Origin of the sequence: Janthinobacterium sp. FW305-129 (genome assembly GCF_020858115.1) — a bacterium.
Taxonomy (GTDB): Bacteria; Pseudomonadota; Gammaproteobacteria; order Burkholderiales; family Burkholderiaceae_D; genus Janthinobacterium.
Genome location: NZ_JACYMM010000001.1, coordinates 229,202 through 286,872, shown reverse-complemented (window position 1 = coordinate 286,872; position 57,671 = coordinate 229,202). Strand labels below are relative to the sequence as shown.

Below are 57,671 nucleotides of genomic sequence, written 5' to 3'. Positions count from 1 at the left end.
ACTGACCGAAAACTTTGCCGATTGGGAAACCGCCCTGCTCAATTCCACGGCGCGCCTGTACTACGGCTTCTATACGCAGTTCGCCACGCCCGGCGGCTTGCCCGTCACTTCGTCCGGCGGCATGCTGGTCACGCCGCAACTGGCGCTGGAAGAGGTCAATCTCGATGAACTCGATTTGCTGATGGTGTGCGGCGGCAGCCATTGGCAAAGCGGCAAGGCGCCCGACCTGGGCCCTCTGCTGCGCGCCGCCCGCGACAAGGGCGTGGTGCTGGCCGGCATTTGCGACGGCACGCGCGTGCTGGCGCAGGCGGGCGTGCTCGACACCGTGCGCCACACATCCAACAGTGCGGACAACCTGCTGCAAACGGGCTATGCGGGCGCGGCCCTGTACCAGGACGTGCCGTGGGCCGTGGCCGACCAGCGCATCGTCACGGCACCGGGCACGGCGCCCGTCAGTTTTACGCGCGAAGTGCTGCGCAGCCTTGGCATTCACGACGACAACCTGACGGCCTACCTGGCCATGCACGGGTCCGAGCACGGCCAGGCGGAACGCTAGTCGGGGGCCAGCACGCGCAGGCGCGCCACGGCGTGGGCGTTGCCCGGGTCCAGCTCCAGCGAACGCCGGTAATGCGCGATGGCCGGCGCCGTGGCGCCATCGGCCTCGTACGCTTCGGCCAGGCTGTCGTGGCCATTCGCCCCTTGCGGGTACAGCCGCACGCCCAGCTGGAAGACGGCGAGCGCCTGTTTCGGCTGCTGCCGGCCCAGCAGGCGGTAGCCCCAGGCATTCAGGTCGTCTTCGGCGGGTTCAGGCAATCCATGCTGGCGCCGGATGGCCGCCAGTTTCTGTTCCAGCCCGTCAAAGCCGGTACTGGCCGCCTTGTTGCGCAACAAATGCGCGGCATACGCGCCGCCCCGCTGCTGGCGCAGGGCGGGAACATAAAAGCCGGCGACGGTGTCGATCAGCTGTTCCGGCTGGCCGCCGGCCAGGTTGCTGAGGATAATGATGGCCAGGCCATCGTCCGGATACACATAAAAGGCCGAGCGGCCGCCGCCGATGCCGGCCACGGCGCGGTGCGCAGCGCGGCCGATGCTGGGCCAGCCCAGCGCCCACGGCGCCGGCTTGCCGTCGTTCAGGCTGGTCGGCTGCCACAGCCTTTCCACGCTGGCGGGCGCCAGCAAGCGCCCCGACTGCAGCGCGATCAGCCAGTTGGCCAGTTCGCCCGCATTGCTGTTGATGCCGGCCCCGGCGCGCATGAACACGGGGAAATCTTCGATCACGTTGCGGTAACCGTTGCCGCCCCGCTCCAGCACGTAGGAACTGGCCTTGCCCACGACCACGTCCTTCGCGTCGCCGAAGCCGCTGTGCCGCATGCCGGCCACGTCGAACTGCCGGTGCTGGATGAAAGTGGTAAAGGGCTGGCCGCCCTGCTGCTCGATCAATTGCGCCAGCAACACATAATTGGTCTGGTTGTAGCGGTAGCGCTGGCCTGGCGGCGCTTCCACGGGCAGCGCCTGCACGGCCGTCCACGCCGCAGCGGCGTCGTCCGGCTGCGGCCCCACCAGCTTGCCGCTGCGCTGGTCCAGCACGTCGGGCAAGCCCGAGCTATGGTTGAGCAATTGCGTCACCGTCACGGCTTGCCAGGCTACGGGCAACCCCGTCAGGTACTGGCCGATGGGCGCCGCCAGGTCGATCTTACCCTCCTGCACCAGTTGCATCACGGCCACGCCCGCAAACGCTTTCGTTGCCGAATTGATGGAAAACAGGCTGGCATCCGTCACGGGCACCTGGTACTGCAGGCTGGCCAGGCCGAAATTGCGCGTCAGCACGACCTTGCCGCCCTGGATCACGGCCAGTTGCAGCCCTGGAATCTGGCGCTCCCGCATTTCGCTGCGCACAAAGGCGGCGATATCGCGCTGGACCTGGCTTTGCTGCTGCGCGGCGGGCAAGGCGCTGGCGCCCGTGGCGGCTGGCGGAAACGCCGTGGCGAGCGCCAGGGCCAGGGCGGCGGATGAAAAATGGACACGCATTGGACGGCTCTCTCTCGTAATCTGGAGCATGCTGGGCAAGCGGGCCTGCCGCGCTGGCGCGGCCCGGACGACAAAGCGCCGCATATCCGGCCAAGCCGGACATGCGGCGCATGGCGGCCCTGACGGGCCACTATTGCAAAATAGCACTATTGCAAATAAATGTATAGACGGGGATACGCCAGCCTGTCTACGTCAACGCTCCCTCCCCCTGCAGCCTGGGCGCCGGTTCGGGATCCAGCGCTCCCAGCAGTGGCGGCAGCACGCTGCGCTGCAGCATGGCGCGGTGCGCCAGCGCGCGTTCCAGCAAGGCATGCGTTTCCTGGCGCAGCCGGTCGACCAGGGGATCGCGCCCCACATCGTCGGCTTCGCGGCCGGCACGCGCCGCCAGGGTGGCGCGCAGGCGCGCGCGCGCCGTCTCGGCACTGGCCTGGCCCGCTTGCAGCATGGCCGCTACGGGCGGACTGAACTGGTTGCCTTGCGCGCTGCTCGCCAGGCTCGTCTGGCTGGCCAGATAGGCGCCCAGGCGGCCCGACGTCCAGATCAGGCTCAGCGTTTCCGACATGGCCGTCTCGGCCAGGCCCGCCAGCGCCATGAACTGGATCAGGCGCGCCACGCTGCCGTCGAGCGCCGCCAGTTCCGCCTTCGCATCGGCCGCGATGCGGCCGTTGTACTGCGCGATCCAGCGCTGCTGCACGGGCTGCACCGCGCGCTGTATCTGCACCAGCAGGCTATTACCGATGATCAACAACTGGCTGTCGACCACCTGTCCCGCCACCAGGCGCAGCTGCGCCACCGGCTGGCGCGCGCCGCGGAAGGCCACCCACAGCGTGACTTGCCCCTCGTCGCTGGCCAGCGACAGGTCGGCCACGCGCAGGGCGTGGGCCACGGCCAGCACGCGCTGCAGCTTGACGGCGCGCCAGCCCAGGCTGGGGCTGGTCAGGAAGCGCGACATGCTGCCCAGGTGGCTGGCGCGCTCGGCCAGTTGCGTTGCCGCAACACTATCCACTTCCAGTTCGGCCAGGTCGAGCACGGGCACGGCGTCGAACATCAAGCCATGCAGCAAGGCGGCATCACCCAGCCGGCCTGGCGGCAGGCGCCAATCCTGGCTGCCCTGCACGGGAATGATGGCGCGGCAGCGCGCCGCCAGGCTCGCCAATGCCTGCACATAGTCGTCGAGCAAGCCGTCGAGGAACGGTTGATTGTCGGCAAAATCGCTGAGAAAGCCCTGCAGCGTTTCCGACGGCGCCACGATCAGCTCGTCCAGGTCGGCAATCATGCCCTGCGGATGGTCGGAAAACTGCATCAGGTGTTCGGAGACCCATAACAGCCGGCTGGCCAGCGTCTTGCCATAGGCGGCAGAAAAATACACGCGCTGGCTGGCTTCCTCGGCCCCCGTACTGCGGCGCACATAAAAATCATGGCAGTCGCCGATGCGGTTGATGCTCACCTGCCCGGCCTGGCGCGACGCCACGCCCGCCGGCAGCGGCCAGGTTTGCAGCCAGCTGCTGTCGAGCGTGTCTTCCAGCTTCCGGCGCGGCAGGCCCAGCAGCTTGTTGCGCACGCCGTTCACCAGGCGGTTGCGGTAGTCGGCCAGGCGCGCGGGGTCGTCGGCCAGGCGCGGGCCGTCGGCCGCCGCCGCCGTCGCCCCGTGCAAGCTTTCCGTTTCGGCGTTGGCGATGGCGATATCCATCGTCGCATAGTCATCCATCAGGCTGACGGTCATCATTTCTTGCAGATAATGCAAGTCGCTGCCCAGCCTGTCCTCGATCAGGTCGAAACGGCGCTCGACGCTGTCGAAGCCCCGCTGCATGGCCAGCAGCACCTGCGCCGTGGCTTGCCGCGTCTCGGCGCGGCCGGCGGCAAAGCCTTCGTCCATCTGCGCCGACAGTTCCGCCATCTGGCGCCCCAGTTCGCGCCCCAGGCCGTCGATCTTGTCCTCGATGCCGTCCAGGCGGTTGTAGATGCCGGCCTGCATCGACGCCAGTTGCTGCGACATGGCGGCCAGGCTTTCCTGCAAGGCCTTGCCCACCTCTTCGATCTGCTTGCTCAAGGCCTTGTACATTTCCTCCATCGGGTCGGGCGGCGGGCCGAAGATGGCGCACTGCACGATATTGAACGCGGCCATGCCGATGGAAAACATCATCGAGATGCCGCCGCCCTTGCCGATCGACCCGAGCCCCTGCATGGCGCGCATCTGTTTCCAGCCATAGGCGATGGTGGCCACGGCGATGCCGATCTGCACGATGCGGTTGGCCCACGTCAGTATGGTCTTGGCCACTTCCGCAAACTTGCCCGAGATCACGCCCTTGTCGTGCAGCCAGTCGAGTGCCGAGGCGCCATAGTGGGCGATGCTGTCGGCCAGCAGCGCGTAATCCTGCATCTTGCTGAGCTTGCGCTGGGCCGCCTCCAGCTGTCCCTTGAGCTTGGCCTGCTGCTCGAGCTGGCGCAGGCGCTGCGGGTCCATGTCGCGCTTGCGGCGCAGGCCGTCGACTTCGCCGATCGCCTTGCTGCGCGCCGCGAGCGCGTCCTTTTCCACGCCGTCGAGCCGCGCATGCTCGTGCTCGAGAGCGTCGTCATACAGGTCGTCGGGCAACAGCTGATCGTCGCGCATGCCCGCTGGCAACTTGACGTCGATACCCGCCTTGCGCAGCTCGGCCGCCGACATGCCGAACGGCTTGTTTTCCAGGTCCCGGACCAGCTCGCGGCGCGCGCGGGTATTGCTCAGGGTCGCATCGGCCTGCGCCGCATTGCGGGTCAGCTCGTCGATGCGCGCCGTGTACGGGCTTTTCAGCAGGCGCTCGTCTTCCTGCGCCTGCAGCTTGCTGTCGACCAGCATATTGTTTTGCCACGTCTGCACCATGAATTTCATCTGCGTGGCGCGCACGCTCTGTTCCAGGCGCCGCCTGCGGCTGGCTTCTTCGTCGACGTCGGGCGCGGGCGGCACGGCCGCCGCCCCGGCCGACGCGAGCACGCGGCGCACGGGGGCATTGCTGCTGCGCGCCGGCAGCGGCGTGACGGCGTCCGTCTGCTCCGGCAGCGCCGTCGGGTCCTGCGCCAGATAGGGCGGATCTTCCGCCCAGCTGAACCACTGTTGCGCATACGCATTCACATCGCCTTGCGGTATCCAGGGTGCAGGCGCGCGCAGGGCCAGCAAGGCTGCGGCGGCGGGCAAGGCCAGGGCGGCGCCCTGCGGCGTCGTGCACGACCACAGCAGCAATTGCTGCATGGCCAGGCCGGCCATGGCCGCGCCGCCGGAAAATTCCCCCAGTGCCGTGTACGGATCCTGCACCGCCGCCAGGTCGGACGCGACCAGCCGGCGGGCGTCCAGCTCCTGCTGGTGATAGTCGCGCACGACCACGCCCATGCCGCTGACCAGGGCATCGGCCGCGGCCCCCATGGGCGCGGCCATCCACGGCGCCATGTCCAGCAGGGCCGTCACCTCGTTGGGCAAGCCCTGCACGGCCAGCCCGGGGCGCAGCACGGGATCATCCCAGCCGTTCGGCGTCAGGGCGTCGCGTCCGGCCTGCATCAGCATGCGGTAGTGGGCCGGGGCGCGCCGGGACAGGGGTTCCTGCGGCGCGCCAGCGGGCGCCGGCCAGCCCAGCTCCACCAGCGCGGCGTAATGCAGCAGCGCCAGGTCGCAGACGGCCGGTTCGCTGACGAGGCGGTAGGCGTCCGGACGCTTGGGACGCGCGGCGGCGGCCACCAGCTGGCGGCACTCCTGGCGGCGCCAAGGCCGCGCCTTGTCCGGCGCCGTCCAGACGGCATCGATGGCGGCGATGAAGGCGTCCGGGTCGGCATGGCGCTGGCCCAGCAGCTGCGCCAGCACCTGACGCAAATCCTCGCCCACGCCCTCGGCCTGCTTGCAATCATCGGCCCGGGCGCCGTCCGGCACCAGCACGTGCATCAGGCAGGTATCGCCTTCCCCGCGCGCGGCCGCCAGCAAGGCAGCGTCGATGGCGTAATCCTGCACCAGGTGCTGCACTTGCCGCGCCGTTTCCGGCAACACCGGCGCCAGCGCCGTGGCGATCAGGGTGGCGAGGCGCGGATTATCGCTCAGGAAGGCCGCCGTCGCGGCCGCGATCGGCGCGCCCGCCAGCGGCAGGTCGGGCAGCAGGTAAGGCGTGCTGGCCAGCAGTTCCGGCGGCAGCAAGGCGGCCAGCACGGGCTCGTTCAGCAAGGCGCTCGTGCGTTCGGCGTTGCCGCCGCTCCACAAAGGGGCGCCGGCGGCCGTCAGCTGGGGCACGATGGCGCAGCGCTGCGCGCGCAAGGCCGTTTCGGCCACGCTTTCCTGGGCGCCGCTGGCCGCATCGGTGGCCTGCAGGTCGGGCGGCGCGCCTTCCGCCAGGGCTTGCGCCATGCCGGCCTGGTTGCCGGCGGCCGCCAGATGATGCAGCCAGGAACGGCCGTCGTCCCCGTCGCGCCAATTCCAGCTGGGCTGGAGACAAGCTTGCGCGCGCGGCCAGCTGCGTGCCGCCAGGTAGCGCAATTCGGCCCCCCTGGCGATCACCACGTCGCCGTTGTCCAGCACGGCAGCCGCGTCGGCCGAACGGCTACCGCTCAGTCTCTGCAGCATCACATAACCATCGCCGCGCCGGCCCCAGAACATGTAGGCGCCGTCGCTGATGCTGAGAAAGCCGCCCTGCGGCAGCGGCAGCAGCGCGCGCCCAACCTGCTCGCCGTCGCTGAGCGCGCTCCACGCGGCGGGCTGCGGCCGCTCCGGCTGCAGCGCAGCCGGGCCATAGGCCTGATAATTGCCGTACGCCGTCAGGGCCGCCACGGCGCCGTCGGACAAGACGCTCAGGAAGGCGATGGCGCCCCAGTCTTCCGGCTTGGAACGGGGCACGGCCGCCTGCAATGCCAGCTTGCCGCCCTCGATCTTCCACACGGCCACCGAAGGCATTTCATCGCTGCGCGTGCCGCCGCTCAGCAGCAAGCCGCCCGGCAGCGCGACGAGCGCGTTGGCCGCCAGCGGCATGGGCGGCGACACCTGCCATTCCTGCCCGGGTGCCGCAGTGACCGCGACCGTGCGCAGCACCGTGCCGTCGAAGAGCAGCGCCTGCTCGCCCCAGCCAGCCAGCAAGCTCCCGGCCCGCGGCGCCAGCCCGGCAGCGAGGCGCAGGACGGGCGTCTTGCTGTCTTGTACGTCGATGCGTGCCAGGTCGCCATTTTGCTGCAGCACGAGCAGGCGCCCCGATGGCAAGGCCAGCAGCGAGACCGCGGGCGCGGCCAGATGCCAGGCGGACCTGGTTTCCCACTCCCACGGCGCGACGGCACGGTTGGGCGCCATGATCTGCACGGCGCCGTCCGCCAGGGCCAGCGCCAGGCGTCCTCCCGGCAAGGCCGCCATCGCCAGCACCCCGGCGCTCACCGCCATGTCGCGGCTTTCCAGCGAGGCGCCATAGTCGCGCCCCACGTTCCACAGGGGCCGGGCCGGCAGCGCCGTGCCTTCTTTGGCCGCGCGCCGGTACAGGCTGAAATCGGGCAATTCCCGCAGCTCAGGCTGCGCGGGCGGGCGTTCCTGGCGCAGTTCGTCGCCGATGGCGCGCAGCAGCGAGCGCGGGTCGCTGGCCGGCAAGTCGCCGGACAAGTCCCAGGCCATGACGCCGCCCAGCGATTCCGTCTTGGCATAGCGGATCTTCTCGCGTATCGACGCGGGATCGTCATACGTCACGGAAATGGCCGGCTGGCCATCGCGCGCCGGCACGTACAGATACGGCGCCCTCGCCTTCGGATGCAGGCCGGGCGCCACGTAATTGGGAAACTTGTCGGAGCGGCTGCCCAGCTTCATCTGGCTGGCGATATGGCTGTACAGATAGGTGCCGGGCTGGTCGGCGAACTGCCCTTCGGCGGGGCCATCCGTGCGGCAATTGATGCCCAGGCGCGCGCCGGGATCGCGCTGGCCGCCCGCTTCCGGCACCACTTTCACGCCGCGCCCGTAGATGGGCAGGCCCAGCGACAGCTGCTGGCGCGTGAAGCACAGGCGGTCGGCATAGCCGAGCATGGTGGTGAGCGTCTCGCGCACGCCGCTCGGCTGTTCGCCCGCGCCCGCTTCCGAAGCGGGCAGCATGGGCGCGTTGAAATCGGAATATTTCAGCCATGGCCCGCCGTAGTCGTAGGTCATCATGTGGATGGTGTCGACCAGCCGTCCGATGGGGCGCCAGTAGGTGTCTGTGCCGGACGGCAATGTCCCGCTGTCGATCAGACGGATCTTGGCCGCCGCGGCCGGCGAGGCGATGCCCAGGTAAATCTTGCGGCGCTCGGGGTTCAAGCCGGGGTTGGCTTCGGCGGCGCGCAGCGCCTCGAGGATGCGCACGTACGCGGCGCCGTCTTCCTTGCCCGGATACTCCCAGTCGATCTCGATGCCGTCAAAGCCCAGCAGCACCACGCTTTGCACCATCGCCTCGGCAAAGCGCCGGGCCTTGGCCGGGTCGGTACCGACCATGCTGAACAGCTCTGCCGACGGCTGGATTTTTTGCTGCAAGGCGGCCGCAAGCGCAAGCTGGATACGCACGCTGTATTCCGCCGGATAGTCCTGGCGCCTGCCGTTGCCGACAATCGCGCTGCCAAGCACCAGGGCGACATTCCCCCAGTACCCGCTCAGATACTGCGTCAAGAAGCCCTTGCCCCAGGCAAAGCGCGTGGCTGTCGCGCTGGGTTGCAGCACGCTGCCGTTCACCGTCAGCGGCTGCCACAGGCGGTAGTACATTTCGCTCCCGTCCTCGCCCTCCTTGACGCGGTACAGGCTGATCGTGACACCGTCGTTGAGCGGCACATCGCGCGCCGCCGACTCCTGCATCTCGCGCAGGGTGACGCAGTCGCCCACGTCGAATTCCACCACCTTGGGCCAGCCGCCGACGATCAGGTGCACTTTCAGGTCGGGATTGAGCTGTTTCATGAACTGCAGCGACGACAGCTGCCAGTCGTCGCCCCAGGGATCGGAACTGGCCGGGGTGCCGTCCAGGTTGATCGTGAACATGCCGTATGACAGCTCGTTGATGTTCTGGAACGGCACGTCGCGGATGAAGACGTCGCGCTGATAGCCGAAATAGTTCGCGTAATAGCCGAGCGAGCGGCGCGAGAAAGCGGCGGCCGAGACGAGGCCGCGGCAGGACTGGTCGATCACGCGGCTGCGCTTGTCGCCCATGCTCGCTTGCAGCAGGTCGAGCGGCACTTCCAGCCAGTCGCTGCTACCGTCAAGCTGGACGCGGATCGATGGCAGGCGGGTCAGGCCATCGATCGAGGAGCGGCAGACCAGGTATTTGAAACTGCTGACATATGACAGGTCGCGGCCCAGGTTGGCCGGGATCACGGCCGGCTTGCGCAGATAGCGGACCTGGTAGACATATTCCGGCATGCCGCCCGGGTCCATGCGGCCCGCTGCTTCCGTGCCGACACTGACCACGGCCACATAGTCGCCGCCCTTGTAGCTCACCGCGCGCGAATATTCCGCCGGATGCTCTTCCGACGAGGCCAGCGCGCCCCATGGCGCAAAGAACACGTCCGTGGCGGCGATGGCCCGCTTGTCCAACGGACCTTCGTGCTTGTTCATTTCCTCCAGGAAAAACTCTTGCTTCTTCGCCGGCCAGTCCTTCTCTTCTATCTTTTTCGCCGCCATGATGGCATCGAGGCTGTTTCCGCCCACGAGCGTGCCGATGGCGATATTCAGGGTGATTTCCAGGCTGGAAATGTAGAGTTCCTGCTGGCTGGCGTTCAGCAACACGATCGTGTCGACACCGTTGCGCTTGTGGAACTGCCATTTCAATCCGACTTCCGCGGTAGACTTTTTCATCTCGGCTCCGTATGCAGGGAGATTAAGGAAATGAAAGTCTAGTCCACAAGAAATATTTATAACTGAGCAAAACTTACAGGCACAGGCCTAGTCCGCCGCCTCCAGCCACACATCCTCGTACCCTTCCCGGTCGAGGATGAACCTGGCGCCGCTGGGCAAGGCCAGGTAATCGAGCACCTGCGGCAGCATCTCGTGCAGGTGTTCCGCGTGCAGGGGCTGGTAAAAGCCGCTGGCGTCGTCGTGTTCGCCGCAGTGGATGAACCAGCTGATGGTGCCGTTTTCGGGCAGCGCGACGCGCGTGCCGTAGATGGGCGAATGGGCCAGGCTGCCGATGGCCAGGGCCACCATGGGTTCGGGCGCTTGCGCCGGCAAGCCGAATTTGTCGCAGATGCGCTGTTGTGTTTCGCTGATCGGTACGGTCATGGTGCTTTCAGGATCCAATATATCGGTAATGGAGGCGCAGCGCGCCCTCGTGGCCGGACATTTCCAGGTGCAAGATCGCTTCGCCCGGCTTGCCGTCGGCCAGCAAGCGGCATTCCAGGCCCAGCGGGCCGGCGTCGCTGGCATATGCGTCGACGGCGGGACGGCCGCCCTGGCCCGGCACGAACGCCTGCGCCAGCGGCGCCAGGGACAGCGCCTCGTTCGCCGCAAAATAGCTGTCGAGCATCTCGATGATCTCCCCGGCAACCGCCGGCGACAGGGCCCAGTCGCGTTGCAGCGCAAGCGGGTCGCGCCCGTCCAGCGTCCGCACGAAGGCCCCGGCCTGCGCGTAGGCCTGCTGGCGCAGGCTGTCGGTAACGGCCATTTCCATGCTGCGACTCCTTGTTCTTGAACAGGCGCCATTATAGTGCGCGGCCCGGCACGCGCGCCATACGCTTGCCGCCGTCCGCTGGCTAAGCCAGACGAAGCGCGGCATTTGCAATAATTGGTTGTCATGTACCACGGAGTTTTCCTACACCGCGACAAGTAGTGTCCCTATGGTTAAGCCAGCGACAGGCCGGGAGAATGGCTTCAACGGTGCAAGGCAGCACCGGATGTCAGGCAGGAACATCCGTGACGGGATGACCACCCATAGCGTATCAACCATAGAGGAAACAACCATGACTTCGAACAGCAACGACAAATCCGGCAGCCAGGCGGACAAACAGCAATCGGGGCAATCGGGCAGCCAGCAGTCGGACAAGCAGCCGGGCAGCAGCCAGTCGTCGGGCGGCACCCAGGGCGGCACGCACGAGCAGCATGTGGAAGCGGGCCGCCAGAGCCACAAGAATGACGGCGACAAGCAGTCGGGCTCGCAGCAGTCCGGTCAACAGTCGGGCCAGCAATCGGGTTCCGGTTCCGGCATGCGCGGCGGCACGCATGAGCAGCACGTGGAAGCGGGACGTCAAAGCCACAAGAATGACGACAAATCCTGATTGCCGGGCCAGGATTGCCGGCCAGTCAGCCGGGAATCCGCCGCCGCATGGACCGGTGCGGCATGGCCGTGCCGGTTCATGGCTACCCGGCGGCCGCGCCCGCCTTTTTGCGCGCCGCCAGACAGACGGCGCGCGAAAGGCCGTTGTCTGGATCGGCATTCTGGGCGATAATTACGCCCATGAACGATACCACTACCTTACCCCCATTGCCCGATCGCCTGTCGATCGACCCGAGCAGCCCTTACCACGTTGCAGCCGTGTTCGAAAACGACGTCGGCATCCGCTTCAACGACAAGGAGCGCCTTGACGTGGAAGAATATTGCATCAGCGAACGCTGGATCAAGGTCGCTTCCACCAAGTCCCTCGACCGCCGCGGCCGTCCGCTGCAGATCAAGCTGAAGGGCAAAGTCGAAGCGTTTTACCGCTAAGCAACACTCAGCAACACCTGCGGTTATCGCTGCAGTTGTCATCGAGGCCGATTTGCATCGGCCTTTTTTGCGTCCGCCGCTTTCCGCTCACGCCTCGCCGCTGAAGACCAGCCCGGCCGCGGCCGCCATCGGCAGCCACAGCATGGCGTCGGCCAGCACCTCGTCCGGCGCCCTGCCGCTGGACTGCGCCGCCTGCTGCGCGCACTGCGCCAGCGTCGCGCCCCCGCCCAGCGCCTGCAGCCAGTCAAATTGCCAGGGTTGCAACTCCTGCATGGCAATCCGGTAATGCAAGCGCGAAATGGCCACGTAGGCGGGACTGGCCTCCGGCTGGGCCGGCATGGCATCGTCCGCCGCGGCCTGTGCCTGTTGCCAGAATGCACACAAGGGAAACGACAGGGCCAGCAGCCGCGCGCACGGCGCCAGGCGCCATGTCTGTATATTTCCCAGCAGCAAGTCCAGGCCGGACGGCAGGATGGGCGGCGCCCGCTTTTCCAGGCCCGGCGCCCTGCCCGCCTCGCTGCGCGCCCGCTCCAGCCGCGCCAGTTCGACGGGAAAGCGCAAGACCGTCCCCTGCGCGCCGGCTGCGCCCTGGCTGGCGGCGAGAAAATCGGCAAAGCCGCCGCCCAGGTCGTACAGGGTGGGCGACGCGGACGGGTGGCGCCAGACATAGGCGCGGGCAAAGAACGCGAACAACTCGTCGCCCATGACCTTGCGCAAGACGGGATAGTCGGCCTGCAGGCATTCGAGCAGGCGCTGCACATAGCCATCCGCATGGATGTGCAGCGGCGCCGGCCCGCCACGCGCCCGTTTCAGCACTTGCTCCTGCGTCAGGCCGTGGCGCTCGCTGGCCAGCTGCGCACCGCGCGCCACGCCGCCCGGCGCCGTCATGGCCGTCAAAAACCACGCCTGCAACTGCGCCAGCGGGGCGCGGGCATCCCCATCGGCGCTACGGGGCATGGGCCGCCTCCAGATGAAAGCCCAGCGGCGCCGACACGGCGGCGGCAATCTTGGCCGTGGCGGGCGCCGCGTCGGAAAACTCTCCCCGCCCGGCTGTGCGCGCCTTGTCCAGTTCAGCCAGCAGCTGCGGATAGGGCGGAATGTCCGCATCCCATTCCAGCAGGGCCGACACGCCCCCCGTCAGCTGCTGCGCCAGCGCGTACAGGCGCCAGACGGCGGCCGGCACCGGCGCGTCGTGCGTGTCGATCAGCACTGCGCCGCAGACGGTGGGCCCGGCCAGGTGGATTTGCACGATGTGGTCGTGCGGCAACTGGCGGATGTAGGCGGCCGCGTCATAGCCGTGGTTATGCGCGGAAACGTGGACATTGTTGACGTCGAGCAAGATTCCGCAGCCCGTCTCCTCGGCCAGGCGGCCCAGGAATTCCCATTCCGGCATGCAGGACTGGGCAAACTCCACATAGGTGCTGGGGTTTTCCAGGACCAGGGGCCGGCCCAGGAATTCCTGCACTTGCCGCACTCTGCCCGCCACGTGGCGCAGGCTGGCCTCGTCCAGCGGCATGGGCAGCAAGTCGTGGCTGTTGAGCGAGGCGGCGCCCGTCCAGCACAGATGGTCGGAAATCCACGCGGGGCGGAGCTCGGCGGCCAGCTGGCGCAGCTGGCGCAGGTAGGCCAGGCTCAGGGGATCGCTGCTGCCGATCGACAGCGACACGCCGTGCATGACGATGGGCACCTGCGCCGCCACCTGCTCCAGCACGTGGCGCGCATAGCCGTGGTTGCCGATGAAATTTTCGCTGATGATCTCGAACCAGTCCACCTGCGGACCGTGTTCCAGGATGTGCGCGTAATGGGGCGGACGCAGCCCCACGCCCAGGCCCAGGTTCGGCAGGCCCAGGCGCGGCTGCACCCCGTGCGGGACGCCCCGCATCAGGTCGACGGCGGCAAGGCCAGGCGCAGGTCCGTGGGCGCCGGCGGCGCGCCCACCGGCGTGCCGCGCGCGGCCATCACCTTGCCGTAGGCTTCCCAGGCCTTGTCGTAGACATTGTCGCCGAGCGCGAAGCTCATGCTCTGGTCCAGCGGAATGCTGTGGTGATCGGGCGCGGGACCGAAATCGTACAGGGTCATGGTGGCGGGCTCGGGCGGATCCTTCTTCGTGGTGTTCGGATACAGCTGCGAGGCCGAAATCGGCACGGCGCAGCCGCCGAAGCCGCCGCATTTGTTGTCGCTGGGCGCGCTGTAGACTTTATCGTCTTCCGGCGGCGGTGGCGGCACGTAGCACTCGGTGCCCGGCGCCGCGGCAGCCTTGACCGAGTGGCCGCAGGACGAGCCGCCCGTGTCGGGCTGGGCAAAGCCGCAGCCGCCCTGGGCGTGGCAGCCGTTGGAACCGCGGCAGGTGTGGTAGACGGCCAGCGCAGCGCAGGTGGACGACGCCTCGCCCTCCAGGTGCATGCCCTGGCAGGCGTGGTACAGCACGCCCTTCTCGACCAGCGGCACGCCCGTCGCCAGGTTCGGCGCCTGGCCCAGTACGGCCCAGCAGATGGCCATGCGGTCGCCCGCGCCCACCATCGACGGATACGGAAACTCCAGTTTCTGCTTCAGCCAGTACTGGTCCAGCACGGAAGTGATGCCATAGATGGCGCCCGTGGCCACCGTGCTGAGCATTTCCAGGGTGCCGCTGCTGTCCTTCAGGCGGTTCAGGGCGCCCGCCACGGCAGCGGGCGCGGGGATGTTCTTCGGCGCGGTGGCCGGGTTGTAGCGCTCGTTGGTCAGCATGGCCTCGCTCCAGCGCCCGCCTTCCTTGTGCCAGGCGGCCCAGGTTTTCACGGGCAACATGGCCTTCACCTGGCCGAAGCGCTCGTAGTGGTCGTAGGCGGCGCTGTCGTGGCGCGCGGCCGCATCGCGCGATTCGGCATCCTTGCCATTGTTCGCGTACGACGGATAGTCGCACTTCAGGGCGGCCAGGTCTTCGCGGTAGTCGGGCTGCACGGCCTTCAGGCGCATGGCCGCGTCACGGCGGTAGCGCTGGATGGACGTTGCGCTGCCCTCGCCCTGGTCCGTGATGGCCGCCATCATGTCGATGGCCTTGTTGAACGAGCCCGTCTGGCCGCCATCCTGGTCTTGCGGGCCGAAACAGGTGTCGAACTTGGGAAATTCCGCCCGTGCATGGCCCTGCACCTGGCTGTTGAACATGTCCTGCTGCACCGAGCCGTTGACGAACAGCTTTTGCCACAGGGTCTGGCCATCCGTGTATTCGATGCTGATATAGCGCGCGTAGCACTCATACATATAGCCGATGGTGCCGAACAGGGGCAGATCATGCACGTGCTTGCCCGGCGTCCAGCCCACGAACGGCACCTCGGGGAAATATTTGGTGTGGTCGTGCGCGTCGAACTTCGCCAGCTGGGCCCGCGCCTGCTGTTCCGGCTGCTCGATGGCGAGGAACAGGTCGCACTGGTTGGCGTTCAGCTCTTCCAGGTTGACGCGCACGTGGCTGTAGTCGGCCGTATCGCGCAAGTCGACGATGTGCGGGATCAGCGTGCAGTCCTTGCCGTAGCAAGTCCAGCCGTGGTCTTGCGATTGCAGCTCCGCCCCCGTGAAGCATGGCGCCGTGCCGATTGCCGTGGCCAGGTTGGACGCCATCTGCAGGTGCAGCATTTCCTGGATGAAGACGCTGAAGATGATATTGAAAGCCTTTTGCTCCGCCAGCTCGGGCCGCGCCGTGGTGCCCATGCCCGGCCACTGGCGGCCTTCATAATAGGTGATGCCTTTCGAGTTGATCTGGTGCGTGCCCTGGATCGAGTACATGGTGGCCATGTACAGGGGAATCGTGAACAGCTCGACGCTGACGGCCGCCTGGGCGATGGCGCGCACTGCCGCCGTATCGGTGGCCAGCATGTCGAGCGGACGGTTGCTGATGGCGGCCTGGGTGCTTCCTAAAACGGGCATTTTCATTCTGTATCTCCACAGGAAGGATGCGTTTCGGATATCGGGCCGGATCCGCGCCATCTGCGTGCGCGGGTCCCGGCACAGAAATCATACGCCTGAGAAAGATATTTTTGCGACAAGATTTATGCGCTGGCCGCGGTATTGATCTGCGTCAATTCAGCCGGGTTTTCAGCGTACAAATAAGCGTTTTACGCCGTCATTCGATGACAATTGAATAGAATCGGCAAAACGCGCGCGTGTATAAGCGCCGCACCGTCCAACGCCGGCGCGTGGCTTGCATGGTGATAGTCAGGCGGCCGGCGGCGGCTGGTAAGCGCAAAAGCCAGGCCACTGGTCGCGGCTGTCGCACACTTTCAGGCAGCCTTTATTGTCCTTGAAGGTGGCGACCACCTTGATGGGGAAGCCGTATTTTGGCGTGGTGGCCAGGAAGGCGGACGGGCAGCTTTGCTCGTTGCTGAAACGGAAAGTGATTTCTTCGCGGCGGCCCTTGCGCGCAAAGCCCAGCATGAAGGTTTCATTGCTGTTCCACTGCGCCTTGCCCGGCACGCGGAAGCGGTAGCGGGGGCTGCCCGGCTGCTGGCCGTCAAGTTTCTGGCCGAAGACGCGGCTGCTGGCCGTGGCCGTCTCGACCTTGGCGATCGGATACGGCACGGCAAACATATAGGTGCCGGCAAAACCCTGGTCGAAGCCGAGGCCCTTCTGGTAGAACGGCACGACGATATGCGGCGCGCCCCCGTATTCGACGCTGTTGCGTGACGTGGTGCGCGACGTCAGCTTGTCATCGGGCGCTTGCCCGAAGACCACGTCCACTTCCACCAGCGCCTGGCTCTTGTCGATGTCTTGCGCCAGATAGTCCCTGGGGGCGATTTCGCTGTGCACGCAGCCGGCCAGCAAGGTGGCGGCGAGGCAGCCGGCGATCAGTTGAGGGTTGCTCATGGCTGTTTTCCCTCCGGCGGCGCGGAAGCGAGGCCCAGGCCCGTCACTTGCCAGCCGCCCTTGCCTTGTTTCCATTGAAATTGCTGGCCGAACCAGGCCAGTTCCAGCTCGCGCCGGATGCGGTTCGAATCCGTGCGGCCCTGGCGCGCCTTGATGGCGGCGCCCGCCTGCGCGGAAGCCGTTTCCGAGATCGGTTTCAGCCACCGTTGATACGTGTCCGGCGGCAAGGCCAGCACGCCGGCCACGCCGTCGTCGCGCGTGGCGACGATGATCCCCACCTTCGTCAGCGCATTCGTCAGATACGCGCCGCGCCGCCCGTCGGGCGAGACGGAGACCAGCATGGCGGGCGCGTAATCGCCCGTGACGCCGCCCGGCACGTCAAACCACAGCAGCTCGCCCGTGTCCGTATCGAGCGCGCGGCCGTCGCGGGCAAACAGCAGCATCTCGGGACGGCCCAGCTGCGGCACGCCCCATTCGGGGTCGCGCTCCGTGCGCACCATGTCGTCGCGCTGCAGGGGGCTGATGGGACGCATCAGCGGTTCGCCATTCTGCACGCCGATGAGGATGGTGCCCTGGCCCGTATAGCCCTTGGTAAAGGCCAGCAGCATGGGCTGGCCTTCGCGCCTGGCCTTGAGGGGCCGTACTTCCACCACTTCGCGCGCGCCGCCGGGCCAATAGCCGTGCTTGCGGAAAGTCAAGGTAACGAGCGGGTCGTGGCGGTCGCGCGTGACGACAAAGTCGCCGTATTGCTGCATCACCGGCACGTATGGCGTTTGCGCCTGCGCGGCGGGCAACATGGCGGCAGCCAGGGTGGCGGCGGCCGCGAGGCGGTGTAAAGGAATGAACAGCATGGCATCCTGTGAAGGTCGCACGGGGCGAAGGACGCCATCATAAACGATTCCTCGCCAGCAACACTGTCCGGTAGGAAACATCAGCGGCGCTGGATCTCGATCAGCTCGATCTCGAACAGCTTGGGCCACAGCTTGCCCGTGACAAACAAACGCTTGCCCCGCGCATCCCAGGCGATGCCGTTGAGCACGGCGTCGGGATTGGCCGTGCCCCGCTGTTCGGGCGGCAGCAAGCCCGTCAGGTCGATCCAGCCGACGACTTTGCCGCTGGCCGGGTCGATGCGGGCGATTACGTCCGCGCCCCACACATTGGCAAACAGTTGCCCGTCGACCATTTCCAGTTCGTTCAGGCGTTCGATGGGGCGGCCTTCGGCCTTCACCTCGAAGCGGCGCACCTCGGCCAGGGTTTTCGGATTGAGCACGCGGATGGCGGACGTGCCGTCGCTCATGTAGACGAACTTGCCATCGCTGGCCAGGCCCCAGCCTTCGCCCTGGTAGCTGAATTTGCGCTTGAGTTTGAACGTTTTCTGGTCGAAGACATAGCCGGTTTGCGAAATCCACGTCAGGCCCAGGAGCTCATCGCCCACGTCCGTGATGCCTTCGCCAAACACCGTTTTATCGAGCATGCTTTTCTGCAACACCTTGCCCGTTGTCAATTCCACCTTGCGCAAGGACGACTGGCCGTTCTGGCCCGTGCTTTCATACAGATGGCCATCCTTGAACAGCAAGCCCTGGGTGAACGCCTGGGGATCGTGCGGATAGGTATTCTTGACGAAATAGCCATACACGGGAATGGCGGCCTGGGCGTAGCCCATTTCGCTCATCAGGCCCACGGTGCATAACAATCCCAGCAGCAATGAGCCTGCCGTGCGTTTGAGTCTGGTATTGACGTTGATGTTCATCGGGTCGGGCGGAAGTTGACGAGCGTCTATTGTAAACGTGCCGCGTCCGCCATGCGCGCCCTGACGAGCTCCAGCCAGGCGCGGGCGGCAAACGACAGCCGTCCGCCGCGGCGCCAGGCCAGCATCAGGTTCCACTCCACGGGCGGGCCGGCCAGGGGAATGACGGCAAACTGCGACGGTTCCAGGGTGTCGCAATACATCTTCGGCAGCAGGCAGATGCCCACGCCCAGCCGCACCAGCGAGGCAATAAAGTCCCACTGGCCGCTGCGGCCCGTGATGCGGGGCGCGAAACCGGCCCGCTGGCAGGCATCGAGCACGATGTCGTTCAGGGCAAACGCGGCGCCATAGAAGATGAACGGGCTGTCGGCCAGCTCGGCCAGGGCCACGGACGAGCGGCCCTGCCACGGCGAGCCGGGTGCTGCCAGCAGGCACAGCGGGGAGCGCACGAGGGGCAGCGCCTCGAAATCCTGCCAGGTGGCTGCGTTGCCTGGGTAGTCGAGCATGGTGCCCAGCTCTACCGTGCCGGTGCGCAAGTCGCGCTCGATCGCTTGCGTGCCGCTTTCGTACATTTTCAGCTCGATGCCCGGATAGCGCTGGTGGTATTCGGCCAGCCACGGCGCCAGGGTCGAGTGCGTCTGCGGCGACACGCCGACGCGCAATTCTCCCCGCTCAAGGTGTTGCAAGTCGCGCAACTCCACCTTCAGTTCCGCGTGCAGGGCCAGCAGTTCATGCGCGCGCGACAGCACCACCTTGCCCGCGTCCGTCAAAGTAAAGCGCTTGCCGGCCCGGTCGAGCAAGGCCAGGTCCAGCGACTGTTCCAGCTGTTGCACCATCTTGCTGACGGTGGGTTGCGTCACATGCAGCTTGCTGGCCGCGCGCGTAAAACTGTTCTGTTCGACCACTTCGACGAAGTAGCGCAGGGAGCGGATATCCATGATGCATTCCAAAATCGAATGATAATCATGAGTTTAAGTCATTTTATCTTTTGATGTGGGCTCACTACAATGAAACCTTCCTCCTGCCGTTTGAAAGCCCGCCGTGAAAGCCGTCCCTTGTTCCACCGCCGCCCTGCTCTCCGTTCCCGTCTGGCGCCAGCCCGCGCAGACCGCGTGGCAAGTGGGCATCCTGATCGCCGCCTGGTGGCTGGCCGACGCGGCCGCGTCCGCCCTGCACTTGCCGTTTTCCGGCGGCGTCGTGGGCCTGTTCGTGCTGGTGGCCCTGCTGCTGGCGGGCTGGGTGCGCCCCAGCGCCATCGAACTGGGCGCGAACTGGCTGCTGGCCAACATGCTGCTGTTCTTTATCCCATTGGTCGTATCCGTGGTGCAATTTACACAACTGTTGAAGTCGCAGGGCTTGATGCTGTTCGTAAATATCGGCCTGGGCTTTGCCAGCGTGATGCTGGCCACGGCCTTGACGGTGGAATGGGTGTGCCGCTATGAACGCAAGTTGCGCCTGCAAAAACTGCTGCGCCAGCGCGCCGCGAGGGCGCAAGCATGAGCACCTTGATCCTGTCGCTGCTGTTTTTGCTGCTGACGCTGGTATTGTTCTACGCCAACCAGGCCGTGCACCGCCGCCACCCGCACTTTCTGCTCACGCCCGCCATCTGCACCTCGGCGATATTGATCGTCATCGTGCAGGCGACCTCGACGCCGTTCGCCACGTATTTCGGCGAGACGCGCTGGCTGCCGTGGCTGCTGGGCCCGGCCACCATCGCGTTTGCGCTGCCCATCTTCCAGGAGCGCAAGCTGATCCGCAAGCATTGGCTGGCCTTGTCGCTGGGCAGTTGCGCCGGCATCGTCGCGTCCGTGGCCGCCACCCTGCTGCTGGACCGGGTATTTGGCGTGCACGGCGACATGGCGCGCAGCCTGCTGGCGCGTTCCGTGTCCACGCCGTTCGCGCTGGAAGCGTCGCGCCACATGGGCGGCTCGGCGCAGCTGACGGGCATCTTCGTCGTGATGACGGGCTTGTTCGGCTTGATGCTGGGCAAACCGTTATTAAAACTGCTGCCCTTGCGCATGCGCATCGCCCGCGGCGCCCCGTACGGCGCGGCCGCGCACGGTTTTGGATTATCCGTGGCGCGCCGCGTGGGCACGGAGGAAGGCGCCGTGGCCAGCCTGACGATGATCTTTTCCGGCGTCGTGACGGTGCTGCTGGCGCCGCTGCTGGGACATCTGCTGGGCTAGCGGCCCGCTTGCAGCGCCTGCAAGCCATGCACGATCAGGTCGATTCCCGCCAGAAAATCCGCGCGGTCGTCGTGCGCGCGCAGCTGGCCCGCCACCTTGCGGGCAAACGGAAACGCCTGCGTGTCGAGGCGTGACCAGGCGCCCGCCAGGGTGTCGAGAAAATGCGCGCGCTTCAGGCCCTTTTCACGGGCGATGACAGCATTGGCCGCATTCTGCCCGCTCACGCCCAGCAAATAATTGAGCAAGGTGCATGCCGCCAGCCACTGCTGGTCCTGCGGCACGCCCAGCGCATCGACCTGCCGGCCCAGGCGCTCCAGGATGCGCACGGTGGGCAGCTGGCCCGGCGCGCGCGACAGGGCCGAGCCCAGCCACGGATGCGCATCCATGGCCTCGAACATGGCCAGCGCCACGGCGCGGATGCCCGCCTGCGGCGTATCGCCAGACGGGGCGGCCTGCATTGCGCGGACGACGATGGCGTCGCTGGCGGCTGTGAACAAATCATCCTTGTCGGCCACGTGCCAGTAAATGGCGCCCGCCCCCGTCGCCAGGCGCGCGGCCAGGGCGCGGAAGGTCAGGCCGCCCTCGCCGGCTGTGTCGAGCAGGGCAATGGCGGCGTCGATGATGGTGTCGCGCGTCAGCGAGTCGGCGCGTCGTGGTGGGGTCGCTACGGTATGGGGCATCGCTTATCTTGACACAGATGATGGCTTGCCGCAAAATTCTTCTGGAACGTCGTTCCATTGTTATTTTGAACACCACCTGAAGGATCACCATGCATATCGCCATCATCGGCGCGGGCCTGGGCGGGCTGATGCTCGCCCGCGTGCTGCACGTCCACGGCATCGCCGCCACCGTGTATGAAGCGGATGCGTCGCCCGAAGCGCGCCGCCAGGGCGGCATGCTCGATATCCACGAAGAAACGGGCCAGCAAGCGCTGCGGGCGGCCGGCCTGCACGACGCCTTCCGCCCCCTCATCCATGCGGGCGGCGAAGCGAGCCGCGTGCTCGACCAGCACGGCACGGTTCTGCACGACGAGAGCGACGACGGCACGGGCGGCCGCCCCGAAGTGCCGCGCGGCGAACTGCGCCGCATCCTGCTCGATGCCTTGCCTGACGGCTGCGTGCGCTGGGGCCACAAATTGACCAGTATCGCAACGCTGGGCGGCGGCCGGCACCTTTTACACTTTGCGCATGGCGCCACGGCGGCCAGCGACCTGCTGGTGGGAGCGGACGGCGCCTGGTCCCGGGTGCGGCCGCTGCTCTCCGGCGCGCAGCCGGCCTACAGCGGCATTGCCTTCATTGAAACGTATCTGTTCGACAGCGACCGCCGCCACCGGGCCAGCGCGCACGCCGTGGGCGCAGGCGCCGTGTTCGCGCTGGCGCCGGGCAAGGGCATCCAGGCCCACCGCGAAGCCGATGGCGTGCTGCATGCGTATGTGGCCCTGAGTAAATCCGAAGAATGGCTCGCCGGCATCGATTTTGCCGACCCTGCCGCCGCCCGGGCAGCCATCGCCGGCCAGTTTGCCGGCTGGGCGCCGGCCCTCACGGCCCTGATCACGGACGCGGACACGCCGCCCGTGCCCCGTCCCGTGCACCTGCTGCCCGCCGGCCACCGCTGGCAGCCGATGGCGGGCGTGACCTTGCTGGGCGACGCGGCCCATCTGATGGCGCCGGCCGGCGAAGGCGCGAACCTGGCCATGTTCGATGGCGCCGAGCTGGCGCAGGCGCTTGCCGCGCAGCCGGGCGACGTGGCGGCGGCCCTGCTGGCGTATGAAACGGCGCTGTTTGCGCGCAGCAGCGTGGCCGCAGCGGAGTCCGAACGCATCCTGCGCCTGTGCTTTGACGACGACGCCCCGCACAGCCTGGTGCGGTTCTTTACGGCCATGCAAGATGGCGGCCCGGCACCCGAAGTGTGAACGGCGGCGCCAAAGCCCCACGCCAGCGGCCTTTATCGGGGATAATACGTCTTTCCCCATTCCAAGCAGCCGCGCCACGATGAAATACCCCGCAGTCCTTCCCTTCAGCGACATCCTGCCACGCCTGCATGAATTCGACGCCATCATCGACGTGCGCAGCCCGTCCGAGTTTGCGGAAGATCATTTGCCGGGCGCCATCAACCTGCCCGTGCTCGACGACGAGCAGCGCGTGCGCGTCGGCACCCTGTATAAGCAGACGAGCGCCTTCGAAGCGAAGAAGCTGGGCGCGGCGCTGGTGGCGAAGAATATCGCGCGGCATATCGAAGACGGTTTCCTCGCTCATCCGCAGCATTGGAAGCCGCTCGTCTACTGCTGGCGCGGCGGCAACCGCAGCGGCGCCATGGCGCACATCCTGGCGCGCATCGGCTGGCCCGTCACGCAGCTCGACGGCGGCTACAAGGATTACCGGCGCCACGTGAACGCCGACCTGGCCACCCTGCCCGAGCGCTTCGATTTCATCAACGTGCTGTGCGGTCCGACAGGCAGCGGCAAGAGCCGCTTGCTGCAAGTGCTGGACAAGCAAGGCGCGCAGGTGGTCGACCTGGAACAATTGGCAGCGCACCGCGGTTCCGTGCTGGGCGGCTTGCCCGAAGAAGAGCAGCCATCGCAAAAGGCGTTTGAAAGCGCGCTGTGGCAGCAATTGCGCCAGTTCGACCCGGCATTGCCCGTGTTCATCGAATCGGAAAGCAAGAAAGTGGGCCGGCTGCGCGTGCCCGACGCGCTGATGGAAAAGATGCGCGCGGCCGCCTGCACGGACGTGCGGCTCGATACGGCACAGCGCGTGCAATTGCTGATGCAGGACTATGCGCATTTCGTCGGCGACGCCGCGCAGCTGAACGTGCAGCTGGCCCTGTTGACGCAGCTGCACGGCAAGGAGAAAATTGCACACTGGCAGCAACTGGCGACGGCGGGCCAGATGGCCGAACTGGTGGAAGAGCTGCTGGTCCAGCATTACGACCCCGTCTACCGGCAATCGATCGCCCGCAACTTCAACCGCTACGCCCAGGCGACGCCGCTGGTCTTGCCCGATATTTCAGAACATGCCTTTGAGCAAGCCGCGCGCGCGTTGTGTGCTATCGTCGGCGAACCCCGTACCGCCAGCGCGTGATGCCTGGCTTGCTACCCAATTACTTATTTCAGCAGGATGACGACCATGTCCGATAGCGCAGCAACATCCAATACCCCCATCCGATTGACCGAATTTGCCCATGGCGGCGGCTGCGGCTGCAAAATTGCGCCCGGCGTGCTGGCCGACATCTTAAAGGGCAGCGGCGGCTTTCCCCTGCCGAAAGAATTGCTGGTCGGCATAGAAACCTCCGATGACGCGGCCGTCTACCAGCTCAACGACGAGCAGGCGCTGATCGCCACGACGGATTTCTTCATGCCCATCGTCGACGACCCGTTCGACTTCGGCCGCATCGCCGCCACCAACGCCATTTCCGACGTGTACGCCATGGGCGGCACGCCCATCATGGCACTGGCCCTGGTCGGCATGCCGATCAACAAGCTGCCGGTGGAAACCATCGGCCTCATCTTGAAAGGCGGCGAAACCATCTGCGCCCAGGCCGGCATCCCCATCGCGGGCGGCCACACCATCGATTCCGTCGAACCGATCTACGGCCTCGTCGTGCTGGGCCTCGTGCACCCGTCGCAGGTGAAACGCAACGCGGGCGCGCGCGCCGGCGACAAGCTGGTATTGGGCAAACCGATCGGCGTGGGCATCTTGTCGGCTGCGCTGAAGAAAAATGCGCTCGATGCGGATGGCTACGCTTCCCTGATCGACAACACCACCAAATTGAATACCCCGGGCAAGAAACTGGCCCTGCTGGACGGCGTGCATGCGCTGACGGACGTGACGGGCTTCGGCTTGCTGGGCCACACGCTGGAACTGGCGCGCGGCGCCAAGTTGCAGGCGCGCATCGCCATGGCTGACGTGCCGCTGCTGCCGCAAGTGCAGCAACTGGCGCAGAATGGCAACATCACGGGCGCCTCCGGCCGCAACTGGCAGGGCTACGGCGCGCAAGTGGCGCTGGCCGACAGTCTAACTGCCATCGACAAGGCGATTTTGACGGACCCGCAAACGGCAGGCCCCCTGCTGGTGGCCTGCGCGCCGGAAGCCGTCGAGCAAGTGCTGGCGATTTTCCGCGCCGAAGGCTTTGGCGACGCCGTCGTCATCGGCGAGATGCAGGATGGCAATGCCGGGGTTTCCGTATATTAATGAACAATCTTTCAAAGGCAGTCCCATGACCACATTCTCCAACAAATTCCCCGCCATCCTGGCCACCGTCGCCGCCACCCTGGCCATCCACAGCGGCCTGGCGCAGGCGCAGCAAGTGCTGCGCGTATCCGCCATTCCCGATGAAGCGCCGACGGAATTGCAGCGCAAGTTCAAGCCGCTGGGCAATTACCTGGAGAAAAAGCTGGGCATGAAGGTGGAATTTACGCCCGTCACCGATTACGCGGCGTCCGTGGAAGGCTTGATCAATCACAAGCTCGACATGGTCTGGTTCGGCGGTTTCACGTTTGTACAAGCGAACGTGCGCAGCGGCGGCAAGATCGTGCCGCTGGTGCAGCGCGAGGAAGACACGAAGTTCCGCTCCGTGTTCGTGACCACCAGCAAGGACATCAATCAATTGTCTGACCTGAAAGGCAAGAACTTTACGTTCGGCTCGGAATCGTCGACCTCGGGCCATTTGATGCCCCGTTACTACTTGCTGGCCGCCAAGATCAACCCGGACACGGACATGAAGCGCATCGCGTTCTCGGGCGCGCATGACGCCACCGTGGCGGCCGTGGCCGGCGGCAAGGTCGATGCGGGCACCTTGAACATTTCCGTGTGGGAAAAGCTGGTGGAAGCGAAAAAGGTCGATCCCGCCAAGGTGCGCGTGTTCTACACGACACCGGGCTACTACGATTACAACTGGAGCGTGCGCGCCGACATGAATCCCGTCGTGCGCAAGAAACTGACGGACGCCTTCCTGGCGCTGGACCCATCGACGGCCGAAGGCAAGGAAATCCTTGAGCTGCAGCGCGCCACCAAGTTCATCCCGACCAAGGCCGAGAACTACAAGGATATCGAAGCGGCCGCGCGCGATGCGAAGCTGTTGAAGTAATTGCTGAAACTTGCCGGATGACGCCCTGCGGGCGCATCCGGCACACTCCCCCATACCGAAACATCGCATGACATTCCAACTTCACAAGGTCTGCGTCCACCACGCGGGCGCCGCTAGCAATGCGCTGGCCCTGCGCGACGTGGACCTGGACGTGGCCCAGGGCGAACAGATCGCCCTGATCGGCCCTTCCGGCGCTGGCAAGACCAGTCTGCTGCATACCCTGGCGTGCGCGCTGCGTCCCGAATCCGGCACCTTGGACATCCTGGGCATTTCTCCTTGGCAAATCGGCAGCGCCGAGCGCCACGCCTTGCGCGCGCGCCTGTTTTTGGCGCCGCAAACGCCGCCGCTGCCGCCGCGCCAGCGCGTCGTCAACGCCGTGCTGGCGGGCCGCTTGCCGCAATGGAGCTTGTGGACGGCCATCCGTTCGCTGGTCGCGCCCGTCGACCCGCGCGCCGCGTGGGAAGCGCTGGGTAAATTCAATCTGCAGGATAAGCTGTACGCCAGGGTCGACCGCTTGTCCGGCGGCGAACGCCAGCGCTGCGGCATGGCGCGCGCGCTCGTGTCGGATGCGCAAGTTTTCCTCGTCGACGAACCGCTGTCCGCGCTCGACCCCACCCTGGCTTTGCAAACGATCCATGTGCTGCAGGCGGAAGCGACGGCGCGCAACGCCACCCTGATCTGCAGCCTGCACCAGGTGGAGATCGCGCGCGCCTGTTTTACGCGCATCGTCGCCTTGCGCGACGGCAAGATCGTCTTCGACTTGCCTGGCGCCCAGGTCAGCGACGCCATGATCGCCGAACTGTACCGCAACAAGGCCGATCCAGTGCCCCAGTTCGAGGCGGTGGCAGCGAAACTGGACGCCGCGAGGCCCCTTTGCTGAAGAATACCGCCATGCCGCGCGACCCCGCCTGGCGCGGCCGCCTGACCGGCGCCGCCATCGTGCTGCTCGTGCTGTGGCCGATGCTGGTGCAGGCAGAGTTCAAGCCGTGGATTTTATGGGATGCGCAAAGCCTGGCGGCCACCTGGCAGTTTATTTCCAGCTTCGTGCCGCCCGCCCACTCGCCGGAATTTTTGCAACTGGTGGCCACGTCCGCCTGGGAAACCGTCGCCATGGCCACGGCCGGCATGGCGCTGGCGATGCTGGGCGCTATTCCCTTGACCTTGCTGGTGACGGAGCGTTTGTCGATTTCGCGCATCGGCTCCGGCAAGGTTTCACCGCTGGCCGCCGCCCTGCGCCATGGCGTGCGCGCGCTGCTGGTGCTGCTGCGCAGCGTGCCGGAACTGGTGTGGGCATTACTATTGGTGCGCATCGTGGGACTGGGACCGACGGCGGGCGTGATCGCCATCGCGCTTACCTATTGCGGCATGCTGGGCAAGGTGTATGCGGAAATCCTCGAATCGTCGGATGCGTCCGGCTGCAATGCCTTATTGAACAACGGCAGCGGCCGCTTGAAAGCCTTGCTGTACGGCGCCCTGCCCGAATCGGCGGCGGAACTGGTGTCGTACACGATCTACCGCTGGGAATGCGCGATCCGCGGCTCCGTCGTCATGGGTTTTGTCGGCGCGGGCGGCCTGGGCCAGCGCATGGATGAATCGATGAAGATGATGGCCGGCAATGAATTGGCCACCATGCTGATGGTGTTCGTGCTGCTGGTGGCGGGCGCCGACGCCGTGTCCGCCATGCTGCGCCGGAGGCTGGCATGAAGACGGAACCGATGTTGCCCGTCCCTGCCCCCGTGCGCTGGTCGACCTGGGCCTTGCTGGCCGGTTTGCTGCTGCTGGTCATCGCCAGCTTCGTCACCCTGCCCCTGAAATGGGGAGAATTCTTCAGTGCCGACGCCGTGCGCACGAGCGCCGACTTCCTGCACGGCTTCGCCCCGCCCGAGCTGGCCAGCCCCTTCCTGATGAAAGTCGGCGTTGCCACCTTTGAAACCCTGGCCATGTCGGCCATCGGCACGGTGATTGCAGCCGTATTGGGCGCACTGCTGGCCCTGCCTGCCAGCGGCCGTTTTGGTCACTTGGCGCGCAACGCCACGCGCGGCGTGCTCAACGTGCTGCGCTCCATTCCCGAACTGGTGTGGGCCTCGATTTTGCTGATCGCCGCCGGCCTGGGGCCATTCGCGGGCACCCTGGCCTTGGCCCTGCACACGGTGGGCGTGCTGGGCCGCTTGTTTGCCGATGCCTTCGAGAATTGCCCGCCCCTGCCGGCGGCGACCTTGCGCATCAACGGCGCGCGGCCCGCCGTGGCCTTTTTGTATGCGACCTTGCCGCAGTGTAGCCCGCAAATGATGTCGTATACGCTATACCGCTGGGAAAACAATATCCGCGCCGCCGCCATCCTCGGCGTCGTCGGCGCGGGCGGCCTGGGGCAGATGCTGAAATACCATCTATCGCTGTTCCAGATGCAGAACGCCGCCACCGTCATCGTCGCCATGCTGCTGATGGTGGCCGCCGTCGATGGCCTCAGCTACCTGCTGCGCCGCGCCATGACCCGTTAATTTTCACTTTTACAAGGAATGCCCATGTCAGGCTGGTGGACGATTATCTCGACAGAAACGCCGGAGCAAATGGCCGATATGACGAAAATCAACAAGGACGCATTTCTCGCCAGCTGGGAAGCGGGCCTGTTCGGCGCCGACTGGATCGCGCAATTGTGCCTGCAAGGCAAGGCGAGCCAGCTGACGTTCAACGGCTTCCCCAACCGCTACACGGCCTCGGCGGATGTCATCGCGCCCCTGTTGCTGGCGGGCATCGCCGAAGCGCAGGATGGGGAATTTCCGCAAGACAAGCTCACGGGCTGGCCCGGCAGCATCACCGTGCATCCGCAGCGTATTGCCGCGTGCGCGCCCGGGCAACTGCTGAGCATTGAAGTGTGGGACCAGTCTTAGGTCGCACGCAAAAAATACGAATGCGCAAGCCCGCGTACCTGTTAATATTGCCAAATACTTAAATGGCGGGCGACGCATGGAGCGTAGCGCCACGCCATTCAAGCATATGTGACGTATTTTCCTGCACCGCAGGCCACTTTTGCATAGGCTGTCAACACCATGAAAAAACTGCTCCTGGGCGCCCTCGCCGCCTGCTGCTCGCTGCACGCCGCCGCCGCCCCCGTCGAAGACTTCATCGGCACCTGGAAACTGGAACGCACCACCGTGCCCAATTATGTCGTCATCAGGCAGGAAGGCGAGCGGCTCGTGGCGCTGCGCTACGCGCGCAATGTGCTGACCAACAAGATCACCGAGCGGCGCTATCCCGCCAGCTATGCGAACGGCGACATCACCATCGCTGCGGGCGAGACAGTCATCGAGGCGCGCAGCGTGAACGACGTGGCGACCGTCACGATGCTGGCGGAAGCGTACAAGAAGATTTCCTCGTCCACGGCCGTGCCCACCAGTGAAGAAATGTCACAGATTTGAACCGCATCGTCATTCGCCCCACCAGCGCCGCCGATTGGCCGGCGCTGAAATCCACGCGCCTGGCCGCCCTGCTTGACGCCCCCACGGCCTTTGGCGCCAGCCACGCCAGCGCGGCCGCTTTTTCGGACGCCGACTGGCAGCAGCGCGCCGTCAGCACGCCACAGCGCACCTTTTTCCTCGCCTTTGACGGAGAACAAGCCATCGGCCTGGCCGCGCAAGTGGTGGCCGGCAGTGGCGAATGCCATCTGATCGCCATGTGGGTACATCCGGAATACCGGGGCCTGGCCGTGGCGCAAGGCCTGGTCGGGGCCGTGAAACAATGCGCCGTGGACAACGGCCATTCCCGGCTGGTGCTCGACGTGGCGCAAGAAAATGCCCGCGCGGCCGCGTTTTACCTGAAACAGGGCTTTGTCTTCTTGCCGGAATGGGAAGCGCTGGAAAGCCATCCGCATATCCAGGTGCAGAAGATGGAATGGCGGGCGCCAGCATAATGGCCCTATTTTCGGCCGGAATTTGCTATGTATCCGGCCAGTCTGCGGCCTGGACATATCTTGCCATCGAATCCGGGAAAACAGCGGTTTCAAGCACTTCATTCATCCCAATTGACGCTCTGTCTTAAAAACCTGCTCATGCCGGTGTTTTTTTCTACACTCGCGTTTTCATTCATGAATAGAAAGATCAGGTATGCGTGCCATTAAAAGAGCGGGGCTTTTGCTGTGTTTGTGCGGTGCTGCGGCGCAAGCTTGCGCTGATACGGAACCAGCCGTGGAACAGGCCGGGCAGGATGCGGCGGCGTCCGTCAACGTGAAAGGCATCCGCGACCCGGACTGGAAGCCTTACAGTGCCATGCTCAAGGGCATTAAACGCTTCGAGGAAAAACATGCGCTGGCGCCCGACGCCGAATTGAAATTCCTCCTCGAGCCGCGCCGTCCCGACGTCGACATGCACGCCATCGCGCTGCGGCTGGAAAGCGACGAGGCGGGCATGGCGATACCGCTGGGCGAGCGCAACATCTTCAGCTTGCCCGTCGAGCAGGGTCCGCTGTATGACAAGGCCGAGCTGACCGTGAACCGCAAGGCGGGCTCGGTCAGGTGGATACCCTACATCCGCAGTGCGGCGACCAGCGACACGCTGCGCCGCCTGGGCGACCTGCGGCTGGCCTGCGAAGTCCATTGGGCCATCGACAAGGAAACCTTGCCTTTCGCCATGCGCACGGCGATGGGCGCGCTGGGCGGGCCGTGCAATTTCGTGTCGCAAAAGGGAACCTACAGCTTTTCGGAACCACGGCGCATCACGGCGGCAACGATCAGTTTTAATGGCAAGAGCGCGCCCGTGCCCTTTAGCGGCACGTCGTTCACGCCGCCGTTGCGGGAGCAGGACTGGAGCGACGACAGTATGATCGAATTGGCATTCGACAACGACCAAACTGCGCAGTGACTATTTCACCCGCTGCTTTTCCAGCTTGCGCGCGAGGGTGCGCCGGTGCATGCCCAGCCTTCTCGCCGTTTCCGAGATATTGAAATCCGTCTCGGCCAGCATTTCGTGGATGCGTTCCCATTCCAGGGTCTTGATGTTGGTGGCGCGATTGGTCAGTTCGATGTCGGCGTTGCCGGCCACGTGGCCGAAGGCCGCTTCGATGTCGTCCGTGTTCGATGGTTTCGCCAGGTACTGGCAAGCGCCCAGTTTGATGGCTTCGACGGCCGTGCCGATGCTGGCGTAGCCCGTCAGCACGACGATCAGCATTTCCGGGTCGTGCTGGTGCAGCATCTGCACGCAGGCCAGGCCCGAGGTATTGCCGTTGAGCTTCAAATCGACCACGGCGTAGTCGGGGCAATGCTGCTCCAGCAAGGCGCTTGCCTCGTCGAAATTGGTGGCCAGGATGACCTGGTAGCCGCGCCGCTCGAACGAGCGGCCCAGGGTGCGGGCAAACGCGGCGTCGTCTTCCACGATCAGTAACAGACGGTCATCCTGCATGGTGGTCGCTTTCTCTTTCCAGTTTGATGGCCGCCAGCGGCAAGGCCAGGTGCACCACCGCCCCGCCCTGCACCCGGTTGCGGGCCGTCACCGTACCACCCAAGGTACGCGCGACATTCACCACCAGGAACAGCCCGAGGCCGCCGCCGGGCTTGCCCTTGCTGCTTTGATACGGTTTACCCAGGTGCGTCAGCATCGACGGCTCGAAGCCGGGGCCCGCATCGGTAATGACCAGATGAAGGGCGTCCGCTTCGCGCGTCGCTTCGAAGCGCAGCCACTCGGGCGACGCTTCCAGCGCATTGTCGAGCACATTGCAGATGGTTTGTTTCAGGGTCGAATCGAAGACGACGGGTACGTCGTGCTCGATGCGGTTATCGTACTCGAAACCCTGGATCGGGCGGCTGCTGCGCCACTCGTCCACCAGGTCGTTGAGGAAGGTATTGATCGTCGTTTTCACGGAAGATTCCCCGCGAGCCTCGCCCGCCGACAATAAAATGCCGCTGACGATGCTCTTGCAGCGCTGCAACTGTGCCTGCATTTCCGTGATTTCTTCCAGCAATTCACTGTTCTTGCTCAGTTCCGGCATGCGGCGCCAGTCGCCGAGGATGACGGACAAGGTCGCCAGCGGCGTGCCCAGTTCGTGCGCGGCGCCCGAGGCCAGCAAGCCCATGCGGATGATGTGCTCTTCTTCCGCCGCGCGCTGGCGCAAGTCGGCCACCTTGGCGTCGCCGGCGCGCTGGTTGCGGTTGATGCGCGTAATAAACAGCACCAGCAAGGCGGCGTTCAGCGCAAAGCAGATCAATAATCCCTGCACGTACAGGCTGGAAAAGCCCCGCTCCGGGTCGATGGGCAGGAACAGCGGACCGGGCAGCAAGGCCAGGCCGGCCAGGCACAGGCTCGTAATGGCCACCATGATCCACGTCGACCACACTTCCAGCAGCACGGCGCTGAGGATGACTTGCAACAGATACAGGAAGGCAAACGGGTTGCTGATGCCGCCGCTCAGGTAGAGCTGGGCCGTCAGCACGGTGACGTCGACCAGCAAGGCGAGGAACAGCGCCGTGTTCGAGACGGGCTGGCGTTCGTGCCAGCGCAAGAGGCTGGCCAGATTGAAGGCGATGAGGCAGGACAGCACTTCGAGCATGTAGGGCACGGGCAAGGCGATGCCCAGTCCCACGCCCACGCCGAAAATCGTGCTGATCTGGCCGATCACGGCCAGCCAGCGCAACTGGATCAGCAGCTTCATGTTCTGGTGGCCGGCCGGATGTTCCATCTCGGCCGCCACGGCGCCGCGTTCTAAGACCTCGCGGTTGGGCAGGATCTCAATCCTGCCCGGCATGGTCGCTTTCTTGCGATGGATCAAGCTTCTTGCCACGTGCGCGGCGGCGTTTATCCTCGCGCACGATCCACCACGTGATACCGGCTACCATCAAGGCAAGCGCGAACCACGTCAGCGCATACACGAGGTGGCTGTTGTGGAACGAGATCACGGTCAGGCCGCCGACGGGGGAGTCACTGGCCGTTTCCGACTTTTCTTTCGCGTCGACGAAATATGGCGCCACGTTGGCGAGCATGTGCGAGGCCGCGATGGCGGCCACGTCGCGCGAATACCAGTGCTGCGTGGCGGGACTGTTTTCACGCAGGAAACCGCCGCCCGTCTCGCTGATGCGCAGCAAGCCGTCGACCTCGACGATGCCGGGCGGCGTGCCGGCGCCGATGCTGGCGCGCTTGGCCACGAAGCCGCGGTTGACGAGTACGGTGCTGCCGTCGGCCAGGCGCAAGGGCGTGATTAACCAATAGCCGCTGCCCAGTGCCGTCGTTGCCTGCACCAGGGTATTGAAAATGGGGAGATAGGTACCGGAGAGTCGCACATGGCGGTATTCATCCGTTTGAGGCGTGATACTGGCCCAGGCTGCGGGTCCAGGTGCGTCCGTTGCGGGCGCATGTACGCGTTGTTCGACGCGCTCGATCAGGTCAAGCTTCCAGAAGAGGCGCTTGACTTGCCAGGTTCCCAGGATACAGAAACCGGCAAACAAGATCCCCGCCAGCAAGGCTAGCGCAATTTTTGAATAATGCACAGCCATGCCGCGTGGGCCTGGCGCGGCATCTTGCGATGCGGCGCCAGGGGCGCGCCCGGTGCTGTCTGGGCGCGTTTGACTCATCATGGAGCCGTTTTCGTATGCATGTACTCAGGCATCAGATCCGGCATCATGTTGTGGTTCATGTGGTACATGACCCACAGGGAACCGGCCATGGCGATGCCCACGATCATGATCGTGAAGATCAGCGCCATCATGTTCCAGCCGCCTTCGGACTTGGTGTTCATGTGCAGGAAGTACACCATGTGCACCACCACTTGAACGGCCGCGAACGCCAGCAGGACCAGGCCCATGGTGCCCGAGTTGGTGATGGCTTTCGTCATCACCAGCCAGAATGGAATGGCCGTCAGGATCACCGACAGGATGAAACCGATCGCGTAGCTTTTCAGGCTGCCATGATCGTGGTTGTCATGGTGGTGGCTATCGCCGTGTGTGTGGTGGTCGCTCATGGCAGCACTCCCATCAGGTAGACAAAGGTGAAGACGCCGATCCAGATGACGTCCAGGAAGTGCCAGAACAGCGACAGGCACATCATGCGGCGGCCGTTTTCCGGGGTCAGGCCATGCTTGTTCAACTGGAACATCAGGGTCACGAGCCAGATCACGCCGAACGTCACGTGCAAGCCGTGGGTGCCGACCAGGGCGAAGAACGAGGACAGGAACGCGCTGCGCTGCGGACCGGCGCCTTCGTGGATCAGATGAATGAATTCATACATTTCCAGCGACAGGAAGGCCAGGCCGAACAGGCCCGTGATGCCCAGCCAGACCAGGGTGCTGCGCAATTGCTTGCGCTGCATGGCCAGCATGGCGAAGCCGTAGGTGATCGACGACAGCAGCAGCATGGCCGTGTTGACGGCCACCAGCGGCAGGTCGAACAGCGCGGCGCCCGTCGGGCCGTCCGCATAGCTGCGGCCGACCACGGCGTACGTGGCGAACAGACAGGCGAAGATCAGGCAATCGCTCATCAGGTAGAGCCAGAAACCCAGCAAGCTGCCGTTTTCCGGGTGGTGCTCGCGCACAAAGTAGCTGCGCGTGCTTGGTGCGGCGCCAGCGGCGCCGGTGTTATGGGCGATGGTATCAGACATGGCTGCTCAGCAATTTAGTATAAGCGTCTTCGGTACGGATGACTTCTTCCGCAGGAATGTAGTAATCGCGCTTGTAGTTAAAGGTATGGACGATGATGGCAATCATCATGATCACGAAGCCGACGGCGGCGACGAGCCACATTTGCCAGATCAGGCCAAAACCGACCAGTGCGGACAGTGCGGCGATCACGAAACCAGCCCAGGTGTTCTTCGGCATGTGGATCTTCGTGAAACCGGACGTCGGACGCTGGTAACCGTGTTTCTTCATGTCAGTCCATGCATCGAGTTCGTGCACTTGCGGCGTGAAGGCGAAATTATAGTCTGGCGGTGGCGACGACGTCGACCATTCCAGCGTACGGCCGCCCCATGGGTCACCGGTCACGTCGCGCAGGGCGTGACGGTTGCGGTAGCTGACGAAGAACTGGATCAGCATGGAAGCGATGCCCAGCGCGATCGAGACGGCGCCAAACCAGGCGATGATGGTCCAGATTTGCAGCGATGGATCTTCAAAGTGGTTGACACGGCGGGTCACGCCCATCAGGCCCAGCACGTACAGCGGCATGAAGGCCAGGTAGAAGCCGACGAACCAGAACCAGAACGAGCACTTGCCCCAGAACGCGTCGAGCTTGTAGCCGAAGGCTTTCGGGTACCAGTAGTTAATTGCAGCAAACACGCCGAACACCACGCCGCCGATAATCACGTTATGGAAGTGGGCAATCAGGAACAGGCTGTTGTGCAGCACGAAGTCCGCTGGAGGTACGGCCAGCAAGACGCCGGTCATGCCGCCGATGGTGAAGGTGACCATGAAGCCGATCGTCCACAGCATCGGCAGTTCAAAGCGGATACGGCCGCGGTACATGGTAAACAGCCAGTTGAAGATCTTCGCGCCCGTCGGGATCGAAATGATCATCGTCGTGATGCCGAAGAAGGAGTTGACGCTGGCGCCCGAACCCATGGTGAAGAAGTGATGCAGCCATACCAGGTACGACAGGATCATGATGACGCAGGTGGCGTACACCATCGAGGCGTAGCCGAACAGGCGCTTGCTGCTGAACGTGGCGACCACTTCCGAGAACACGCCGAACAGCGGCAGGATCAGAATGTAGACTTCCGGGTGACCCCAGATCCAGATCAGGTTGACGTACATCATGGCGTTGCCGCCCAGTTCCGTCGTGAAGAAGTTAAAGCCGGCAACGCGGTCCAGCGACAGCATGGCCAGAACAGCCGTCAGCACCGGGAAGGCGGCGACGATCAGGATGTTGGTGCACAGTGCGGTCCAGGTGAAGACAGGCATTTTCATCCAGGTCATGCCTGGCGCGCGCATCTTGACGATGGTGGCGATCAGGTTGACACCGGACAATAGCGTCCCGACCCCGGCAATCTGCAAGGACCAGATGTAATAGTCTACCCCCACGTCCGGACTGCCGACGATGCCCGACAGCGGCGGATAGGCCAGCCAGCCCGTGCGGGCGAATTCGCCGACGAACAGCGAAGCCATGACCAGGGCGGCGCCCATGGTGGTCATCCAGAAGCTGAAGTTGTTAAGGAATGGGAAAGCCACGTCGCGCGCGCCGATTTGCAGCGGCACCACGTAGTTCATCAGACCCGTCACGAAAGGCATCGCGACGAAGAAGATCATGATCACGCCGTGGGCGGTGAAGATCTGGTCGTAGTGATGCGGTGGCAGGAAGCCGGCATTGTCGCCGAAGGCGATCGCCTGCTGGGTACGCATCATGAGCGCGTCGGCAAAGCCGCGCAGCAGCATGACCAGGCCCAGGATCATGTACATGATACCGATTTTTTTATGGTCGATACTGGTGATCCAGTCGCGCCACAGGGTACCCCAGACGCGGAAATACGTCAGTGCCGCAACGAGTGCGATACCGCCCAGGGCGACCATTGCAAAGGTCGCCAGCAGGATAGGTTCGTGAAATGGAATTGCATCCCAAGTCAGACGGCCGAATATAAGCTTCGTCAGATCAATATGGTCTAGCATTGTTACTCTCAGAGAAAAAAGGGAGGCGCCAGGCAAGCGGCGCCAGTATCTGCAGCGCCACTACGATGCGCTGCGGGATTCATGCAGTGGTTACTTGGCTTGAACGCCCTTTTCCACGACTGCATCGCTAGCGACTACTGCCGTTACGGCCGCTACCGGGCTTTTTGCCATCGTCAATTTGTATGGCTCGACCGGCGTCACGCACAGGGCGTCGGAAACGATGGTGCGGTTCAGAATTGCCTTGTACAGATCGTTAGGCACGGCGCTGTAGCGGCGCACCGGATCGCGTTCGCTAGGCTGGGCCAGCGACAGGTAGTCGTCGCGGTTCAGCGCGCCGCCACCGGCACGTGCCGATTCCACCCATTTGTCGAAGTCCGCATCATTCACGCCGTGGAACTTGAAGCGCATGCCCGAGAAACCGGCACCGCTGTAGTTCGCGGAGAAGCCCTTGTACACACCAGGCTTGTTGATGACGGCATTCAACTGCGTTTCCATGCCAGGCATGGCGTAGATCTGACCTGCCAGTGCGGGGATGAAGAACGAGTTCATGACGGACGAGGCGGTGATCTTGAAGCGGATCGGGCGGTCGACGGGCGCGTACAGTTCATTCACGGAAGCGATGCCTTGCTCCGGGTAGATGAACAGCCATTTCCAGTCCAGGGCCACGACTTCGACGATCATCGGTTTGTGGCTGGCAGGAATCGGGCGGTTGGCGTCGATACGGCTCAATGGGCGGTATGGATCGAGGGTGTGGGTACTGATCCAGGTCAGCAGGCCCAGCACGATGATGATCAGCAGGGGCGCGCCCCAGATGATCAGCTCGAGGCGAGTCGAGTGGTCCCAGTCCGGCTCGTATTTGGCCGCGGTATTGTTTTTTCTATAGCGCCATGCAAACAGCAGGGTCAGGGCGATTACCGGAACGATAATCAACAGCATCAGCAATGTCGAGATGACAATCAGATTGCCTTGCTGAACTGCGATGTCGCCAGACGGATTCAGTACCACCGTATTGCAACCAGCCAACAATGCGAGAGGTAAAAGAAGCAGTCCGCGACGAACTTTTAATGAAAACATACAGGAAAGTCCAGTACAGGGGATGAAGATATGGTACTGTATTCTCACTGGAGCGCGTTGGCAATTGGACGTTTTGTCCTACCCCTTGCTCGGATTTTCACTTGGTGGTTGAGGAGTTTTCCTACAGCTATCTATTGAATAGTCCTACTCCGGGCGTGAGACACCCGGGGTAAGTTACGCGTTGGCCGAACTCGAAACTATATTGGAGACGATCATCATGTCCAGCACGCGCACACACAGCGGGGACGTACCCGCCGACTTTTCCCCCCACTCCCTGCGCGACGCACGCGGGGCCGGCACGGTCGAATCGCATATCGACCCCGGTGAGATCGCCGTCGGCGTGATCATCGGCCGCGCTTCCGAATACTTTGACTTCTTTGTCTACGCCATCGCTTCGGTGCTGGTGTTTCCGCGCGTCTTCTTCCCGTTCGAAGAACGCCTGGAGGGCACATTATATGCTTTCCTGATCTTCTCGTTCGCCTTCATCGCCCGTCCGTTCGGCACCGTGATCTTCATGGAGATCCAGCGACGCATGGGGCGCAGCGCCAAGCTGACGTTCGCCCTCTTCCTGCTGGGCGTGTCGACGGCCGGCATCGCCTTCCTGCCGACCTACGCCCACCTGGGCTTTGCCGCCATCGTCTGGCTGTCCGTGCTGCGCATCGGCCAGGGCGTGGCGCTCGGTGGTTCCTGGGATGGCTTGCCGTCGCTGCTGGCCCTGAACGCGCCGGAAAACAAGCGCGGCTGGTACGCCATGCTGGGCCAGCTGGGCGCGCCCGCCGGCTTCCTGATCGCTGCCGGCCTGTTCTGGTTCATGCTGACCACCCTGACGGATGAGGAATTCCTCGACTGGGGCTGGCGCTATCCCTTCTATGTGGCCTTCGCCATCAACGTGGTGGCCCTGTTTGCCCGCTTGCGCCTGGTGTCGACAAATGAATATGCGCGCCTGCTCGACGAACGCGAACTGCAGCCCGTGAGCGTGTTTGAAATGGGCCGCGGCCAGGGCCGCAACGTGCTGATCGGCGCCCTCGCCGCGCTGGCCAGCTACGCCCTGTTCCACCTGGTGACCGTGTTCCCGCTGTCATGGATTTCCGTCTACCAGACGCGTTCCGCTTCGGACTTCCTGCAGATCCAGATGCTGGGCGCCGTGCTGGCCGCCGTCGGCGTGGTAATTTCCGGCTTGCTGGCCGATAAAGTGGGCCGCCGCACTACCCTGGGCGTGCTGGCCGTGCTGATCGCCATCTTCAGCGCCTTCGTGCCGACCCTGATGGGCGGCGGCAATACGGGCCAGGACGTGTTCATCCTCGTCGGCTTCAGCCTGCTGGGCTTGTCCTACGGCCAGGCAGCCGGCGCCGTGACGGCCAACTTCCCTGCCCGCTTCCGCTACACGGGCGCGGCCCTGACGTCCGACCTGGCCTGGCTGGTCGGTGCCGGCTTCGCTCCGCTGGTGGCGCTGGGCCTGTCGGCCAACTTCGGCCTCGCCTATGTCAGCTTCTACCTGCTGTCGGGCGCCGTCGCCTCGCTGGCCGCGCTGAGCCTGAACCGGGCGCTGGAAATCCGCGACTGACATATATATAGTGGGTAGCGTGCACCGCACTGAAAAAACGCCGGCACCGTCCGGCGTTTTTTCATGCCCGGGCCTTGGCCAGGCTTACTGTATCGCCAGCTGCCGCCCGCCCGTGCCCTCTTTCTTCGGCAAGTCCAGCAGCAGCACGCCGTTTTCGTAGCGGGCCTGCGCACCGGCCTCGTCCACCTCGTGCGGCAGCACGAAGCTGCGGTAGTGCTGGCCGTACTCGCGTTCGCTGCGCACGGTCTTGCCGCCGCCGTCGCGCGTCACTCTTTCATCCTTGAGTTCGGCACTGATGGAGACGCGGTTGCCGTCGATGGAGACCTTGATATCGTCCTTGTTGACGCCTGGAATGTCCGCCTGCACCTGATAGGCTTGCTCGGTTTCGGAAATGTCGACGCGCATGCGCGACGTGCCCCCTTCGCGCAAGCGCAAGGCGGGCGCAAAAAAGTCATGCATGAATTCTTCCATGTCGCTGAACGGGTCGAAACGTGCCAGCGGGTTTTGCGTATCGCGACGGATCAATTGATTAGCCATGATGTCCTCCTGCAAAGGCTGGTTTGCACACGGCGGCCGTCCGCGGGGACGCCGCCACCTCCTGCATCTTAGGATGCGAACCGCCAATCTCGTTGATCTGCCTCAATCGTGGCAAGCTTGATTTTTTCGCTACTTTGCTCTGTGCGTTGCCGCGCTTTGCACAGGCTTGCAAGTCGGCAATTGAGCGCAAGGCTGTTATGCTAGCGCACGCTATGCTTGACCACCAGAAAACTTGCATTTCAATTAAAATTGATTTTTTCGCGACAGCCTTACACGGACATGATGAATACCAAGACCCCGATCGACTCCTTCAGCTTTCGCCGCATCCTCGCCCGCAACGTCACCTTGCCGCTGGTCATCGGGGTCGTCACCGCCCTCGTGTTTGTCGGCCTGATCGCCTACCTGCTGTCGGCCCTGCGCTCGGTCGAGCATTCCGAACGGGTGATCGGCAACGCCAACGAAGTCATGAAGCTGTCCGTCGACCTGGAAACAGGCATGCGCGGCTACCTGCTGACGGGCGATGAAACGTTTTTGGCGCCATATAAGTCGGGCAAGGCAAAGATCGCCGTGGAAATGAGCACCCTGCTCGAACTCGTGTCCGACAGCCCCATCCAGGTGGACCGCTTGCGCCGCATCCGCGCGCTGCAAGGCCAGTGGATGGAGTACGCGGAAGCAGTGATCGGCCAGCGCCGCAATAACCAGGAATTCCTCGCGCGCGTGCGCCAGGGCGAAGGCAAGCTGGAATTCGATGAAATCCGCCGCGAATTCCTCACTTTCCTGTCCATGGAGCAACGGCTGCGCCAGGAACGGGCCGACACGGCCGAGGGCCGCACCATGCTGGCCGTGGCGGTATTCCTCGTCCTCAGCCTGGGCATGTCGGGCTTGCTTGCCTATCTGGGACGGCGCGAACTGCTGCGCCTGTCCGATATCTACAATGAAGCGCTGGAACAGCGGAGCAAGGACAACGACGTGCTGCAGGAACAGGCGTGGCTGCGCACGGGACAGACGGAGCTGGCGGCCCACACGAGCGGCCAGCTGGGCCTGCCGCAGCTGGGACGGCACGTGCTCGATTTCCTCGCCCACCGGCTGGAAGTGGCCGTCGCCACCCTGTACGTCGTCGATGAAGACGGCAGCCTGCGCCGCACGGCCGTGTACGGCTTCAACGAACAGGGCGTGAAGGAAAAACAGGTGTTCAAGCTGGGCGAAGGCCTGGTGGGCGAGACGGCGCGCGAAAAGCGCCTCAAGCATGTGCAGCAAGTGCCCGAGAATTACCTGACCGTGACGTCGAGCCTGGGCAGCGGCGCACCGCTGGAACTGGTTTTGGCGCCCGTCAACAATGAAGGCGTCGTCAACGGCGTCATCGAACTGGGCTTTACGCATCCCGTCAGCGCCCGCGCCAAGGAATGGCTGAACCTGATTGGCGCGAATATCGGCACCTCGCTGGAAGCGGCCCTGTACCGCCAGCGCCTGCAAAACGTGCTGGAAGAAACCCAGCAACTGAACGAAGAGCTGGAAGTGCAGCAGGAAGAGCTGCGCACGGCCAATGAAGAGCTGGGCGAGCAGTCGCGCGTGCTGGAACAGTCGCAAGCCCACCTGGAAGAGCAAAAGGCGGCGCTGGAGCAGTCGAACGAACAGCTGGCCGTGCAGGCGCTGTCGCTGGACCAGAAAAACATGGCCATCGTCGAGGCGCACGCCCAGCTGGAAGCGCGCGCGGACGAGCTGCAGCGGGCCAGCCGCTACAAATCCGAATTCCTGGCGAACATGTCGCATGAGCTGCGCACGCCGCTGAACAGCTCGCTCATCCTGTCGAAGCTGCTGTCAGACAACAGCAGCGGCAACCTGACGCCGGAGCAAGTGACGTTTGCGCAAACCATTTATTCGGCCGGCAACGACTTGTTGACCCTCATCAACGACATCCTCGACATTTCCAAGGTCGAGGCGGGCAAGCTGGAATTGACGCCGGACGCCGTGCCCTTCGACGAGCTGCTCAGCAGCATGAAGATGCTGTTCGGCGCCCAGGCGCAGCAAAAGAAACTGGTATTTGACGTCAAGGTGGCGCCGGACACGCCGCCGTCCTTCGTCAGCGACCGCCAGCGCCTCGAGCAAATCCTGAAGAACCTGCTGTCGAACGCCATCAAGTTTACGGATGCGGGCACCGTGTCCCTGCACGTGAGCGCCGATGCGGCCGGCCAGGTGCGCTTCCAGGTGCAGGATTCGGGCATCGGCATCGCCGACGACCAGCAGCACAAGATTTTCGACGCCTTCCACCAGGCGGACGGCACCACCAGCCGCCGCTATGGCGGCACGGGCCTGGGCCTGTCGATTTCGCGCGACCTGGCCGCCTTGCTGGGCGGCAGCATCGAGCTGGCCAGCACGCCGGGCCAGGGCAGCACGTTTACATTGGTGCTGCCGGCCATGATGCCGGAACGCTTGGTGGAAACGCCAAGCGCCCCCGCCGCCGCACCGCAAGCGCCCGCAAAAACCGCCGCCGCGCCGAAGGCGGCGCCCGCCGCCAAGCCCGTGCCGCTGCCCACCTTCCAGGATGACCGCGACAGTGTGCCCGCCGTCAAGACGGGCCAGCGTTCCGTGCTGGTGATCGAGGATGAACCGTCGTTTGCCGGCATCCTGTTCGACCTCGCACATGAAATGCAATACCGCTGCCTGGTGGCGCACGGCGCCGATGAAGGCTTGCGCCTGGCGGAAGAATTCCTGCCCGACGCCATCCTGCTCGACATGGGCTTGCCGGACCGTCCGGGCTTGCTGGTCTTGCAGCAATTGAAGGAAAACCCGCTGACGCGCCACATTCCCGTGCACATCGTCTCCGGCAACGACCAGATCCAGGAAGCCATGCAGCTGGGCGCCATCGGCTACGCCACCAAGCCGCGCACGCGCGAGCAATTGAAGGAAGTGTTCCGCAAGCTCGAATCGAAGTTTACGCAGCAGATGAAGCGCATCCTGCTGGTCGAGGATGACGAACGCCAGCGCGAAAGCGTGGTCCACCTGATCAGCGACGACGACGTGGAAATCACGGCCGTGGCCTTGGGCGAACAGGCGCTGGAATTGCTGAAGACACAGATTTTCGACTGCATGATCATCGACCTGAAGCTGCCCGATATCCAGGGCAACGAATTGCTCGAACGCATGGAACATGAAGAGCTGTGCTCGTTCCCGCCCGTCATCGTCTACACGGGCCGCAACCTGAGCCGCGAGGAAGAGGCGGACCTGATGAAGTATTCGCGCTCGATCATCATCAAGGGCGCCCGCTCGCCCGAACGCCTGCTCGACGAAGTCACCCTCTTCCTGCACAAGGTGGAATCGGAACTGTCGAGCGAACGCCAGGGCATGCTGCAGCAGGTGCGCAGCCGCGAGCGCGTGTTTGAAGGGCGCAAGATTTTGCTGGTGGACGACGACGTGCGCAACATCTTTGCCCTGACGAATGCGCTGGAACAGAAAGGCGTGGTGGTGGAAATCGGCCGCAACGGCTTCGAAGCCATCAGCAAGCTCAACAGCGTGGACGATATCGACCTGGTGTTGATGGATGTCATGATGCCGGGCATGGATGGCCTGGAAGCGACGCGCCTGATCCGCGCCGATGGCCGCTACAACAAGCTGCCCATCATTGCGATTACGGCCAAGGCCATGAAGAATGACCAGGAAGAATGCCTGCAGGCGGGCGCCTCCGACTACCTGGCCAAGCCGATCGACCTGGACCGCCTGTATTCGCTGCTGCGCGTGTGGATGCCGAAGATGGAACGCATGTGATGGAGCGATACTGATGTCCCTGCGCACCACGGACGCGCAACTGCACGCGCTGATGGAAGCGATCTATCAGCGCTACAGCTATGATTTTCGCGACTACTCTTTGCCCTCGCAACGCCGGCGCCTGAACCAGGCGCTCGAGCGCTTCCACTGCGCCGACCTGCCCGCCTTGCAGCAGCTGGTGCTGGACGACGCGGCCGCCTTTGGCAAGCTGCTGCAGATTTTGACTGTGCCCGTCACGCAAATGTTCCGCGACCCGGCGTTTTTCCTCGCCCTGCGCGAACACGTCGTGCCCGTGCTGAAAACCTACCCGTCGCCGACCATCTGGGTGGCCGGCTGCTGCACGGGCGAAGAAGCGCTGTCGCTGGCCATCATGCTGCACGAGGAAGGCTTGCTCGAACGCAGCACGATCTACGCCACCGACATCAATCCGCAAGCGCTGGCCACGGCCGCGCGCGGCGTATACCCGCTGCACCGCATGGCCGACTACGGCGACAACTACCTGGCCGCGGGCGGCCTGGGCCAGCTGGCCGAGTACTACACGGTCGAGCATGCCACGGCGCGTTTCCAGCAGCACTTGCTCGACAGGATCAACTTTGCCGACCACAGCCTGTCCACGGACAGCGTTTTTATTGAAACGCAATTGATTTGCTGCCGTAACGTGCTGATTTACTTCAACAAAACCTTGCAGGAACGGGCCCTGGGCCTGTTCCACGATTCACTGTGCCACCGGGGTTTCCTGGGCCTGGGCAGCAAGGAAAGCACGCATTTCACGCGCTTTGCCGCCGACTTCGAACCCTTGCCGGGTCCCGAAAAGCTCTACCGCAAGCGTGCGCCGTCGCACGCCGCTTCCCATTACGCTGGACGGCACATGCCAGGAATGAAACATGATGAATGAAACAAGCACCAAACTGCTGATCGTCGACGACTTGCCGGAAAACTTGCGCGCGCTCAATGCGCTGATCCGCGAGAGCGACCGCAGCGTCTACCAGGCCTCCTCGGGCGAAGAAGCGCTGGCCCTGCTGCTGGAGCACGATTTCGCGCTGGCCATCCTCGACGTGCAAATGCCGGAAATGGATGGCTTTGAGCTGGCGCAATTGATGCGCGGCACGGAAAAGACGCGCCACATCCCCATCGTCTTCGTCACGGCGGCCGGCAAGGAAATGAATTTCGCCTTCCAGGGCTATGAAAGCGGCGCCGTCGATTTCCTGCACAAGCCGCTCGACATCAATGCCGTGCAAAGCAAGGTCAACGTTTTTGTTGCCCTGCACCAGCAGCGCAGCGAGACGCGGCGCCAGGTGCAGGCGCTCGAGCACAGCCGCCAGCAGCAGGAAGCGTTATTGAAAGAATTACGCGCCACGCAGGCAGAGCTGCAGCGTTCGCTGCGCCTGCGCGACGAATTCATGTCCATGGTGGCGCACGAACTGCGCACGCCGCTCAATACGCTGTTCCTGGAAACGCAGATGCGCACCGTCAACCTCGAACGGGGCAACCTGGCCGCCTTCGAGCCTGACAAGCTGGGCAAGATGGTGGCGCGCGACGGGCGGCAAATCCGCAGCATGGTACGCCTGATCGATGACATGCTCGACGTCTCGCGCATCACCAGCGGCAAGCTGTCGATCCGCCGCGAAGCCGTCGACCTGACCAGCCTGGTGCGCCGCGTGGCCGACGACCTGGCGCCGTGTGCGGCCGCCACGGGCAGCGTGCTGGAAGTGCTGGCCTTCGAAGCCATCCACGGTTACTGGGATGCCTTCCGCGTCGAGCAGATCGTTGTCAACCTGATCAGCAACGCCGTGCGCTACGGCCAGGGCCAGCCCGTGGAGATCAGCCTGGCGCACACGCAGAACAGCGCCGTCATCGAAGTGCGCGACCATGGCATCGGCATCAACGCGCGCGACCAGGAACGCATCTTCGACGCCTTCGAGCGCGTCATGCACCAGGACCGCACGGGCGGCCTGGGCCTGGGCCTGTTCATCACCAAGCAGCTGGTCGATGCGCATGGCGGCGCCATCACCCTGCAAAGCCAGCCCGGCAATGGCGCCCTGTTCAGCGTCACCCTGCCGCTGGCCGGCAGCTGAGGCCCCCATGAGCAGCACACCCGCCTCCAGCAGCCAGACCGGCGCCAGCGCCGTCGCCTTTCTGTTGCAGCTGGAACGCCGGCTGCGGCTGCTGCAAGACACGGGCGACATCCTTTCCCTGTCGGCGCAGCTGCTGGGACAGCGCCTGGGCGCCCAGCAAGTGGCCTGTTTCAATATCGACCAGACCCTGCAATGCCCTACCCTGCAGCATGCGTGGAGCGACGGCCTGGCGCCCGGTGCCGCCGGCGAATATTTCCTCGGCGATTATGCGGCCCGCCTGGCCGAGGCGCTGGCGGCCGGCCAGGCGCTTGCCGTCAGCGATGTGGCGAGCGACCCGCGCACGGCCATGCCGGCCGCGCTGGCCACATTCGCGCGCCTGGGCATCCGCGCCTTCCTGAATATTCCCATTGCCAAGGAGGGCCGGCTGGCGGCCCTGTTCGTCGTGCACAGCCGCGCGGCGCGGCTGTGGCATGCGGACGAGATCGAACTGGCCGTGCAAGTGTCGGAACGGGTCTGGTCGACCATTTTGCGGGCGCAGGCGGAAGCGCGGCTGCGCGCCCTCAGTGCCAGCATGGAAACGCAGGTGGCCGAGCGCACGCGCGAATTCGGCCGCACCTGGAACGTCAGCCCCGATTTGCTGGGCGTGCTCAACCTGGACGGCTATTTCGAGCACTCGAACCCCGCCTGGCAAGCCACGCTGGGCTGGTCGGCGGAGGAAATCCGCACGACGCGCTTCCTGGAACTGATCCATCCCGAAGACTTGCCGCGCACCCATGCGGCCTGGGAAGCGGCCAACCAGGGCCAGCCGGCGCTGCGTTTCGAAAACCGCTACCGCCACAAGCTGGGCGGCTGGCACTGGCTGTCGTGGGTGGCCGTGCCCGAGGGCGAGAAGGTGTATTGCAGCGCGCGCGACATCACCGTGGAAAAGAAGCTGGAAGCGGAACTGGCCGCGCGCAACAGCGAGCGCGAGCGGCTGTGGCGCAGCGCGCAAGACCTGATGGTGGCCATCGATGCCGACGGCTGCTTTGCCGCCGTCAACCCCGCCGCCAGCGCCATCCTGGGCTGGCTGCCCGAGGAAATGCTGGGCCGCAGCCTGTTCGACTTCGTGCTGCCCGAGGATGCCGCCGCCACGCGCCAGGCCTTGTTGCAGGTAAGCAAGGAATCCATCCCCAGCTTTGAAAACCGCTACCGGCACCGCGAGGGCGGCCACCGCTGGCTGTCGTGGGTGGCAGCAAGCGAAGGCGACCTGGTGTTCGCCACCGGGCGCCACGTCACGCTGGAAAAGGAAGCGGAAAGCACCTTGCGCAGCATGCAGGAATCCTTGCGCCACAGCGAAATGGCGCTGCTGCAATCGCAAAAGCTCGAAGCGCTGGGCAAGCTGACGGGCGGCGTGGCCCATGATTTCAATAATGTCCTGCAAATTATCTCCGGCAATCTGCAGTTGCTGCAGCTGGGCCTGGACGACGACCCGCTGGCCGCGAAGCGCATCGCCAGCGCCTCGGCCGCCGTGGAACGGGGCGCCAAGCTGTCGGCGCAGCTGCTGGCTTTTGCGCGGCGTCAACCGTTAAAACCGCTGGTAACGGACCTGGCGCAGCTGCTGCGCGCCACGGAAGACCTGCTGCGGCGCGCCACGGGCGAAAGCATCGAAACGCGCTTGCTGCTGGCCGACGACTGCTGGCGCGCCCTGGTCGACCCGCACCAGCTGGAAAACGTCATCCTCAACCTGGCCATCAACGCGCGCGACGCCATGGCCGGCCAGGGCCAGCTGACCATCGAACTGGGCAACAGCGTGCTGGACAGTGCCTACGCGGCCCGCCATGCGGACGTCACGCCCGGCGACTACGTGCAGCTGGCCGTCTCGGATACGGGCACGGGCATTCCCGCCGAGCTGCTGGACAAGATTTTCGAACCGTTCTTCACGACCAAAAGCGAAGGCGAAGGCACGGGACTCGGTTTGAGCATGGCATACGGCTTCCTGCGCCAGAGCGGCGGCCACCTGACGGTGGACAGCGTGCCCGGCCATGGCAGCACCTTCCGCATCTACCTGCCGCGCTCGCTCGAAGCGGAAACGGAACTGCCGCTGCAACTGGGCGGCCCCGTGCTGGGCGGCAAGGAAACCATCCTCGTCGTGGAAGACGACGTGCAGGTGCAGACGACGGTGGTCGACATGCTGCGCGGCCTCGGCTACGCCGTGCTGCGCGCCAGCGATGGCGAAAGCGCGCTGGCCATCGTCGGCAGCGGCGTGCCCATCGACCTGCTGTTTACGGACGTGGTGATGCCGGGCAAGGTGGCCAGCACGGAACTGGCGCGCCAGGCCCGCGTGCTGCTGCCGAAGCTGGCCGTGCTGTTCACCTCGGGCTACACGCAGGACGCCATCATGCAGGGCGGCCGGCTGGAACCGGGCGTGGAACTGTTGAGCAAGCCCTACCGGCGCGAAGACCTGGCGCGGCGCATCCGCCACCTGCTGGCCAACCGCCAGCACGTGACGGCCCTGCACCAGTACCGCGCGCAACTGGCGCCGCAGGCCGCTCCGGCGCGGCCGGAGGGCAGGCATATCCTGCTGGTGGAAGACAATGCCGATGCGCGCGCCATGACGGGCGACCTGCTGGCCATGCTGGGACACACGGTGCTGGCCGTAGGCACGGCCGAGGAAGCCCTGCCCCTGCTGGCTACGCCGGGACTGGAACTGCTGCTGACCGATATCAGCCTGCCGCGGATGTCGGGCGCCGAGCTGGCCGCACGGGCGGCGCGCGAACAGCCGCAGCTGGAAGTGGTGTTTTCCACGGGCCACTCCCCCGCCAATTCCGGCGTGCTGGACCCGCAGGCGCGCTTTCTGGTGAAACCATTTACCGTCGAGCAATTGCAGCGGGCCTTGCTGCCGCCAAATCAGTAGACGTCGAGCCGGCGCGCCTTCAGTGCGCCGGCCAGCTCTTCCAGGCCGAACGGCTTGCGCAGGAAGCGCGCGCTGGCGTCCTGCATCAGGCTGGCTCCCCAGTCGTGCCCGGAAGCAAACACCACCTCCAGCTGCGGCCAGTGCGCGCGCGCATGGCGCGCCAGTTCCAGGCCGGACATGGTGGGCAGGCTGATGTCCGTCACCAGCACGTCCAGGCCCGGCATGGCCAGGAGCGGCATGGCCGCTTCCGCGCTGGCCACGCCATGCACGGTGTGGCCCAGCATATTGAGCATTTCCGTGGTCATTTCGCGCGCATCGTCGTTGTCTTCCACCAGCAGGATGCGCCGCCCGGAAGGGTCGGGCGCGCCCACCAGGCGGCGGTCGGCCAGCAGGTGGCGCAGGCGCCGCGCCAGGTCTTCGCGCTGGTAGGGCTTGCTCAACAGCTCGACACCCGGGTCCAGCCGCCCGCCCTGCATGATGGCGTTGTGCGTATAGCCTGACGTAAACAGCACGGCCAGCTCGGGCAGCAGCAATTTCGCCTGCTGCGCCAGCTCCTTGCTGCTGACGGGACCGGGCATGACGACGTCCGTAAACAGCAGGTCGATAGCCACGCCCGTGCCCAGCAGGGCCAGCGCCGAGGCGCCGTCGTCCGCATGCAGCACGTCGTAGCCGAGGCCGCGCAGCATGTCGACCACCGTGTGTTGCACCGGAGCATCGTCTTCCACCACGAGGATGGTCTCGCCGCCGCCCAGCACGGGGCCCGTCAGGCCCGGCGGCGGTTCGGCCAGCTTTTCCAGCGAGCGCGGCAGATATATCTTGAACGTCGTGCCGGCGCCGGGCGCGCTGTGCACCTTGATATGGCCCGCGCTCTGGCGGATGAAGCCGTAGGCCATGGACAGGCCCAGGCCCGTGCCCTCGCCTTCGCGCTTGGTGGTAAAGAACGGCTCGAAAATCTGGTCGATCACGTCGCGCTCCATGCCATGGCCCGTGTCCGTGATGGTCAGCAGCACGTATTGCCCTTCCAGCACATCGGCATGCAGGCTGGCGTAGGCGGCATCGAGCGTGACATTACTCAAGGTAAACGTGAGCCGGCCGCCCTTCTCCATCGCGTCGCGCGCGTTGATGGCCATGTTCAACAGCACGTTTTCCATCTGGTTCGGGTCGACCAGGGTATGCCACAAGCCTTCGCTGATGAAGGTTTCCTCGGCAATCGCTTCGCCCAGGGCGCGGCGGATCAGCTCATGCATGCGGCGCAGCAGCCGGCCCAGGTCCGTCACCAGCGGCTTCAACGGTTGACGCCGCGCAAAGGCCAGCAGTTGCGACGACAGCTTGGCGCCCCGTTCGACGGCCGAGGCCGCCGAATCGAGGCGCCTGGCCGCCTGCGGATTGTCGGACACCGTCAGTTTCAGCAGTTGCAGATTGCCGGAAATGATTTGCAGCACATTGTTGAAATCGTGGGCCACGCCGCCCGTCAGCTTACCGATCGATTCCAGCTTCTGCGCCTGCAGCAAGGCTTGCTCGCTGCGCACCAGCGCCAGCCGCGCCTCCTTCTCGTCCGTGACGTCGCGGCCGATGGCGTGGATCAGCTTTTGCGCCGGCACGGCCGTCCAGGAAATCCAGCGGTAGCCGCCATCGCGCCGGCGGTAGCGGTTTTCCATGCGCAAGGTGGGCGCTCCATGGGCCAGGCGCGACAAGTCCTTCAAGGCCGCCATGCGGTCGTCGGGATGCACAAGGCTGATAAAATCCATGCCCAGCGATTCAATTTCAGGCCGGTCGAGGATCTTGCTCCAGGCGGGATTGACGGCGATGATCATGCCGGCCAGGTCCGCCACCAGCATGATGTCGGTCGACAGCCGCCACATGCGGTCGCGGTCGGCCGTGCGGTTGGCCATTTCCACTTCCAGCGAAGAATTCAGGTAGGCCATCTTTTCCAGCACGTTCTTCTGTTCCTGCACGTCCGTATTCGTGCCCACCCAGCGCAGCACCGTGCCTGCCTCGTCGAACAGGGGCAAGGCGCGCGCCAGGAACCAGCGGTAGGCGCCGTCGCTGGCGCGGCGCATGCGGAACTCGTGTTCGTAGGCGCTGGCGGTGGCGACGGCCCGCTCCCAGCTTTTTTGCGTGGCTTGCACGTCGTCCGGGTGCACGCACTGGCGAAAACCGGTGGACACGAGCGACTTCATCGATTGCCCCGTGTATTCGCACACCTGTTGGTTGACCCAGTAGGTGGCGCCGCTGCCATGCGCCAGCCAGGCCTGGTTGGGCATGGTCGAGGCCAGCGAACGGAACTGCGCTTCGCTGTCGAGCAAAGCGTTGCGCGCCTGCCAGTGTTCGTCGATATCCTCGCAGGAGCCGTACCATTTCACGGGCTGGCCCCGCTCGTCGAGCCGGCAGTAGGCGCGCGAATGCACCCAGCGGTAGCGGCCGTCCTGCCGGCGCACGCGCATTTCCTGGTCCAGCGGCTGGCCGCTGCCCACCGCTTCGCTCCACGCCGCCAGTGTACGGGGCACGTCCTCGGGATGGATGGCATCGAGCCAGCTGGTAGCGAGGCCGCTGCCTCCCGTCCAGTCGCGCCAGCGCTGCGCCACATAGTCGAGCTTGCCGTCGAGGTCGGCCGTCCACAGCACTTGCGTGTTCAGCTCGATGGCGTAATGGAAGTGTTCGCGGCTGTCGTGCAGCGATTTTTCCAGCTGGCCCCGCTCGATCACATGCGCGGCCACGCGCGCGGCCAGCGCCAGCAATTCGATCTCGGGCTGGGTGGGATGGCATGGCGCCTGGAAAAACAGGCCCAGCACGCCCAGGATATGGCCCTTGGCGCCGAAGACGGGAGCGACCCAGCAGGCGCGGTAGCCGTGCAGCATGGCTTCCTTGCGTCCCGCGCTCCAGTGCACGTCGCGCGTGATGTCACCGCAATACACGGGCGCGCCGGAAAAGGCGGCCATGCCGAACGGGGACGGCTGGTCGCCGCCGTGGCGCAGGGCCAGGCACAGGTCTTGCGGCAGGCTGGGCGCGGACAAGCCGCAAAAGCGGTCGGCCTCGTCGATGAGCACGAGACAGGCGTGCGCGCCGCCCTCGGCCAGGTCTTGCAGCGCCAGCAACAAGTGTTCCAGTGCATGGGCCAGGTCGGCGCCTGCCGCGATGCTGCCCAGCGCACTATGCTCGGCGTCCAGCAAGGAAAGAATGTTGTTTGCGTGCACCGTGTCGATAAGGGGAAAACTGATGCCGAAATATACCATGGGGCAACGCTCTTGCAGGAGGAAAACAGCATGCCGCTTGATCTCTGCCGCCACGCGGCCCTATGCTACAGTGTTGCTCTCTTCTCAAGCGAATCCCAGCATGCCTACCTCCTTGCCGTCTTCCCTGATCGCCACCGCCCTGCTCGCCTCCGCCCAAGGCGCCGTCGCCGTCCCCATGAGCCTGGACGACTACCTGGCCCTGAACGGCCCCGCCCCCACGGCGCAGATCGCCTATGGCCCCGCGCCATCGCAATACGCGCAGCTGTTCCGGCCCGAAGGCACGGGACCGTTCCCCGTCGTCGTGCTCGTTCATGGCGGCTGCTGGACGGTGGCTTTCGGCGGCATCAAACAGATGCGCAACGTGGCCGGCGCCCTCGTGGCGCAAGGTATTGCCGTGTGGAATGTGGAATACCGGCGCGTGGACGAGCCGGGCGGCGGCTATCCGGGCACCTACGAAGACATGCACGCGGCCCTGGACAGCCTGCAGCAGCACGCGCCCCGGTACCAGCTCGACACGCGCCGCATCGTCGCCATGGGCCACTCGGCCGGCGGCCAGCTGGTGCAATGGATCGCAGGACGGGAAAAACTGCCAAAGACCAGCCCCCTGTACCGCGACACCTACTTGCCAGTAAAAAATATCCTCAGCCTGGGCGGCCTGGCCGACCTGCGCCACGAGAAAGACTTGATCAAGACCAGCTGCGAGCGCGACATCGAGCAACTGGCAGGCAGCGCCAGCACCGAGCGCCCCGACATCTACAGCGACACCAACGCCGCCGACCTGCTCCCCAACGGCAGCCGCACCGTGCTGGCCACGGGTGAACTCGACACCATCTCCCCACCCCGCGTCGCGCACGACTACGCGGCCAAGGCAATCAAAGCCGGCGACCATGCGGAAGTGCTGATCTTGCCGGGCGCCAGTCATTATGACGAGATTGCGGCGACGTCGAATGCCTGGGGGATGGTTTTGCCGGTGGTGCGGGATATGCTGGGGATCGGCGCGCAATGATGACAGTGTTGCCTGAAGCAGGCGACATAACAAAGGTAGTGCCTCTTGCTAAGCCGTTCTGTTTTCAGCGTCGAGAAGAATCTTCCAATCGCGGCGTTGTCCCAGAAGGTTCCGCGCCTGGTGATGACTTGGCGATCGTCTATCGAAGCAGTACTGGAGAATGCATTGATTGGCACATACGAAATAACAGACTTGCACTCGATAGGCATACCTGGAGTTGAAGTTGCAGGGAGAGAGTTTCACCTGCTCGACCTGCACGAGATGATTGGTATTGAAAGGAACATGACCTGTTTTATGTTTCGGCACAACAGCAAAGCTGAAACTGACTACGGACACATGGTCACCGGGGTTCTGTTCAACAAAGTTTACATGAACGAGCAAACAAACGAGCTTGCGAATAGTAACTCAGCTTATAACGATCTAGCGGTTCTACGGATAGACTGCCGAGATCCTGCGCTAACTGTTCAACAAAGAAAGACTTTAAAGTACAAGGGCGTCGCTATCAAAGACCTCTTTAAGATATCTTACGCAACCTTTAACCGCCAGCCGCTCCGTCACCCAACAGGCAAGAAGATTGTGCCGAACATTGTTTTAGTTGAAGCTGACTTTTCAAAGCTAGACGCACAGAAGCTACTAGTAAATTATCTGGTCATGAAACATAACGGCGGAACTGCATTGATCGATTATGAAAAAGAAGACCTAGTCGGAACAATGCTGGGGATGCGAAACAATACGATCGATAGCCGCATCCTTGAAACTTTTGGCTTTACTGTGAAGTCTGCAAGCGAGAACGTCAACATTCAACTTGCATCGTTAAACGCGAAAGCTGCACGAAATGCACTGACCAAGGAAGAGCTAGAAGCCAAAGCCAGCTACGAATTCGTTAAGCGAGTAGCGGCACTTGGCGCTGTATGCGCTGAGTTTGAGAGAGCGAGATTAGGAGACCGGTCATTGACGTTAGACAGTGATGCTGCGAAAAGGATACTTGCTAACGCCATCGGGTTTAACCCGTCCGTTATACTGCACGGGAAAAAGCAAGTCTTTTGGGATTTGCAATCCTACCTGCACATCGTAATGCGACACATAGATGCCTATCAGGTTGGTAATTTTAAGGGAAAGACTGTCCTTCCTTATGAGCTGACGGACCTTAAGGACCTAATCGAGAAAGTCTTAGATAGTATTCGCGAAGAGCTTGCTCTTCATTTCGCGACGAACTCGGGAGAGTTTGTCAGATCAGGGCGCATGGCAGTACTCTTCAACGGCGATTACTTCATCTTAAGGATCGATCCTAATGGACGCCTTAGCCAGTTCTACAGTCCTTAGTACTTATTACTTTCCATACGCGACCAAGAGTAGATTAGTCAGACTTGCACAGGTAACCCGAACCTAGGCGAGTTGGACCAATTCAATTTCCGGTTTGGGGCGCAAGCAGACGTTCCTCAACCGCGAACCGGCAACGAGAGCATGAACCCGCCCGCGCCTGGAACCAAGGCTCCCGGGCCCAGCGGGCCTGAAAAATGGCCAGGGCAAGGCGCGCGGGCGAAGACAGTACGCATGTACGGCGAGCCCAAGCAACGCAGCCATGGACATTTTCTCAGGCCCGCGGCTCTGGCCCGCCATTCAATACAAACTTACTGAACACGCGCCAGGTATTGTGCCAGCTGGGCGAAGGTAGCCTTGAATCCCTCCTTCATCGACTCATGCCCTTCCACAAAAGTCCGATGCTGCTCATCCGTCGCCTTGTGCGGCGTCGACCGCAATGTCATCGTCGTCTTGCCGTTTTCTTCCGTGAGGGTCATGACATTGAACGATTCCAGCGGCCAGGTCGCGCTGACCGGATGCTGCACGACATTACCCTGCTTGTCGGCGAACGACAAAATCGAAACTATGCGTTCAGGCGCTTCAATCGCCTGGTAGGTGAACTTGCCCCACATCTCGTAGCCATTGTCGGCGCGCATGCCGTAGTGGAAGACGCCGCCCGGCCGCAAGTCCAGCGCCAGCACGCTCAATTCGAAGCCGACAGGGCCCCACCATTGGGCCAGGCGTTCCGGCTCGACCCACGACTGGAACACCAGCTCGCGCGGCGCGTCGAAGGTTTGCGTGATGACAAAGTCGCTGCTGTCGCGGTGCTGGCCGTCCTGCTTCTGTTTTTCCGTCGTCATGCTGTCTCCTGATGGTGGTGGGCTGACTGTTAATGTAACAGCGGCTTAGACAAACGGGAAGGCCTGTACGCCTGCCAAACGGCCATGCTAGAATATTAGTTAGACACCTAACCATTAGACGACTCACCTTATGATTTCTATCGAAGAGCGCTTTTCCGCCGCGCTCCACAAGACGGCGCGCGGCTGGCGCCATGCGATCGACCGGCGCCTGAAAGACCTGGACCTGGGGCAAGCAAGCTGGATGTGCATTGCCATGATCGCCAAGTCGCCGCAGCCGCCGTCGCAAAGCGAGCTGGCCCATCAATTGGGCGTGGAAAACCCCACCATGGTGTCGATGCTGGACCGGCTCGTGAAATCGGGCTTCGTGCAGCGCCAGCCGTCGGCAACGGACCGCCGCGTGAAACTCGTCGTGCTGACCGAGGCGGGCCTGCAAGTGTATGACACCGTGCGCAAGGAAGCGGACGGCTTCCGCAAGGAACTGCTGCAGGGTATTGACCCCGATCAATTGCGGGCCGCCACCGAACTGCTCGAAGGCCTGCAGGCTGCCACGGAGAAGTTTGCGTGACTTCCGTTCCCGCTTCACAAGACCCCACGCTGAACCGGCGCATGATCACGATTTCGATCATGCTTGCCACCATCATCCAGGCGCTCGACGGCACCATCGCCAACGTCGCCCTGCCCCACATGCAGGGCAGCCTTTCCGCCTCGCAAGACCAGATCACCTGGGTACTGACCTCGTTCATCGTTGCCGCCGCCATTGCCACGCCCCTGACGGGCTGGCTGTGCGACCGTTTCGGCCAGAAAAACACCTTTCTCGTCTCCGTGGCCGGCTTCACGCTCGCCTCCGTGCTGTGCGGCCTGTCCGGCACCCTGTCCGAGATCGTCGCCGCCCGTTTGCTGCAGGGCGTGTTCGGCGCGGCGCTGGTGCCGCTGTCGCAGGCGGTCTTGCTCGATATCAATCCGCGCGAAAAGCACGGTTCGGCCATGGCCATCTGGGGCATGGGCGTGATGATCGGCCCCATCCTGGGACCGACACTGGGCGGCTGGCTGACGGACAGCTACAGCTGGCGCTGGGTCTTCTTCATCAACATCCCCATCGGCGCCATGGCTTTCTACGGCATCTGGCGCTACATCCGCAAGGATCCGCCCAACCGCCGCATGAACTTCGACATGTTCGGCTTTGCCACCTTGAGCCTGTCCATCGGCGCGCTGCAGATGCTGCTGGACCGGGGCGAGCAGAACGACTGGTTTTCTTCCACGGAAACGTGGATCGAAGCCATCGTGCTGGCCATGAGCTTGTGCTACTTCATCGCCCACACGGCCTTGCGTCCGGCCGGCAAGTCTTTCCTCGATTACCGCCTATTGAAAAACTCGAACTATGTGAGCGGCTTGCTGTTCATCTTCATCGTCGGCATGGTGCTGTTTGCTACCCGCGCGCTGACGCCGTCGATGCTGCAAGGCTTGATGCATTACCCGGCGGCCATTGCCGGCCTGGTGACGGCGCCCAGCGGCCTGGGCACGATGCTGGCCATGCTGATCGTCGGCAAACTCACGGGCAAGATCGATACGCGCATCCTGCTGGGCGTGGGTTTTTCGATCACCGCGTTTTCGCTGTGGCAGATGGCCAATTTCACCCTGGACCTGGTGCCGAAGACGGTCGTGTGGAACGGCATCATCCAGGGCATCGGCCTGGGCCTCGTCTTCGTGCCGCTGAGCGCGGCCACGTTCGCCACCCTGTCGCCGCAGATGCGGGCGGAAGGCACGGCGATTTACAGCCTGGTGCGCAACATCGGCAGCAGCATCGGCATCGCCCTCGTGCAAACCTTGTTGGTGCGCAATACGCAGATCGCCCATGCGTCCCTGACGGAACACATCAATATTGCCAACCCTGCCCTGCATGACCCCGGCATCGCCCAGGTGTTCGACCTGGGCACGAGCACGGGCATGGCGGCGCTGAATGGCGAAATCACGCGGCAGGCGTCGATGATCGCCTACCTCGACGACTTCTGGCTGATGATGTGGCTGACCATCCTCGTGCTGCCGCTCTTGCTCCTGATCAAACCACCAAAGAAGAATGCGCCCGTCGTCGTCGACCACGCGGCCATGGAATAACCCTCATGCACACACCGATGAAACTCTCCCTGCGCATATTGGCGCTCAGTCTATCCCTGGCCGGCTGCGCCAGCATGGCGCCCGACACGCAACAGTTGCCGCAGCAAGACCTGGCCACCGTGCAACTGGCGGCCGACATCCACCTGGCCAGCGAAGGCTGGCCCGCCGCCCAGTGGTGGCGCCAGTTCCAGGACGATCAGCTGGACCAGCTGATCGAACAGGCGCTGGCCGCCAGCCCGAACCTGGCGGTGGCGAATGCCCGCATCGGCTCGGCCCTGTCCGCGTTTGACGCACAGCATGCGGAGCGCGGCCCCAGGGTAGACCTGGGCGCGAACGCCAACCGCCAGCGCTATTCGGGCAATGGCCTGATGCCCGCCCCCATCGGCGGCAATTACTACAATGAAATCACGGTGGGCGTGCAAGCCCATTACGACCTCGACTGGTGGGGCAAGCACAAGGCCCAGATCGCCGCCAGCCTCGGTGAAGTCAATGCGCGGCGCGCCGAATACGCGATGGCGGAACAGATGCTGGCGGCCGAGATCGCCCGCCACTATTTCAGTATGCAAAACGGCTGGGCACGCATGGACAACCTGCATGCGCTGGTGCAACTGCAACAGCTGCTGGTGCTGGACAAGGAAAAACGCATCGCCAACGGCCTCGGCGTCAGCGACGACCATCTGTCCGCGCAAACGCGTTTGAGTCTGCTGCAACAGCAGATCGCCCTGCTGGAAACGCAGGTCGTCACGGAACGCGAAGCCTTGCGCGCCCTCGTCGGCGGCGACAGCTCGGCCTTGGCCAGCCTGCAGCCGAAACAGGCGCAGCCGCTGCCGCATGCGCTGCCCGGCAAGCTGGGCATGGAATTGCTGGCACGCCGGCCAGATTTGCAGGCGGCCCGCTGGCGGGTACAGGCGGCCATGAGCAAGATCGAGGCGGCGCAGGCGTCGTTCTACCCCGATATCGACCTGGGGGCCTCGTTCGGCCTCGATGCGATCAGGCTGGGCCAGCTGCTGCAATCGGGCAGCCGCACCCTGTTCATCGGCCCGGCCCTGTCGCTGCCCCTGTTCGACAGCGGCCGCCTGCAGGCCCAGCTTGCCGGCGCGCGCAGCGAACGCAACGAGCTGATCGCCGACTACAACCAGAACGTCTTCCATGTCGTGCGCGACGTGG

Annotated in this window: 48 protein-coding genes (2 of these 48 running past the window's edge); 26 read left to right on the top strand and 22 right to left on the bottom strand. The window is 64.2% G+C overall.

What is annotated here, in order from left to right; translation table 11 throughout:
• Positions 1–556: the 3' portion of a type 1 glutamine amidotransferase family protein gene (locus IGS61_RS01300; protein WP_230537669.1), read on the top strand. 20 nt of this gene lie to the left of the window's left edge; 556 of the gene's 576 nt are visible here — the last part of the coding sequence; the start codon falls outside the window, past its left edge; it ends in the stop codon at positions 554–556.
• Here the strand turns inward: IGS61_RS01300 and IGS61_RS01295 are convergent.
• The 4 genes from IGS61_RS01295 to IGS61_RS01280 form a co-directional block, all read right to left on the bottom strand.
• Positions 553–2,028, bottom strand: coding sequence for a class A beta-lactamase-related serine hydrolase (locus IGS61_RS01295; RefSeq protein ID WP_230537668.1), 1,476 nt, complete (start codon positions 2,026–2,028; stop codon positions 553–555). The two genes, IGS61_RS01300 and IGS61_RS01295, sit on opposite strands and share 4 nt — an antisense overlap.
• Positions 2,029–2,215: 187 nt before the next feature.
• Positions 2,216–9,820, bottom strand: a complete 7,605-nt coding sequence (locus IGS61_RS01290) for a glycosyl hydrolase family 18 protein (RefSeq protein WP_230537667.1) — start codon at positions 9,818–9,820, stop codon at positions 2,216–2,218.
• Between the two features lie 87 nt (positions 9,821–9,907).
• Positions 9,908–10,243, bottom strand: coding sequence for an immunity protein Imm33 domain-containing protein (locus IGS61_RS01285; RefSeq protein ID WP_230537666.1), 336 nt, complete (start codon positions 10,241–10,243; stop codon positions 9,908–9,910).
• 7 nt (positions 10,244–10,250) lie between these two features.
• A complete protein-coding gene (locus IGS61_RS01280; protein ID WP_230537665.1) occupies positions 10,251–10,631 on the bottom strand; it encodes a hypothetical protein in 381 nt (126 codons plus the stop codon).
• Positions 10,632–10,920: 289 nt separating this feature from the next.
• Between IGS61_RS01280 and IGS61_RS01275 the strand changes: the two genes are divergently transcribed.
• Both IGS61_RS01275 and IGS61_RS01270 read left to right on the top strand, forming a co-directional pair.
• Positions 10,921–11,235 carry a hypothetical protein gene (locus tag IGS61_RS01275; protein WP_230537664.1) on the top strand — a complete coding sequence of 105 codons (315 nt, stop codon included), beginning with the start codon at positions 10,921–10,923 and terminating at the stop codon, positions 11,233–11,235.
• Between the two features lie 179 nt (positions 11,236–11,414).
• Positions 11,415–11,663, top strand: a complete 249-nt coding sequence (locus IGS61_RS01270) for a DUF3297 family protein (protein WP_010398340.1) — start codon at positions 11,415–11,417, stop codon at positions 11,661–11,663.
• Positions 11,664–11,750: 87 nt separating this feature from the next.
• On the opposite strand, the gene IGS61_RS01265 is transcribed toward IGS61_RS01270, so the two are convergent.
• The 7 genes from IGS61_RS01265 to IGS61_RS01235 all read right to left on the bottom strand — a co-directional run bounded on the left by IGS61_RS01265 (position 11,751) and on the right by IGS61_RS01235 (position 19,184).
• Complete coding sequence (locus IGS61_RS01265; RefSeq protein ID WP_230537663.1) at positions 11,751–12,620, bottom strand: HvfC/BufC N-terminal domain-containing protein; 870 nt, start codon at positions 12,618–12,620, stop codon at positions 11,751–11,753.
• Complete coding sequence (gene bufB, locus IGS61_RS01260) at positions 12,610–13,545, bottom strand: MNIO family bufferin maturase (RefSeq protein ID WP_230537662.1); 936 nt, start codon at positions 13,543–13,545, stop codon at positions 12,610–12,612. Before bufB ends, IGS61_RS01265 begins: the two co-directional genes overlap by 11 nt.
• A complete protein-coding gene (locus tag IGS61_RS01255) occupies positions 13,545–15,569 on the bottom strand; it encodes a ferritin-like protein (protein ID WP_230537661.1) in 2,025 nt (674 codons plus the stop codon). The genes bufB and IGS61_RS01255 overlap by 1 nt, the downstream gene beginning before the upstream one ends.
• Positions 15,570–15,851: 282 nt before the next feature.
• A complete protein-coding gene (locus IGS61_RS01250; protein ID WP_230537660.1) occupies positions 15,852–16,499 on the bottom strand; it encodes a hypothetical protein in 648 nt (215 codons plus the stop codon).
• Positions 16,496–17,350: a hypothetical protein gene (locus IGS61_RS01245; RefSeq protein ID WP_230537659.1), complete on the bottom strand. Its 855-nt coding sequence runs from the start codon at positions 17,348–17,350 to the stop codon at positions 16,496–16,498. The genes IGS61_RS01250 and IGS61_RS01245 overlap by 4 nt, the downstream gene beginning before the upstream one ends.
• 80 nt (positions 17,351–17,430) lie before the next feature.
• Positions 17,431–18,249: a glutaminyl-peptide cyclotransferase gene (locus tag IGS61_RS01240; RefSeq protein WP_230537658.1), complete on the bottom strand. Its 819-nt coding sequence runs from the start codon at positions 18,247–18,249 to the stop codon at positions 17,431–17,433.
• 26 nt (positions 18,250–18,275) lie between these two features.
• Positions 18,276–19,184 carry a LysR family transcriptional regulator gene (locus IGS61_RS01235; protein WP_230537657.1) on the bottom strand — a complete coding sequence of 303 codons (909 nt, stop codon included), beginning with the start codon at positions 19,182–19,184 and terminating at the stop codon, positions 18,276–18,278.
• A 103-nt stretch (positions 19,185–19,287) separates the two neighbouring features.
• Between IGS61_RS01235 and IGS61_RS01230 the strand changes: the two genes are divergently transcribed.
• Together IGS61_RS01230 and IGS61_RS01225 are read left to right on the top strand one after the other, a co-directional pair.
• Positions 19,288–19,746 carry a CidA/LrgA family protein gene (locus IGS61_RS01230; protein WP_230537656.1) on the top strand — a complete coding sequence of 153 codons (459 nt, stop codon included), beginning with the start codon at positions 19,288–19,290 and terminating at the stop codon, positions 19,744–19,746.
• Positions 19,743–20,432 carry an LrgB family protein gene (locus IGS61_RS01225; RefSeq protein WP_230537655.1) on the top strand — a complete coding sequence of 230 codons (690 nt, stop codon included), beginning with the start codon at positions 19,743–19,745 and terminating at the stop codon, positions 20,430–20,432. The genes IGS61_RS01230 and IGS61_RS01225 overlap by 4 nt, the downstream gene beginning before the upstream one ends.
• On the opposite strand, the gene IGS61_RS01220 is transcribed toward IGS61_RS01225, so the two are convergent.
• Positions 20,429–21,112: a TetR/AcrR family transcriptional regulator gene (locus tag IGS61_RS01220; protein ID WP_230537654.1), complete on the bottom strand. Its 684-nt coding sequence runs from the start codon at positions 21,110–21,112 to the stop codon at positions 20,429–20,431. The two genes, IGS61_RS01225 and IGS61_RS01220, sit on opposite strands and share 4 nt — an antisense overlap.
• 89 nt (positions 21,113–21,201) lie before the next feature.
• On the opposite strand from IGS61_RS01220, the gene IGS61_RS27925 reads away from it, so the two are divergent.
• The 11 genes from IGS61_RS27925 to IGS61_RS01160 all read left to right on the top strand — a co-directional run bounded on the left by IGS61_RS27925 (position 21,202) and on the right by IGS61_RS01160 (position 30,370).
• On the top strand, positions 21,202–22,344 hold the full coding sequence (locus IGS61_RS27925) for an FAD-dependent oxidoreductase (protein WP_329958030.1): 1,143 nt from the start codon (positions 21,202–21,204) through the stop codon (positions 22,342–22,344).
• A gap of 79 nt (positions 22,345–22,423) precedes the next feature.
• Complete coding sequence (mnmH, locus tag IGS61_RS01205) at positions 22,424–23,512, top strand: tRNA 2-selenouridine(34) synthase MnmH (protein WP_230537653.1); 1,089 nt, start codon at positions 22,424–22,426, stop codon at positions 23,510–23,512.
• Positions 23,513–23,557: 45 nt separating this feature from the next.
• Complete coding sequence (gene selD / locus IGS61_RS01200; RefSeq protein WP_230537652.1) at positions 23,558–24,622, top strand: selenide, water dikinase SelD; 1,065 nt, start codon at positions 23,558–23,560, stop codon at positions 24,620–24,622.
• Between the two features lie 25 nt (positions 24,623–24,647).
• Entirely contained in the window at positions 24,648–25,517 is an 870-nt protein-coding gene (locus tag IGS61_RS01195; protein WP_230537651.1) for a putative selenate ABC transporter substrate-binding protein, read from the top strand.
• Between the two features lie 67 nt (positions 25,518–25,584).
• Entirely contained in the window at positions 25,585–26,397 is an 813-nt protein-coding gene (locus IGS61_RS01190; RefSeq protein ID WP_230537650.1) for a phosphonate ABC transporter ATP-binding protein, read from the top strand.
• 11 nt (positions 26,398–26,408) lie between these two features.
• On the top strand, positions 26,409–27,221 hold the full coding sequence (locus IGS61_RS01185) for a PhnE/PtxC family ABC transporter permease (RefSeq protein WP_230537649.1): 813 nt from the start codon (positions 26,409–26,411) through the stop codon (positions 27,219–27,221).
• Positions 27,218–28,015, top strand: a complete 798-nt coding sequence (gene phnE, locus IGS61_RS01180; RefSeq protein ID WP_230537648.1) for a phosphonate ABC transporter, permease protein PhnE — start codon at positions 27,218–27,220, stop codon at positions 28,013–28,015. The genes IGS61_RS01185 and phnE overlap by 4 nt, the downstream gene beginning before the upstream one ends.
• 24 nt (positions 28,016–28,039) lie before the next feature.
• Complete coding sequence (locus IGS61_RS01175; RefSeq protein WP_230537647.1) at positions 28,040–28,405, top strand: hypothetical protein; 366 nt, start codon at positions 28,040–28,042, stop codon at positions 28,403–28,405.
• Positions 28,406–28,564: 159 nt separating this feature from the next.
• Positions 28,565–28,933: a hypothetical protein gene (locus IGS61_RS01170; RefSeq protein WP_230537646.1), complete on the top strand. Its 369-nt coding sequence runs from the start codon at positions 28,565–28,567 to the stop codon at positions 28,931–28,933.
• Complete coding sequence (locus IGS61_RS01165; RefSeq protein ID WP_230537645.1) at positions 28,930–29,424, top strand: GNAT family N-acetyltransferase; 495 nt, start codon at positions 28,930–28,932, stop codon at positions 29,422–29,424. The genes IGS61_RS01170 and IGS61_RS01165 overlap by 4 nt, the downstream gene beginning before the upstream one ends.
• A 274-nt stretch (positions 29,425–29,698) precedes the next feature.
• Positions 29,699–30,370 (top strand): hypothetical protein, encoded by a 672-nt coding sequence (locus tag IGS61_RS01160; protein ID WP_230537644.1) that lies wholly within the window; start codon positions 29,699–29,701, stop codon positions 30,368–30,370.
• On the opposite strand, the gene IGS61_RS01155 is transcribed toward IGS61_RS01160, so the two are convergent.
• From IGS61_RS01155 to cyoA, 7 genes are all read right to left on the bottom strand, one after another.
• Positions 30,371–30,907 carry a response regulator transcription factor gene (locus IGS61_RS01155; RefSeq protein ID WP_034788474.1) on the bottom strand — a complete coding sequence of 179 codons (537 nt, stop codon included), beginning with the start codon at positions 30,905–30,907 and terminating at the stop codon, positions 30,371–30,373.
• Positions 30,897–32,246, bottom strand: coding sequence for an ATP-binding protein (locus tag IGS61_RS01150; protein WP_230537643.1), 1,350 nt, complete (start codon positions 32,244–32,246; stop codon positions 30,897–30,899). The genes IGS61_RS01155 and IGS61_RS01150 overlap by 11 nt, the downstream gene beginning before the upstream one ends.
• Complete coding sequence (locus IGS61_RS01145; RefSeq protein WP_329958029.1) at positions 32,230–32,991, bottom strand: SURF1 family protein; 762 nt, start codon at positions 32,989–32,991, stop codon at positions 32,230–32,232. The genes IGS61_RS01150 and IGS61_RS01145 overlap by 17 nt, the downstream gene beginning before the upstream one ends.
• A gap of 77 nt (positions 32,992–33,068) precedes the next feature.
• The gene (cyoD, locus tag IGS61_RS01140; RefSeq protein WP_034788483.1) at positions 33,069–33,455 is read right to left on the bottom strand and encodes a cytochrome o ubiquinol oxidase subunit IV; all 387 of its coding nucleotides are present in this window, start codon (positions 33,453–33,455) and stop codon (positions 33,069–33,071) included.
• On the bottom strand, positions 33,452–34,090 hold the full coding sequence (gene cyoC, locus IGS61_RS01135) for a cytochrome o ubiquinol oxidase subunit III (RefSeq protein ID WP_034788486.1): 639 nt from the start codon (positions 34,088–34,090) through the stop codon (positions 33,452–33,454). The genes cyoD and cyoC overlap by 4 nt, the downstream gene beginning before the upstream one ends.
• Positions 34,083–36,086, bottom strand: coding sequence for a cytochrome o ubiquinol oxidase subunit I (cyoB, locus tag IGS61_RS01130; RefSeq protein ID WP_230537641.1), 2,004 nt, complete (start codon positions 36,084–36,086; stop codon positions 34,083–34,085). Before cyoB ends, cyoC begins: the two co-directional genes overlap by 8 nt.
• Positions 36,087–36,176: 90 nt before the next feature.
• The gene (cyoA, locus tag IGS61_RS01125) at positions 36,177–37,160 is read right to left on the bottom strand and encodes a ubiquinol oxidase subunit II (RefSeq protein ID WP_230537640.1); all 984 of its coding nucleotides are present in this window, start codon (positions 37,158–37,160) and stop codon (positions 36,177–36,179) included.
• A 217-nt stretch (positions 37,161–37,377) separates the two neighbouring features.
• On the opposite strand from cyoA, the gene IGS61_RS01120 reads away from it, so the two are divergent.
• The gene (locus IGS61_RS01120; RefSeq protein ID WP_230537639.1) at positions 37,378–38,724 is read left to right on the top strand and encodes an MFS transporter; all 1,347 of its coding nucleotides are present in this window, start codon (positions 37,378–37,380) and stop codon (positions 38,722–38,724) included.
• Positions 38,725–38,808: 84 nt separating this feature from the next.
• On the opposite strand, the gene IGS61_RS01115 is transcribed toward IGS61_RS01120, so the two are convergent.
• A complete protein-coding gene (locus tag IGS61_RS01115) occupies positions 38,809–39,261 on the bottom strand; it encodes an Hsp20/alpha crystallin family protein (RefSeq protein WP_230537638.1) in 453 nt (150 codons plus the stop codon).
• A gap of 282 nt (positions 39,262–39,543) precedes the next feature.
• Here IGS61_RS01115 and IGS61_RS01110 point away from each other — a divergent pair, with 282 nt between their 5' ends.
• The 4 genes from IGS61_RS01110 to IGS61_RS01095 are packed head-to-tail and all read left to right on the top strand — an operon-like array spanning position 39,544 to position 47,991.
• Positions 39,544–43,023, top strand: coding sequence for a response regulator (locus tag IGS61_RS01110; RefSeq protein WP_230537637.1), 3,480 nt, complete (start codon positions 39,544–39,546; stop codon positions 43,021–43,023).
• Positions 43,024–43,036: 13 nt separating this feature from the next.
• The gene (locus IGS61_RS01105) at positions 43,037–43,918 is read left to right on the top strand and encodes a CheR family methyltransferase (protein WP_230537636.1); all 882 of its coding nucleotides are present in this window, start codon (positions 43,037–43,039) and stop codon (positions 43,916–43,918) included.
• Positions 43,908–45,098 (top strand): hybrid sensor histidine kinase/response regulator, encoded by a 1,191-nt coding sequence (locus tag IGS61_RS01100; protein WP_230537635.1) that lies wholly within the window; start codon positions 43,908–43,910, stop codon positions 45,096–45,098. Before IGS61_RS01105 ends, IGS61_RS01100 begins: the two co-directional genes overlap by 11 nt.
• Before the next feature lie 7 nt (positions 45,099–45,105).
• On the top strand, positions 45,106–47,991 hold the full coding sequence (locus IGS61_RS01095; RefSeq protein WP_230537634.1) for a hybrid sensor histidine kinase/response regulator: 2,886 nt from the start codon (positions 45,106–45,108) through the stop codon (positions 47,989–47,991).
• Here the strand turns inward: IGS61_RS01095 and IGS61_RS01090 are convergent.
• Positions 47,985–51,224, bottom strand: a complete 3,240-nt coding sequence (locus IGS61_RS01090) for a PAS domain-containing protein (RefSeq protein ID WP_230537633.1) — start codon at positions 51,222–51,224, stop codon at positions 47,985–47,987. The two genes, IGS61_RS01095 and IGS61_RS01090, sit on opposite strands and share 7 nt — an antisense overlap.
• Positions 51,225–51,324: 100 nt before the next feature.
• Here IGS61_RS01090 and IGS61_RS01085 point away from each other — a divergent pair, with 100 nt between their 5' ends.
• Both IGS61_RS01085 and IGS61_RS01080 read left to right on the top strand, forming a co-directional pair.
• Positions 51,325–52,230 carry an alpha/beta hydrolase gene (locus tag IGS61_RS01085; RefSeq protein ID WP_230537632.1) on the top strand — a complete coding sequence of 302 codons (906 nt, stop codon included), beginning with the start codon at positions 51,325–51,327 and terminating at the stop codon, positions 52,228–52,230.
• A 45-nt stretch (positions 52,231–52,275) separates the two neighbouring features.
• Positions 52,276–53,553 (top strand): hypothetical protein, encoded by a 1,278-nt coding sequence (locus IGS61_RS01080; RefSeq protein ID WP_230537631.1) that lies wholly within the window; start codon positions 52,276–52,278, stop codon positions 53,551–53,553.
• A 308-nt stretch (positions 53,554–53,861) separates the two neighbouring features.
• Here the strand turns inward: IGS61_RS01080 and IGS61_RS01075 are convergent, their stop codons facing one another.
• Positions 53,862–54,392 (bottom strand): SRPBCC family protein, encoded by a 531-nt coding sequence (locus IGS61_RS01075; RefSeq protein WP_230537630.1) that lies wholly within the window; start codon positions 54,390–54,392, stop codon positions 53,862–53,864.
• A 130-nt stretch (positions 54,393–54,522) separates the two neighbouring features.
• On the opposite strand from IGS61_RS01075, the gene IGS61_RS01070 reads away from it, so the two are divergent.
• The 3 genes in view from IGS61_RS01070 to IGS61_RS01060 are tightly spaced (at most 41 nt apart) and all read left to right on the top strand, a layout consistent with a single transcriptional unit that may run on beyond the window.
• On the top strand, positions 54,523–54,957 hold the full coding sequence (locus IGS61_RS01070) for a MarR family winged helix-turn-helix transcriptional regulator (RefSeq protein ID WP_230537629.1): 435 nt from the start codon (positions 54,523–54,525) through the stop codon (positions 54,955–54,957).
• Positions 54,958–54,998: 41 nt separating this feature from the next.
• Positions 54,999–56,504, top strand: coding sequence for a DHA2 family efflux MFS transporter permease subunit (locus tag IGS61_RS01065; protein ID WP_230538348.1), 1,506 nt, complete (start codon positions 54,999–55,001; stop codon positions 56,502–56,504).
• A 5-nt stretch (positions 56,505–56,509) separates the two neighbouring features.
• Positions 56,510–57,671, top strand: partial view of an efflux transporter outer membrane subunit gene (locus IGS61_RS01060; protein WP_230537628.1) — the 5' portion only. Its footprint extends 284 nt past the window's final position; only the first 1,162 of its 1,446 coding nucleotides appear in the window; its start codon is at positions 56,510–56,512; the stop codon falls past the right edge of the window.

Excerpts from the sequence above, each read along its gene's own strand:
- IGS61_RS01295 (WP_230537668.1), bottom strand. The coding sequence starts at position 2,028 with ATGCGTGTCCATTTTTCATCCGCCGCCCTGGCCCTGGCGCTCGCCACG.
- IGS61_RS01290 (WP_230537667.1), bottom strand. The coding sequence starts at position 9,820 with ATGAAAAAGTCTACCGCGGAAGTCGGATTGAAATGGCAGTTCCACAAG.
- IGS61_RS01285 (WP_230537666.1), bottom strand. The coding sequence starts at position 10,243 with ATGACCGTACCGATCAGCGAAACACAACAGCGCATCTGCGACAAATTC.
- IGS61_RS01280 (WP_230537665.1), bottom strand. The coding sequence starts at position 10,631 with ATGGAAATGGCCGTTACCGACAGCCTGCGCCAGCAGGCCTACGCGCAG.
- IGS61_RS01275 (WP_230537664.1), top strand. The coding sequence starts at position 10,921 with ATGACTTCGAACAGCAACGACAAATCCGGCAGCCAGGCGGACAAACAG.
- IGS61_RS01270 (WP_010398340.1), top strand. The coding sequence starts at position 11,415 with ATGAACGATACCACTACCTTACCCCCATTGCCCGATCGCCTGTCGATC.
- IGS61_RS01265 (WP_230537663.1), bottom strand. The coding sequence starts at position 12,620 with ATGCCCCGTAGCGCCGATGGGGATGCCCGCGCCCCGCTGGCGCAGTTG.
- bufB (WP_230537662.1), bottom strand. The coding sequence starts at position 13,545 with ATGCGGGGCGTCCCGCACGGGGTGCAGCCGCGCCTGGGCCTGCCGAAC.
- IGS61_RS01255 (WP_230537661.1), bottom strand. The coding sequence starts at position 15,569 with ATGAAAATGCCCGTTTTAGGAAGCACCCAGGCCGCCATCAGCAACCGT.
- IGS61_RS01250 (WP_230537660.1), bottom strand. The coding sequence starts at position 16,499 with ATGAGCAACCCTCAACTGATCGCCGGCTGCCTCGCCGCCACCTTGCTG.
- IGS61_RS01245 (WP_230537659.1), bottom strand. The coding sequence starts at position 17,350 with ATGCTGTTCATTCCTTTACACCGCCTCGCGGCCGCCGCCACCCTGGCT.
- IGS61_RS01240 (WP_230537658.1), bottom strand. The coding sequence starts at position 18,249 with ATGAACATCAACGTCAATACCAGACTCAAACGCACGGCAGGCTCATTG.
- IGS61_RS01235 (WP_230537657.1), bottom strand. The coding sequence starts at position 19,184 with ATGGATATCCGCTCCCTGCGCTACTTCGTCGAAGTGGTCGAACAGAAC.
- IGS61_RS01225 (WP_230537655.1), top strand. The coding sequence starts at position 19,743 with ATGAGCACCTTGATCCTGTCGCTGCTGTTTTTGCTGCTGACGCTGGTA.
- IGS61_RS01220 (WP_230537654.1), bottom strand. The coding sequence starts at position 21,112 with ATGCCCCATACCGTAGCGACCCCACCACGACGCGCCGACTCGCTGACG.
- IGS61_RS27925 (WP_329958030.1), top strand. The coding sequence starts at position 21,202 with ATGCATATCGCCATCATCGGCGCGGGCCTGGGCGGGCTGATGCTCGCC.
- mnmH (WP_230537653.1), top strand. The coding sequence starts at position 22,424 with ATGAAATACCCCGCAGTCCTTCCCTTCAGCGACATCCTGCCACGCCTG.
- selD (WP_230537652.1), top strand. The coding sequence starts at position 23,558 with ATGTCCGATAGCGCAGCAACATCCAATACCCCCATCCGATTGACCGAA.
- IGS61_RS01195 (WP_230537651.1), top strand. The coding sequence starts at position 24,648 with ATGACCACATTCTCCAACAAATTCCCCGCCATCCTGGCCACCGTCGCC.
- IGS61_RS01190 (WP_230537650.1), top strand. The coding sequence starts at position 25,585 with ATGACATTCCAACTTCACAAGGTCTGCGTCCACCACGCGGGCGCCGCT.
- IGS61_RS01185 (WP_230537649.1), top strand. The coding sequence starts at position 26,409 with ATGCCGCGCGACCCCGCCTGGCGCGGCCGCCTGACCGGCGCCGCCATC.
- phnE (WP_230537648.1), top strand. The coding sequence starts at position 27,218 with ATGAAGACGGAACCGATGTTGCCCGTCCCTGCCCCCGTGCGCTGGTCG.
- IGS61_RS01175 (WP_230537647.1), top strand. The coding sequence starts at position 28,040 with ATGTCAGGCTGGTGGACGATTATCTCGACAGAAACGCCGGAGCAAATG.
- IGS61_RS01170 (WP_230537646.1), top strand. The coding sequence starts at position 28,565 with ATGAAAAAACTGCTCCTGGGCGCCCTCGCCGCCTGCTGCTCGCTGCAC.
- IGS61_RS01155 (WP_034788474.1), bottom strand. The coding sequence starts at position 30,907 with ATGCAGGATGACCGTCTGTTACTGATCGTGGAAGACGACGCCGCGTTT.
- IGS61_RS01150 (WP_230537643.1), bottom strand. The coding sequence starts at position 32,246 with ATGCCGGGCAGGATTGAGATCCTGCCCAACCGCGAGGTCTTAGAACGC.
- IGS61_RS01145 (WP_329958029.1), bottom strand. The coding sequence starts at position 32,991 with ATGGCTGTGCATTATTCAAAAATTGCGCTAGCCTTGCTGGCGGGGATC.
- cyoD (WP_034788483.1), bottom strand. The coding sequence starts at position 33,455 with ATGAGCGACCACCACACACACGGCGATAGCCACCACCATGACAACCAC.
- cyoC (WP_034788486.1), bottom strand. The coding sequence starts at position 34,090 with ATGTCTGATACCATCGCCCATAACACCGGCGCCGCTGGCGCCGCACCA.
- cyoB (WP_230537641.1), bottom strand. The coding sequence starts at position 36,086 with ATGCTAGACCATATTGATCTGACGAAGCTTATATTCGGCCGTCTGACT.
- cyoA (WP_230537640.1), bottom strand. The coding sequence starts at position 37,160 with ATGTTTTCATTAAAAGTTCGTCGCGGACTGCTTCTTTTACCTCTCGCA.
- IGS61_RS01120 (WP_230537639.1), top strand. The coding sequence starts at position 37,378 with ATGTCCAGCACGCGCACACACAGCGGGGACGTACCCGCCGACTTTTCC.
- IGS61_RS01115 (WP_230537638.1), bottom strand. The coding sequence starts at position 39,261 with ATGGCTAATCAATTGATCCGTCGCGATACGCAAAACCCGCTGGCACGT.
- IGS61_RS01110 (WP_230537637.1), top strand. The coding sequence starts at position 39,544 with ATGAATACCAAGACCCCGATCGACTCCTTCAGCTTTCGCCGCATCCTC.
- IGS61_RS01105 (WP_230537636.1), top strand. The coding sequence starts at position 43,037 with ATGTCCCTGCGCACCACGGACGCGCAACTGCACGCGCTGATGGAAGCG.
- IGS61_RS01100 (WP_230537635.1), top strand. The coding sequence starts at position 43,908 with ATGATGAATGAAACAAGCACCAAACTGCTGATCGTCGACGACTTGCCG.
- IGS61_RS01095 (WP_230537634.1), top strand. The coding sequence starts at position 45,106 with ATGAGCAGCACACCCGCCTCCAGCAGCCAGACCGGCGCCAGCGCCGTC.
- IGS61_RS01090 (WP_230537633.1), bottom strand. The coding sequence starts at position 51,224 with ATGGTATATTTCGGCATCAGTTTTCCCCTTATCGACACGGTGCACGCA.
- IGS61_RS01085 (WP_230537632.1), top strand. The coding sequence starts at position 51,325 with ATGCCTACCTCCTTGCCGTCTTCCCTGATCGCCACCGCCCTGCTCGCC.
- IGS61_RS01075 (WP_230537630.1), bottom strand. The coding sequence starts at position 54,392 with ATGACGACGGAAAAACAGAAGCAGGACGGCCAGCACCGCGACAGCAGC.
- IGS61_RS01070 (WP_230537629.1), top strand. The coding sequence starts at position 54,523 with ATGATTTCTATCGAAGAGCGCTTTTCCGCCGCGCTCCACAAGACGGCG.
- IGS61_RS01065 (WP_230538348.1), top strand. The coding sequence starts at position 54,999 with ATGATCACGATTTCGATCATGCTTGCCACCATCATCCAGGCGCTCGAC.